Origin of the sequence: Nitrosomonas sp., assembly GCF_019752095.1 — a bacterium.
GTDB lineage: Bacteria > Pseudomonadota > Gammaproteobacteria > Burkholderiales > Nitrosomonadaceae > Nitrosomonas.
In genome coordinates this window covers 1-57,671 of record NZ_JAIEMO010000004.1, presented here as the reverse complement: position 1 = coordinate 57,671, position 57,671 = coordinate 1, and the positions used below count along the sequence as shown (strand labels likewise).

Below are 57,671 nucleotides of genomic sequence, written 5' to 3'. Positions count from 1 at the left end.
TTGGCGTCGATACCGCTTTCTGCCTTTGCCGAAATCGAGTGCACAGACCGCCCCGAATGTTGGCCTGAAGGAAGCTCTATGCATACTGGGCTTCTACTCGTTCAGCAGAAGAATGCCGTCGAAAAACGCTTGGTAAGCAAACACCATGAGCTAGTCAAAATCGTTTCCTCATCATCGAGTGCAGAAATTAAAGTAGATGAAAGGCTTCTGGCAGCCCTCAAAATCCAGCAGTTGGCATGGCTGAAATATCGAACCGAAGAATGTGAGTTAATCGGTTCTTTGACGGGCGCGGGTGGCACTTGGCCATCCACCCATGCCAATAGGTGTGAGGTAAACCATACAGAGCAGCGCCTTGGTCGGGTTCGCTCGGCCATTCGTTGTATTGAGAAAATTCCAGCCGACAAACGGTTGTTCGAACAAAACAACTGTTTACTGCAACTTGCTCCGCTCACGAACAAATAGGCTCGCCCCATCATTCCACCGAACCTTGAAAGCGAAAATGGGGTTCAGATTCGCGTTCGCCATGTATTCAACTGATTCTTCACTGAGTCCACCGTGCCAGATTCCTAGCAGCAACACTTTGAACGTTGGCCTAGCAAAATTAAGGCATAAGAATCACCGATTCTTTGGGTTTATCCTCGTCACCCAATGCTTCTGCGCTGAGCAGAATAATTTCAATCTCCTCAGTAATTTCTTCCTGGCGAAGTTTGTTGTAGCTCAAGCTTAATTGCGCTTGATTTTGCTGCAAATGATGAATGGCTTTATTCATATGCTCAAGCCGCTTACGATTCTCCACCATCAAGGATGCATAAAACACTTCGTGCAGTACAGCATAAAGATATTGATCGGTTAATTGGGATAGAAATTGATAAGGTTCCAGATTAAGTATTGGCGGATGCGAAAAAACTGATTTCTCGCGAGATACCGCTATTGGCAATATTTGCCGCAATTGGATCGCATCTGTTCCATCGTCATGATAAACAACACTGATACGCCCCAACTTAGTTAATTTCAATTGCTCTTGTAACCGATTGAGAGTCTGTATCAAATGTAACAACGTTTGCTGTATTTCCTCGGCAACGCTATGTCCATCGATAAAAGCTGCAATGCGCGCATCAGCTTGCAGTTTAACTTCAATTCCTCGTCCTACCGTCAGTAAGAGAATGTCTGATTGCTGAGGATGCGCATTAAGAAAATGCAATAAGGATTCGTTAAAATCACCGCAAAAACCTCGCTCGGAACCTATCACAATCCAAAGTTGTTGCAAATTGTCAGGGTATGATTGCAGATGAGAATAAAAGCTCAGAAAATCCTGTGCGGCTGCTTCAATGCTGGCAACAGACCTACGCTGCGTCGCCAGAAAAAACTCCAACTTGTGGATTTCCAGCAAGGCCAGATTTTTCATAGCATTCATAATGCCTTCAATTTCATCCAGCGTTACCAGATGCTCCTTTATTTCACGCCGCTTACTCATTTCAAATTTATTTTAGCCAAGCACGTATTAACGTTTTCCATTGATCACGGCCTTGATCAATGTTTATACTGATACTTGTAACTTGTTCCTGAAGATGCATTAGATGCGCTCTGATCTGACCCAGATCAAGATTATCGAATAAACCCTCATTATAGGCTACCAGCCACGCCATCTGAAATTCTACTGGCTGTGGTGAAAGCAGATCCTGTTTAAGAATTTCGCGAAGAATCTGTCCTCGCTTTATTCGTTCTTCCATACTGGCTTCCAGTTTCGAACCAAATCGAGTAAACACTTCCAATTCCAAAAACTGCAGATAATCAAGTTTCATGCGCCCAGCCTCTTTCTTGATTGCTGCATGCTGGGCATTACCACCAATACGCGAAACCGAACGGGTAACATCAATTGCGGGTAAGAAACCACGCGCAAAAAGTTGACGATCAAAATAAATTTGACCATCGGTGATTGAAATTAAGTTAGTGGGAATATACGCAGCAATCTCGCCCTGTTCTGTTTCAACAATTGGCAGCGCCGTCATACTGCCGCCACCCTGTTTTGCGGATAAACGCGTTGAACGTTCTAACAAGCGTGAATGCAGATAGAAAATATCGCCGGGATACGCCTCTCGGCCCGGGGGTCTGCGCAACAATAGCGAAAGCTCACGATAGCTACGTGCGTGAGTGCTCAAATCATCATAAACAACCAGAGTGTCTCGCCCAGCAGCCATCCAAGCTTCTGCCACCGCACAACCAGCAAACGGAGCTAAATATTTAAGACCCGGCATGGCCGTCGCCTCTGCTACTACCACAACGGTATAGGCCAGCGCCTTGTAACGACGAAGCGTTTCTATCACACTAACTACGGTAGAACGCTTCTGCCCGATTAAAACGTAAATGCAATACACATTTTTGTCACGCTGATTGATGACAGTGTCAATCGCTAAGGTACTTTTGCCACTTCCATTATCTCCAATAATCAGTTGTCGCTGGCCTTTACCAATCGGGATCATGGTATCTATAATTTTATTGCCGGTGTACAAGGGCTGGGCTACGAAATCACGTGCGATAATTGGCGGCGAGCGCACGTCCAGCAAACGATAGGTGCTAACAGAAATAGATCCGGCACTATCAAGAGGGATGCCCAATGGATCTATCACCCGCCCCAGCAAAGCATCACCCACCCCAATACTGAGCCGATTTCCCGTCAAGAAAGCTTGGGTTCCAGCAGTAAGTTGTCTCGTCTGATGCAGCAAGATTGCCCCTAACCGATCATGCGTCAGATGAAATACCAAAGCGCTGCTGCCGTCTTCCAATTGCACCAGTTCATCCATACAGGCCGAAGGCAATCCATTAATCCAGGCGATACCGTCACCCACAGAAATGACGGTACCTTGCTCCGACAAACGCAAACCGTATTGATACTGCGACAACCACTCAGCTTGTCTGGCTAAGGGAGAATCGGGCTGATTAGTATTAGCAATGCTCGCATCATCCGGCATGCCGCAGCACCCCGCCAAATGACTTTAGTTCATCGCGCAAATTGGCATGCAGAATCCATGCACCAATATCTATCTGGAATCCGGAAATCAACTCCGGATTTGTGTTAAATACAACCGGTAATGTTTTCCCCGTCATTTGGTTCAATGAGCGCGTCAATTCCCCACGTTTGCTGGTGTCCAGCGAAAAGGCACTTTGTATTTTGATCTGCAACCCCGGTTCCTCTGCAGCTACGGCGATCACATGTTTATCTTGCTGGCGTAATCCCTGCAAATCTTCCATGAGAACTATGTAGAGCCTGTTTTCCAGCTCAGGGGAAGCTAATCGCATGAGTAGCTTATTGGTAAATGTAGCTCCCTGCGCGATGCCCCTTTCTTCCATCAACCTCTCAAACTCGTGTCGATTGCGTTCGGTCAGAACACGGCGACGTTCCGCTTCTTCATTGATTCTTGTTTCCAGCTCGGCCAATTTACTTTCACGCATTGATGTCAATTCTGCGTTTAATTGTGCTTGGGCGGCTTCCTTTTTTGCTTCCCATTCAATCAGGTATTGTTCATTCCTAGCTTTTAGTTCGTTCGCCTCATTTCTAATTTGCAGCGCATCAGACAACGATTTATCGATATCTGCTCGACGCCTGGCAATAACCCCGAGTACCGGCTGATACAAAAATCGTTTCAAGATCCACACCAAGATCAGGAAATTAATTATCTCAAGAACAAAGGTAGTCCAATCGAAGTTCATAAGCCTTATGATTTTTTAATGAACCAGATATTCCAGCAATGGATTACGAAATAAGACTATTAACACAATCACCAGCACATAAATCGCCAGTGATTCAATCATGGCCAATCCAATAAACAATGTGCGCATGATCGATTTCTCAGCTTCCGGTTGCCGCGCCAGCGCATCCAGCGCCTGACTGATTGCACGACCCATGGCCAATGCCGGGAACATCATGCCTATAGCGACAGCTAATACCGCACCTACGGTAGAAAGAACCGTAAACCAGGTCATATCACTCATATATCGTTTCCTTTTTTACTTTCCTGTTGTGATTGCATTGCGCCCGCTACATAAATCAGCGCTAACATTCCAAATATATAGGCCTGTACTAGAGCCTCGATGACATGCAACATTAGCAAAGGCACCGGAACCAGCAAACCGGCCACCAGCAGAACCAGTAATGCGACCAACTCAAGACTCATAATATTACCAAACAGACGAACCGCCAGCGCAATGGTCCGCGTCACTTCGCTAATCAGATGAAAAGGCAACAGTAATGGAGTTGGGCTTAAATAATGCCTTAAATAGTTGCGAGCGCCCCCACTGCGTATTCCAAACCAATGAACCGATAGAAATACCAGTAATGCAAGTCCGGCAGTTACAGAAAAACTTCCGGTTGGAGAATGTAACTGCGGTATCAGTCCGGTAAGATTTGCAATCACAATATATACCCATAACGTTGCAATAAACGGCAGCACCTGTTGCGTATGATCCGGTATGACAGCATTTATATTATCCTCTATCGCCAAGACCAAGCCCTCCAGCATGGTTTGTAACTTTCCAGGAACAAGCGCAAGGCGTCTAGTTCCAAGCCAGCAACAGATACCTAATGTAATCATAATGCCCCAAGTAGTCACCACAATGGAGGTAATACCGAAAGGCCCAACATAAAATACTACAGTCGGGATATCCATCAGTGATGTTCCCGCACATATAAATAGACATTTACCATGCCCATTATAAGACCTGCGACTATTAATCCAATCGTCCAGAGAATTGAATAACTTTCTGCCTTATCATCCAGCCAATTACCCAGATAAGCACCAATGATGACTGGCAAAACAAAGAGCAAAGATAATGTTCCCATGAATATTGATTGGGCCAGCAATGTTGGACGCTCTTTCTCAGCCCGTTGCATACGCTTGATTTGTTGTTCGACAGATTTGCGCAGTTGCTTGTCATCCATGATCGCTACCTCCTGACTCCACTCCGTCCCATTTGCCATAAGCGACGAAACATCTCCTGTTCCAATTGACGTAAGCTATCTTTGATTCTTTTTAACTGCGTTTCTTCAACCAACAATTGTTCCAGCAATCCTGCGCTGATACGTTGATAATCGGTATCAGAAAGATAACGACGTGTACTGATGTACAGTTGGTTATCCAGGCAATAAAGAATCCCGCCGGGGAATGCCAGATAGCACCAATCGCCATTCTGCAAGCGATAACGAGCTAATCCATAATTGAGCGCCGTCATCATGCGGGCATGTCCGGCAAGAATACCGAAACTACCCGAAATATCCGCCCCCACAAAACAAGTTAACTCATCTACACGACTGTATTGCGTAGCGCTTTGAAGATGCAAGGTAAATGTATTCATCCCTCCCCCTGCATTGATCCGCGCATATAGCATTGTTCCTCTGGAACGGCATCATAATCACCGTTTAGAAAAGATTCGCAGTCAGTCAGTGTTTGATCCAACTTAACAGAGACTCCTTGAATACCGCTATGCGCATCCATCACATGGAACGGTTGCGTCAGATAGCGCTGTAACTTACGTGCACGCATAACAATCCGCCGGTCTTTTTCTGATAATGCTTCTAAACCCAGCATCGCAATAATATCTTCTAATTCATGGTAACGCGCAAGATGTTCACGTACATTCTCAGCAACCTGGTAATGACGATCGCCGAGAAATGCACGATCCATCATTTTGCTCGATGATTGCAATGGATCAACTGTGGGGTATATGCCTTTGGCTGCTTGGCCTCGGGATAAAATAACCGTCGTATCCAAATGAGCCAGAATCGCACTCACGGCGGGGTCTGTCATATCATCTGCTGGCACATACACTGCCTCCACCGCGGTGATATTACCTGCACGGGTCGAAATGATTCGTTCCTGCAATTCCGCCACCTCACTCATCAAGGTCGGTTGATAACCCACCGTTGCAGGCATGCGCCCAAGTAAACCAGAAATTTCACTGCCCGCCTGGACAAAACGAAATACATTGTCCATCAACAATAAAACTTCTTTACCTAAAGTATCGCGAAGGTATTCGGCATACGTCAGCGCTGACAAACCCACGCGAAACCGCACCCCCGGAGATTCATCCATTTGCCCAAACAGCATCAGGGTGCGCGGCATCACACCAGCATCTTGCATTTCATGCCACAACTCGTGGCCTTCGCGGATTCGTTCCCCGACGCCTGCAAAGACAGAAACACCCTGATGCAGGCTGACAATAGCATGCATAAATTCCATAATCAGAACGGTTTTCCCGACACCAGCGCCACCGAATAACCCTGTCTTACCACCTTTAACAAAAGGGCAGAGCAAATCTATCACCTTAATACCGGACTCCAAGATACCCTCAGAAGGCACCGTATCAGCCAGCAAAGCGGGAGAAGCAATGATATTGCGCATTTCCGATGTCTGCAGGGGCGATTCGCCATCAAGCGGTGCGCCAAACATATCCAGCACACGGCTTAGGCAACCGGGTGCAACCGGGACACGCAAAGGCCCGCCACTATCAAACACTTTTAAGCCGCGGCGAAGACCCGCTGTTGAATGCAAGGCAATTGCACGTACATGGCTTGCATCAAGATGGCGGTGAACTTCGAAAACATAATTCTGGTGGTCAACAATACAGAATAAGGCTTGATGCAATGGCGGTAGAAATTCACAAACCACATCAACAACGGGTCCATGAATTTCCTCTATGACACCTACCGGATCATTAGAAGATTCTACCGCCTGAAGCATTTGATCCATAAAATCGAACTCCTTGGCCTGTACATGTTAGCATCCTAATCCTTTCGCAAAGTATGCTCTGAATTAACTACTTTAAATTTTAATATCGCATCTACTTTCAAGTAACTTTTTCAAAACCTCTTAACTACTTAGCAATTGTAATACTCGGCACTCCGATGCGCGGCAGGTCGGTGACGGTCATTTGGAACAGCAGGAACAAGAGCTGAAAGGCATCCCGATTCCAGCGCGCATGCGATCCTACCGTATTGACCGCATAGAACCGGTCATTCCAGCGGATAGAAAAATCGACATCGGAAGGAGACGAATTTGAGGCCATAAATTCCATGGTTTGATCAGGATTCTCGTTGTGGAGGATGGGCGGCGTTCTAGCATCTTTCTCGACATGATATCCCTTCTCATAGCCAAGGGATTTACCAAGAAAACCAAGAATCGAGTGAAAGCTCCTTAGCCGGAACACACCACTCATCGGCCACTCGCCGCCATAATGGCCAGCACGGATATCAAACGCGATATCGCTGACATCCCAGTCTCTAGCACGCTCGTTCAGTGCTTCGCGCTCTTCTTCGGAAAGCCTATCGGGATCATAGTTGGTAATTAGAATTGGCCCTGGGATTTGTTTACGCAAAGTAAAGGTATCGTCCTCAGCATGATAGTGCACGGTAAATTCCTTTTGCAGCGACTGAAAGCTATCGGGCACAATCGAACTGGACGGAATCTTCCAGGTATGATTCAACAGCAACGGTTCGGCATACAATTGGTTATGATCCTGGATTGCTGAGAAATGCAGCACCACGCGACGAAACATTTCATAACCGGCTTTATCCGACGGGTTGTTGCGATAAACACTCTGTTGCTCGGGGTTCATCAAGCGCACCTCCTGCGCCATCATGCGTAGCAACATGTCGACATCAAAGTGCTGGCGCAGCAACAACGTTAACTTGCTTTGCGGAAATGGCGTGAGCAAACGTTGAGTAAACTCCTCTCCTTCGATTGGGACGATGCTAATCGTTGGACTCTCGGCTAAGCTGCCACCAAAAATTGGCATCAGCGTTGCTCCGGCAAGTCCTCCTAATGCCGGCATGGCACCCGCATTGGCGGAAAAAGTAAAAGTCGCGGCAATATTGGATACACCGGTAAAATGCACCGGTTGACGGTAATGCGCACGGACGATATTTACCAGTAGCTGCTGTGATATGGAGTCGGTAACCGCTTCATCATAGGCAATCACAGCACGATTCAACGCCATCGGCGATACACATCCGGCCAAGAGGATCATGACGGACAGGCACAACAATCGTTGCAAGAATGACCACTGATATCTTGATTGCTTCTTCTTATACTTCACCGATCATCTCTCTATCCTGAAACACGCCTTTTCAATATAAAGCACACAATTCCGTTATCTGTGCAACGCTCTGGAAGTTAAATGCAGATTTTCAAGAAAACAGTCATCGGATAATAAGATTCGATTAATAATATTCCGGTCTGGCATGGCTTTCAAAGCGTGTGTATTCGCCCAGGAACGTTAGATCAACTTTTCCGATCGGACCATTACGCTGCTTGCCAATAATGATTTCGGCAATCCCTTTATCTGGCGAATCCGGGTTATACACTTCATCGCGGTAAATAAACAGAATCACATCGGCGTCTTGTTCAATCGCCCCAGATTCACGCAAATCCGACATAACTGGACGTTTGTTGGGTCGTTGCTCAAGACTGCGATTGAGCTGCGATAGCGCAATCACCGGCACCTTCAATTCTTTCGCCAACCCTTTCAACGCACGTGATATTTCTGAGATTTCTGTGGCACGATTCTCTCCCTGGCTACTGGAGGACATGAGTTGCAGATAATCAACCACAATCAAACCCAATTCACCATACTGGCGATATAACCGTCTGGAACGCGCTCTGAGTTCAAGCGCATTTAACGCCGCCGTCTCATCAATAAAAATGGGCGCCTCATTCAGTTTGCCTAAGGCGTGCGTCAATTTTGGCCAATCTTCATCGTCCAGACGACCGGTACGCACCTTATGTTGATCCAGTTTCCCCACGGACCCCAGCATCCGCATGGCCAGCTGCGCGCCTCCCATCTCCATACTGAACACCGCAACGGGTTTGTTTAATTCCAGTGCTACATGCTCTGCAATATTCAACGAAAAAGCGGTTTTCCCCATGGATGGACGCCCTGCAACTATAATCAGGTCGCCCGGCTGGAATCCGGATGTCTTTTGATCAAGATCGTGAAAACCCGATGCAATCCCGGTTACATTGCTCGGATTATCCTGGCTGTATAGCAATTCTATCCGCTCGACCACTTGCCGCAAAAGGGGTTGAATGCCCGTGAAGCCTTCTTTACCACGAGCACCTTCTTCAGCAATCTCAAATACTCTCGCTTCCGCTTCATCTAATAAATCTGCAGCGGAGCGCCCCACTGGGTTATAAGCGGAATCTGTGATGTGCACACCCACTTGCGCTAAATTACGCATGATTGAGCGTTCACGAACTATTTCCGCGTAGCGTTTAATATTTGCCGCCGAAGGCGTGTTCTGCACCATGGCGCCAATATACGCAAGCCCACCGATAGTCTGCAGCTCTGCTGATGTTTCCAGCGATTCCGCCACGGTAATGACGTCAGCCGGTTTGTTCTGTTCAATCAGTTTACAAATATGGTGATAAATCAGTTGGTGATCCTGCCGGTAAAAATCGCCATCGGTAATAACATCGGCGACTTTCTCCCACGCGTTATTGTCCAGCATCAGCCCTCCGAGTACCGATTGCTCGCTCTCAATCGAATGAGGAGGTGTTTTATAGGGATCTATAAGCTGATCCTGATGGAGACTAATCGGTGATTGCGCCATAGGTATCGAAAACTCAGTTGAAGGATGTTTGATTCTACCACTTGCTGAATCACAAATGAAAAAAGGACTACGAATAGTCCTTCTTTCAAATAAACTAATAAAATTTAATTTATCAGAGCACGGAATCACCCAGTACCGAGACAGTAATACTCGCTGTCACATCGCTATGCAGCGAGACCGTTAGTGGGTAGTCACCCACTTGCTTTAATTGACCATTCGGCATATGAATCATCGTCCGTTCAACTGAAAAACCCAGCCCGGCAAGTGCCTCGACAATATTTACATTGGTGACAGAACCAAATAATTTCCCATCACTGCCAGCTTTCTGAGAAATTTGTACCAGCAAACCCTCAAGTTTTGCCGCGACAGCCTGGGCTGCCGTTAAAATTGCAGCTTGTTTCTTCTCCAGTTCTACCCGCTTGGATTCAAATTCTGCAATAGCCTGCTCAGTTGCACGTTTTGCTTTACCTTGCGGGATCAGATAATTTCTAGCAAAACCGCTTTTAACATTAACCACGTCACCTAATTGACCCAAATTACTTATTTTTTCCATCAAAATGATTTGCATATCATTTCTCCCTAGTGACGATCCGTGTAAGGTAATAGCGCCAGAAAACGTGCTCTTTCTATTGCTGTACCCAGCTGGCGCTGATAAAAAGAAGTCGTGCCGGTAATCCGCGCTGGAATTACCTTGCCGTTCTCATTAATGAAATCTTTTAAAATTTCAATATCCTTATAATCTACCTGTTTGATGCCTTCCGCGGTGAAGCGACAAAACTTTTTGCGCTTAAATAAAGGGCGATTGGCTTTTTTATCTCTTTCTTTATCCTTACTGTCTTTACGCCTACTAGTAAAACGTGCCATATTTATTCCTATTTATAATTAAATGAGTTCAATTTGATCTGAGTGCAACACCAACTGTTGATTCATGTGACTCTTTCTATTGAGAAATCCGGTGAGCTTAACTCTGCTGTTAATCTTAAATTCTGCAACGGCCAAGGCTGGCTCCCCCATCACGACCACAGGAATATCAAAGACTATTTGCCTCACAACACCTGCCTCTTTTTGTTGAGACCCATGACTTACCGTAAATTCAGTCACGGCAGTGCCAGCAGGGGTGTAGCGTAAAATGCCTAATTTGACGATTTTCCCGCAAATAGTTGTCTGATTACATTCCAATTTCTGACAGACTATACAGTAGCAGCAACACCGGGCTCTTCTGAAACCTCATCAGAATTCGATTCATCCGTGGTCTCCTCTGAACCCGACGAGCTCGCAGGACCGGCTCTCTCTACCTGACGCATCATGGGTGATGGTTCAGTGACAGGACCCTTAGTTTTAATGGTTAAATGGCGTAGAATCGCATCACTGAATTTGAAAGCATGATCCAAGTCATCCAGAATTTCCTGGTTACATTCAATATTCATCAATACATAATGCGCTTTATGAACTTTCTGAATCAGATAAGCAAGTTGGCGACGCCCCCAATCTTCCACTCGATGAACTGTGCCGTTCTTGGAAGTCACAATGCCACGATAGCGTTCGATCATTGCAGGCACTTGTTCACTTTGATCAGGGTGAACAATAAAGACTATTTCGTAATGTCGCATAAATTCCTTTTGGGTTGTAAGTCTCCCATCAATCACGATGGTGAGACAAGGTTGAAAAACACACTATTTTACTGAATTAATAAGGCAATATCAAATAGAGTTCAAATAACTGCGAATAATATTATTCGCATACCAAGCGAACTGGTAAAATTTATCCGCTTGACCCAAGGGTCTCGACATTGGATTTTATATTTTTTCAAAAACTTCAGAAATAACCATTACAAACAACGCACACAAAAATCATGTTATTAATGATTGATAATTACGATTCTTTTACCTATAACTTGGTGCAGTATTTTTCTGAATTGGGAGAAAAGGTTGTTGTATACCGAAATGATGAAATTACTCTAGATAAAATTTCGCAATTAAACCCCGAGCGAATTGTGATTTCTCCAGGCCCCTGCACTCCGAATGAAGCAGGCGTATCGTTATCTGTCATTCATCAATTCAGCCAGAATATCCCCGTTCTAGGCGTCTGTCTTGGGCATCAGAGCATCGGGCAAGCATTCGGCGGGCGGGTTATTCATGCAAAACAATTGATGCATGGCAAGACATCTCCGATTTATCATCATGACATCGGTGTCTTTCGAGGCTTACCTAATCCGTTTATTGCCACTCGCTACCACTCTCTTGTCGTTGAGCGCTCAACCCTACCCGATTGTCTAGAGATTACGGCATGGACTCAAGACGATGAAATTATGGGCGTACGCCATAAAACCCTCGCTATTGAGGGCATCCAGTTTCACCCTGAATCTATTTTGAGTGAGCATGGACATCAAATGCTCGAGAATTTCCTTAATCGTTAATCGATCGAACTGAATAAAGGCAATCTCATGAATCCACAAGAAGCGCTACAACGGATCATCGCGCAACAGGAAATATTGCATGATGATATGATCGTTTTAATGCGGCAAATCATGCAAGGTGAAATTTCACCGATGCTCATCGCCGCAATCATTACCGGTCTTCGGGTAAAAAAAGAAACTATCGGAGAAATAGCTGCCGCAGCACAAGTCATGCGTGAATTTGCGACCAAAGTCGATGCTCTCAATGATGCTCATTTAGTCGACACTTGCGGCACCGGCGGAGATTCCCTGCACACCTTTAATATCTCAACAGCATCGGCCTTTGTAGCTGCTGCCGCAGGCGCTCGAGTCGCCAAGCATGGCGGCAGATCCGTTTCCAGCAAATCCGGCAGTGCTGATGTACTGGAAGCACTGGGCGTCAATCTCAACCAAACACCCCAGCAAGTCGCCCAAAGTCTGAGTGAGATTGGCGTCGGTTTTATGTTCGCCCCCAATTATCATTCCGCCATGAAATATGCTGCTCCGGTACGACGTGAATTAGGCATCAAAACCTTATTTAATATTCTGGGACCATTAACGAACCCCGCCAGTGCTAAAAGACAAGTATTAGGTGTTTTCAGTGAAGATCTGGTGGGAACCCTAACCCATGTGCTGCAACGTTTGGGCAGTCGGCACGTACTGATTGTGCATGGCAAGGATGGATTGGATGAAATTACGATCACCGGTGAAACGATTATCGGTGAATTAAAAAATGACAAAGTAACCGTTTATAGCGTCAAACCGGAAGATTTCAGCCTTAAATCCTCTAGCATCGAGACTATCCAGGTTAGCAGCAATGAAGATGCAAAATTAATGCTACTCTCGGCCCTGAAAAACACTCCCGGACCTGCACGGGATATCGTTGTAATGAACGCCGGTGCCGCGATATATGCTGCTGGAGTCGCTGACACACTGGAATTGGGAATCAGGGCGGCACAGAGAGCCATCGAAAGTGGCGGTGCATTGAAAAAACTTCATGACCTAGTGGAATTTACTAATAGAAATACGAATTAAAAACATGCCTGATATTCTAAATAAAATACTTACTGTAAAGAAACAAGAAGTAGAGATTGCCAAGACATTAAAACCTTATCCCATCTTACTTCAAGAAGCACAATCCGCAGCATCGCCACGAGATTTTGTCGCCGCCATTCAAAATAAAATCGCTGCCGGAAAATCGGCGGTTATTGCTGAAATTAAACAGGCCAGCCCCAGTAAGGGCGTTTTGCGTGGACGTACCTCGGAGAACACACAATCATTTGAATTCAACCCTGCCGAGATAGCTCAAACCTATGCTCAGCATGGCGCAGCTTGTCTTTCCGTATTGACCGATCAACAATTTTTTATGGGTAGCCCTCAATATTTACAAGCTGCCAGAAGTGCCTGCTCACTTCCAGTCTTACGTAAAGATTTCATTCTGGAAGATTATCAGATTGCCGAAGCACGCGCGATGAATGCAGATTGTATTTTGTTGATTGTAAGCGCTTTCCTACTGGAATGCGGCAATCAGTCAGGAAGCTCAAAAAATGAACCTCCGGAGCGCATGTTAAAGCTTGAGCAGCTGGCTGGCTCACTGGGAATGGCTGTTCTGGTAGAAATCCACGATGCTGCTGAACTAGAAATGGCTCTACAGCTATCAACGCCATTAATTGGAATCAATAATCGTAACCTGCATACTTTTGAAACATCACTCGATACAACCTTGGAATTGCTCCCCTCAATCCCATCCCAAAAAATTGTCGTCACCGAAAGTGGAATTCATACGCCAGCAGATGTTGCGCGCATGCGCAGTCACCAAGTTAATGGTTTTCTCGTCGGGGAAGCTTTCATGCGCGCGGAAGATCCAGGCATTGAATTGGCGCGCCTGTTTTCGTAATTGATAGTTTATTTCTCAGGCAAGGCTGGTACTTTCGTATTGCTTGTTAGCGCCGACGATGGTCATGACATCACACGCTTGCAGGTGCAAGAGCTTGGAAATATCTTCATAATCGTCCGGCAATGCAGCATCGTCCCAGCCATTAGCGGAGTGCCTGGCCAGATTTACTGCAAGTATGACATTGCGAACTCGCTGTAATTTTGCATGCTCATCATCCATCAGTGTAATCAATAGCTCAGGCAATCTCCATCTGACAGCAAGCTCATGTTGCAATTGATTTAAAGTGAATCCCAAAATTTTTTCTTGTACTATTGCACTCCTTAATGCTTTATTCTGTTTTTGTAGTTGCTTGATCTTTAGCATTTCAGCAGGTGCAAAGCACCACATCAACATTTCTGCAATATCGTGCAACAGGGCAGCCAAACGAATATCAGCAAAATGCAAATCATGCAAACGAATTGCCCAGTCATAAGCATAAGATGCAGCCATATTGGAACGATGAGTGGTTTTCAACAAAAAAATGAGTGCATGCATATTATTGCGCCCAAGAACTTCTTCGGCCAATGGTTTGGCAGGAATTTTCTTAAGCATCGTTTCAAGTCCAAGCATCATTACAATTTGCTCAGCTTCCATCACATCGTGCTCTTGGGAACGGTGCTTATGCTCTTGCATATAGCGCATGAGCTTTACTGTCATCAATGGGTCATTTTTCACAACATTTGCATAATTTCGTGCATTCAAGTTCTGCTCATCTTGTGTGAGAACCTCAAGATTACGTGCAGTTTGTTTGAGAACAGGAATTTCTGCCCTTGTGAGGAAATCGACCCAATCTGATAATTTTCTTGAGACTGGTTGAGGCATTTTTGAACTCCTGAATAATATTGCGTGAAATTTCTTACGACATTTCTTTATAAACCTTGAGGAAACAATAGGCTATCCCAGATTAACGAGAATAATCTATGATTCTTACCAGTACTGTTTACATTTTTCTGCAAACAGGAGATACAAATTCAAGTCAGCTATTCACCAGCAATAGGAAAGAAAAAATACAGCGGCCTGTTAAACACCCAAGAAAGTGAAACGCAGTAATCCAGACAAGCTGCCTATAAAAAAGTCGGACAATTATTACTTGCACTTTATATTTTCTATTATTTGAACGTGGAATTCTCTTTACTATTTTTAATAGAAATATAACAATTCATTATCCATGATTTTCATACTTTCAATATTAGGAGGTATAAGATGTTTAAGCGCCCTCTTTCCGCTCAAAGAATTTGGCATCTAAAGTATCTTCCAGCTATTTTGGTCTTGTTTCTTTCCTTCACAATTGCCGCTCCAGCAGTAGCAGCAGGGTCGCAGGCGCATCTGAAAGGCAGATTCGGCCTGTTGCACGACTGGCCTGTGGTCCCGATCGCAATGATGCTGATGCCGGATGGGCGGGTAATTGCTTACGGAACCGATACTGTGGGTACGCAAATTGGCAATCTGCTCTATGTTATCTGGGATCCATCACTCGGCATTGGAACCAATGCGTTCGAGACATTACCTAACACAACCCTTACCGACATTTACTGTGCTGGTCAGGCGCATCTTCCAGATGGCCGCGGTCTTTTCTTTGGTGGTGACGCCTTTTTGAACACGAAGAGACAGTATGCTCACAATAACGTGAATATTTTTGACTCGTCTACCGATACCCTGACACACCTTCCTCAGAATATGACGTTTAAGCGTTGGTACGCGACTGCAGTAACGTTGCCCAATGGTCAGCATGTCGTGATGGGGGGCCGTAACAGCAGGGATTTTCCAGGAACACCCACCATACCGGCTACGGTAGCAACTTACTCACCGACGCCGGAAGTGCGTGCGAAAAATGGTCATTGGCGTGCACTTAGCTCTGCGACCAGTGACTCCGCTTACGGAGCACTGGGCGGCACTGGAGAAGCATGGTTTTATCCCAGGGCCTGGGTAAACCCACAGGGCAAGTTGTTTATTCTCGGGCACGACGGCGCAATGTACAAGCTCAATACATCAGGCACCGGCACGCTCTCAAAGTATCTATCAACCATAACACCGGGTATTAACAGCTTGCCAAGCATAATGTACGCCCCTGGTCGCATACTATCCATTCGTGACAATCGCACAGCGCTTGTTGTCAACATCAATGGTAATGGCGAACCTGTCGTGACTTCGGGCGGCACTCTGGCAAAAAATCGTCAGTACAGCAATGCGACAGTTCTTGCCAATGGCTCCGTCTGGGTCAATGGAGGATCATCAACTGGCAACGATTTGGCAGGTGCAGCACTGGACTCTGAACTTTGGAATTCCAACACAAAAATATGGAAATCGACAGCAAGAGCAGCCACCCCTCGCTTGTATCATTCAACTTCACTGCTTCTTCCGGATGCAAGCGTGATTACTGGAGGCGGCGGCACGCCCGGCCCTTTAACTCAGCTTAATGGTGAAATTTACTACCCACCTTACCTATTTAAAAAAGATGGGAGCGGTCAATTTTCTCCTCGACCGGTCATTGTGGATGCCCCAACAACCATGCTGGGCTGGAATGAGCAATTTTCTATCGAAGCTACTGAAAATATTTCCAGAATCACGTTGGTGCGCATTGGCGCTACTACGCATGCATTCAATAATGAAACCCGTTTTTTTAACCTGTCGACCGCGCAAAAAGGCAATCCTATCGTAACAGTAAAAACCCCTGCCTCAGCCAATGCAGCTCCTCCTGGCTTCTATATGCTTTTCGTATGGAATCTTGACGGAATACCGTCAGTGGCTAGAATCATACAAATTGGTTGAACTGCCGATTCACGGTGAAACACCCCCGCTATCGGGTACTTCGCCGCTTGACGCGGCGAAGTACTTTATTGAGCGCTCGCCAATTCAGTCCGGATTTTCTGTAGCTTAGGGTCATCCGGCAACACAGACTCCGCTCTTTGCAAATAAAGCTTAGCCGCACCGAGTTTACCTTCAGTCTTTGATTTTTCAATAAACTGAATATACCGATCCACCATCCGCTGCAATCCTGCAAGCGCTTCTGCGTTATTGGATTCCATCGTCAGCACCATCTGGTAATATTTATAGGCATTGTCTCTTGCAGGTGTAGTGAAGCGCTCTGCTTTCATAGCTTTTTCAGCAGCAGCCAAATGTTTTTTAATTAAACCTGCATCCATTGGTTTTACCGGCGCGTTCTGCTGCGTGGATTGAGGCGACGATGCATCATTTGCCACCGCTAATGGCTGAGCGTTGTCGGATACCTGTTTGGTAGCTTCTCTAGCATTACGTGCCGGTTCAACAATCGCTAAACTCTCTGGGAAAGGTATGCCTTCTGCTGGTTGATTCTCGGTCTCACTCAATACTTCTTGCGCAGTCTTGGGTATTTTGTCTGCACCAGATTCAGGGTTTGCTTCAGTTGCAACCGAAGCAACGGATGAATCTTCTTTTGTCTCTGGGGTGCCAGTAACTTTGCCTGGATTGCGTTGAAATAAGGGCTCAGTGGCGACAATACCTGATCCGTCATCCGACGACGATCCCGCAGGATTTTCGTCGAACCACAAGCCAACTGTTACCAGAGCAACGATACCGACCATGACACCCATCAACAGCTTGTTATTAGCAGCCGAACGGCTATGCGCAACTGGCTCTGTAGCCATCTGTTTTGCGACTGAAGTTTTCGTTTCGCTGGCATGCTCTGATTTCAGCAGCGCCAAAATCTCCTCTGCCGATTGCGGCCTATCCTGATATTCTGGTCGCAACATCCACTGAACCGCTTGCAATAATTCGGCACTATAGGCAATGTCCGGAGATCCGGAAAGATCGCTCATTGGGTCGGATTCCCCCCGGCTTAAGGTCATTTTCCTGGTCTGTGCTGCAACAGGTGACTGATGTGTCATGCAAGCATAGAGGATTGCACCCAATGCATAGAAATCGGTTGCAGATCCTGGTTTATTGTCGATTTCATATTGCTCCGCAGGCGCATAACCGATGGCTAACTCCTCAGCGAACCGCGGAGTGCGCGCAGCGATCGCCAATCGTGCAGCAGCAAAATTGATCAGTAATGGTTCGCCATCTTTACCGATAAGAATCACCGCCGGCTGAATACCGCCGTGCACGATTTTGTGTTCGTGTATTTTCTGCAAGGCGCTCAGAACCGATACCAATATGAATTTTAATTCGGTCTCTGCCAAGGATGCTCGTGCCTCTAATAGCTTGGAGAGTGGCATACCTTCCTGGGTACCCATAATCAGATAAGCCGTTCCATTCAATGAGAGAATATTTTCTGTTACAGCAATATTAGGATGCTCAATCTGAGTCAGAATCTCGGCCTGATCCAGAAATGCCTTTAATCCATAATCAAAATTTTCTTTATCCGTTAAAAATTTAGGTTCAACACCAAGACCATCCATCGCGCGTATGGCGAAATCGTGAGGAAAATATTCGCGTATTTTCACCCGTTCTTTAAGATGATGATTCCAGGCACGATAAGTAATATCAAATGAACCGACTTTTGCAACGCCCTTGATTTCATAGACGCCAATTTGAGTGCCCTCAGGCAGAATTTGATCGTGTATTTGTGTCATGATAGGTATTATCCCTGTTACTAATATCAGTTAGGTGTCAAATTTTATTATGTGTTATGTGCACCTTAAAACTGCAATGTTAACAATAAATGTTTTCGATGAAAGTTAGTTTTTCAACAGCTTGCTAAACGGCAATCATATATTGAGCCGACATAAGTATTATGACACCAATGGAATAGAATCACTTTATAGTTTCCAAAAAGATGGCTTGCCAAGTTTAATGACGTATTAGTAAACTTTAGGTTAATTCAGAAAAGCCTGAAGGGTGCTAAAAACACAGCTTGCTGATTTGCTAAGGACTTATGGCAACTCATCGAATATTATTAATATCTGCCAACCTAGAGTCACAATAATCATGGAACAGAATAAAAAAATAAAAGTACTATTTGTCTGCATGGGAAATATTTGTCGATCTCCAACTGCGGATGCCGTGTTCCGGCATATTGTTAAGGCCTCCGGGGCAGATCATATGATAGAAGTGGATTCCGCGGGCACGCATGCTTACCATATTGGCAACCCGCCGGATCAGCGCGCGCAGCATACGGCATTACAACGCGGATACAAAATGCACGAATTACGCGCCCGCGCGGTAAAATCGAGTGATTTCGAGGAATTTGACTACATTCTTGCAATGGACAACGAAAACCTCACCTTATTGCAACAGCGAAGCCCGCAGCAGCATATCAGCAAGATTCAATTATTCATGCAGTATAGCGAAAATGCCCCTGTAACTATCGAAGTGCCTGATCCTTATTTCGGAGGGCAGCAAGGATTTGAACAAGTGCTGGATATGGTCGAGGAAGCCAGTCGTGGTTTGCTGGCGCATCTGCGCAATCACAAAATATAACCAGGAGAAATTTCAATGAAAACAAAAGCTGCGATAGCCTGGAAAGCAGGTCAGCCATTAACGATTGAACAGGTCGATCTGGCAGGCCCGAAATCCGGTGAAGTACTGGTCGAAATCAAAGCAACCGGCATTTGCCATACCGACTATTACACGCTGTCCGGTGCTGATCCCGAAGGCCTTTTCCCGACTATCTTGGGGCATGAAGGTGCCGGTGTAGTGGTGGATACCGGTCCCAACGTAAAGTCGCTGAAGAAAGGCGATCATGTCATTCCACTCTACACACCAGAATGCCGCGAATGTAAATTCTGCCTTTCCCAAAAAACCAACTTGTGCCAGGCGATTCGAAGCACTCAAGGCAAAGGCCTGATGCCGGATAGCTCATCGCGTTTTTCAATCGATGGAAAACCGCTGTTTCATTACATGGGCACCTCCACTTTTTCCAATTACACGGTTGTACCTGAAATCGCGCTGGCCAGAATTCGTGAAGACGCTCCTTTTGATAAGGTTTGCTATATCGGCTGTGGTGTCACTACCGGACTCGGTGCGGTGATCTACACCGCCAAAGTCGAAGCCGGCGCGAACGTGGCGGTGTTCGGTCTGGGCGGGATCGGCTTGAACGTGATTCAAGGCGCACGCATGGTCGGTGCCGACAAAATCATCGGCATCGATATCAATCCTGAACGTGAAGCGATGGCACGAAAATTCGGCATGACGCATTTCATCAATCCGAAGGACGTGCCCAATATCGTCGATGCCGTGGTGCAACTGACCGACGGTGGCGCGGATTACAGTTTTGAATGTATCGGCAATACTCAAGTCATGCGGCAAGCTTTGGAATGTACGCATAAAGGCTGGGGGCGCAGCATCATCATTGGCGTTGCCGAGGCCGGTGCGGAAATCAGCACGCGTCCTTTTCAACTCGTTACCGGCCGCAAATGGGAAGGCTCCGCTTTTGGCGGCGCACGAGGCCGTACCGATGTACCCAAGATCGTCGATTGGTATATGGAAGGCAAAATCGACATCGATTCGCTCATCACCCATACCCTGACACTGGATAACATCAACGAAGGCTTCCGCCTGATGAAAGCGGGTGAATCAATCCGCTCCGTGGTGATTTACTGATCATGGCTGAATTGGAAATACGCAGCCAGCACGGTTGTTTTGCCGGTGTGCAAGGATTTTATCAGCATGCGTCTTCCGTCATCGGTTTGCCCATGCGCTTCTCCGTGTATCAACCGCCACAGGCTCAGCATCAGCGTGTTCCTGTATTGTTTTTTTTGGCGGGACTGACCTGCACCGAAGAAATCTTTATGATCAAAGCCGGGGCGCAGCGCTATGCTGCAGAGTATGGCTTGATACTGGTTTCAATGGATACCAGTCCGCGCCAAACCGGCATCGCCGGTGAAACTGATGCTTGGGATTTCGGCGCAGGCGCAGGGTTTTACTTGGATGCAACAAAAGCACCGTGGTCGCAACACTTCCGCATGGAAAGCTACATCACGCAAGAACTGCGTCAAATCATCATCGATCAATTCCCCGCAGATCCGGGTCGCACCGGCATTTTCGGCCATTCGATGGGTGGGCATGGCGCATTGACATTGGCTTTGCGCTATCCCGATCTGTTTCGCTCGGTCTCCGCCTTTGCGCCGATATGCGCACCGATGCAATGCCCGTGGGGACAGAAAGCATTTCGCCATTATTTGGGTGAAGATCAGAAAAACTGGCGTCAGTACGATGCCACCGCACTGATCGAGGATGGCCGCCGAATTCCAGATTTATTAATCGACCAAGGTTTGGACGACCAGTTTCTGGCGCAGCAACTGTACCCCGAAGCTCTGGAAAAAGCATGCCGCGAAGCGGAGCAGAAGCTGACGCTGCGATTTCACAGTGGGTATGATCACAGCTATTACTTCATCAGTACGTTTATGGGAGAGCATTTGAAATATCATCGCGATGCGCTGTTATGATCATGAATGATGTCAGAGTCTCATTTTTCCCCTTATTTTTCTTGATTATGGACCTGACCCCATTTTGCATTTTGCATTTTGGGTGTAGTATTTCTTGTGTTAGTTATCGTACATACTTTCGGAAAGAAGTATTGCATTATTGAATCAGATTCGGTGGTTCCCCATATAGATCGCACTGGGTCTCCCAGTTATCTTGTGTCTCTCTAGTCGCTAGATAACTGGGTTACTCTCTACTTATTTTCGCGGTATGCAGCGCATTATTCCCGCCCTTTTTAATGCGCTGTTTTTTTGCTTCATTTTTAGCCAAATGGCTTGATATCCAGAACCACGCCGGGTCCAGAAATAGGGTTTAGAAATAGGGTCAGGTCTATAACTAAGAGTCTTTTGTTTTTGCAAACGGTCTCGATAGGATCATCGATTTGATTGAGACAGTTTCCTTTGCGGGTACGACGGGTGACATCAAATTCGGAGAAATTCATGGATACCAATTCAATTGCAGATTTAAAATGGGGCTATAACACTTCGCCCTTCTCAATGAGATTTTGTCCACGCAAAGGTTTCTAGATGTAATTCCTATGGCCGTACTCATAATTTTGGTTCTTATCCGGTAACAATCGAAGGAATCCTGATTCAAGGTGTTTGGCTTTGAGGCTTGGTGCCAATTGCGGTTGTCAGGAAATGGCGCGAAATGCAGTGTTTTACCATGGCAATCATCTGGCTTTCCTCCATGCCTGTCACCTCTTGATAGAGCGCTGGGGCGATCGACACAAAAATACGCAATAACTGTGGATCAAAATGACTGCCACTATCACGTTCAAGTTCGGCAAGAGCGTCATGCACCGTCCATGATTCCTTATACGGGCGTTTGGAGGTCAGCGCGTCGAACACGTCAACAATGGCGAATATTCGCGCGTTCAACGGAATTGCTTCGCCTTTGAGTCCTTCCGGGTAGCCGCTGCCATCGTATTTTTCGTGATGAAAATGAGCCACATCGCAGGCGCCACTAAGCCAGCTGGATTGTTTTAGTATGTCCACACCCAGCGTGACATGCGTTTTCATGATCTCAAATTCCTGTGGGGTCAGCTTTCCGGATTTTAGCAGAATCGGGTCGCGAATGCCGATCTTGCCGACATCGTGCAAAAAAGCGCCCGTGATCAGATTGAGGATATTTTCGTGATGCAGTCCGACCGTCTCCCCCATCCGGAGGGCATAAAAGGTAACGCGGTAATTATGGCTGTTGGTATCGGAATCGCGCTCCGCGATGGCGCTGCCCATCACATTCATCAACTCCAGATTTCCAGTTAAAAGATCAGTGGAAAGTTTAGTCAATTCCCTATTGATCGTCAGTATGATCGGATACATCAGAAAGGTGGTAACAGTGATGCTAACGGTGATCAGCAGCAGTGTGTGCAGCAGTTCATCTTTGATCTTTAGCTGCTTATTGACATCATAGAGCTCAACCACGAGAAAATTGCGCTTGACCAATTGTTGCGCCAGATTAGTCAGGTGTTGATAAGTCGATCCATCCAGTTGTTCCAGATCATAAGGGGATTCACCGCTGAGCGCGGCAGATTCCTTGAGCGCAAGCGCATGGACGAATTGCTGGAAGCGCGAAATTTCAAGCCATAGAACGACGCCTCCAATCGTGAGGCTGAGAAACAACCATCCTAGAAACAGACGAAGCAGGATTTTTCGATGAACAAACTGACTGGTGGCAAGCGCCTCTTGTGAATCAGCTTTAACATCAATCACACTTGGAGCACTGGGTTTTGTTTCAGTCATATTCTGATTTCCTCGCTAGAAATCACGTCTACATCTGATGGCAGATGAGCAATGTAGCAAGTCGTGCGATAAAAGTACACTACTCAATATTTTTAGATGCGCACGATTCTACGTGACCCGCAAGGAACGTCCGAGCATCGCTTGTGGTATGATTTTCGATCATTACTGGAGGATTGAGATGCGCGCTGTTTTTTTGGATTTTGGTTCTGTAACTCGCGGCGATATGGATTGCGCGGCGCTGGAGCGAGCGGTATCACCGTGGCAGTATTATCATGACTCTTCTGAACAGGAGGTGCAGGAAAGAATCCACACGGCCGAGGTGATCGTCAGCAACAAGGTGTTTGTCGATCGCGCGGCAATCGTTGCGGCGAAACATCTGAAACTCATCTGCGTGGCGGCAACCGGGTATAACAATGTCGATCTCGCAGCCGCCGGTGAATGCAATATTCCGGTGTGTAATGTGCGTGGTTATGCTACGCCTTCGGTAGTGCAACACGTGTTTATGCTGATGCTGAATCTGGCGCGCCATTTTGTGGATTATCAGGAGCTGATGAAACGCGGCGGCTGGCAAGCGAGCCAATTTTTCTGTCCATTGGATTTTGATATTCAGGAGCTATCCGGAAAAACATTAGGAATCATCGGGTTTGGTGAATTGGGCAAGGCGGTGGCTAACGTGGCACACGCATTCGGTATGCAGGTGCTGATCGCGGAGCATAAAGGCAAACCGCCACGCTCTGGCAGAACCGCGTTTGACGACGTGTTGCGGCGGGCGAATTTTGTTACGCTGCATTGTCCATTATCGCAGGCGACTCAACACCTGATCAGCCGCAGAGAATTGGATCTACTGAAACCTTCTGCGTATTTGATCAATACCGCGCGCGGTGGTTTGGTCAATGAAGCCGATTTATTGCAGAGCTTATCCAATGGCCGGATTGCTGGTGCTGCGATCGATGTGATCCAGGAAGAACCACCGGACAAGGAAAATCTAATACTGCGGCAGCAACCGGAAAACCTGATTGTTACGCCGCATATCGCTTGGGCCAGTCGGGAATCTAGGCAGCGCTTGCTGGATCAATTGGCGAGCAATATCGAGAATTTTTTCCAGCATAAACCTTTTAATCAAGTAACTGGTTCAGATAGCGAAGTGATATAGCGGAAAATAAAAGAAACATGAAGTCTGGCTAAGTTTAATCCGCGAATTCAAATTGCTGGTAGCGATTCTTAATTATCTTGCGCATAATAAACATCGGGCTATTTAAATAGTAATAGTAAACTTTCAGGAACGACCATGAACAATTAGCTACCAAGGAAAGTGATTACATTGCACAATGCGTATTTGCGATAACAAGCAAAAAGAATCCAAGATGTTTTTACTTGAAAGGGAAAGCGAATGAAGATACTAAAATGGTTGAAACAAATTGCTCTGGCGGTTGGTTTCGTAGTGACGCTAGGTGGAACGAGTCATGCAGGCGCATCCGGATCAATCTTCATAAAAAACCTTGGTCCGCTCAATTCCTTTACGGTAGATATTGCGAGTTCTAACAGGACCGATGGTATGATCCAGAGTCTGCGGTTTGATTTGTTGGGTACGCAGTGCGGCAACACGGGGTGTACACTTGGAGAACCGCTGGTGTTTGATGCCGTGCAAGATTCTGGTTTCGTTCATGATCCCGCTGGTGACGGGGTTTCATCTCTGTTTGGCGTGCATAATGCGCTGCATTTCGGTTTTAACTTCACCGGTTATGATCCGCTTGATAAATTTCAGTTCTTATGGGATCCCGATGTTGCGAGTAACGGTGACTATGCCGCGACAGTATCCGATCTGATCGGAATGGTGATTAGAGCATCCGTCATTTTTCCCGATAATTCAACTCTGATCTATTCTGGGACCATGGCGGCAGTGGATTCCGATGTTGCAGTCAATCTCCTTCCCGTTCCAGAGCCGAGAGTTTATGCCATGCTGGCTGTTGGACTGGGTTTTCTTGGTTTCATCAGATACCGCAGTAAGCAAGTTGAAGTTGCCTGATTGATCAAGCATTGAAATCTATCTGGCAATGCTGCTACGGCGTTAGAAACAAGATCAGAATGCCCATTTATTAGGTATAAAGCGCTTTTTCACCTATCTCTGGCTTGCATCAGCTGCTTCGAAAACGTTCTTCAACGAACCGTTTACGTAATAGATTGTCCTGAAAAAATCGGCACTCCATTGTGATTGCCGGTTTTAGAACAAAGAAGGCTGAAATGATTGTCGGTCATTGGTTGTTACTCATCCCTGTTATAGTTACTCTGTGTGTCATTTGGAATTAATAAATGTATCCGCCACCAAGTAGCGAAAAATATGGAGTTATTAGAATGCAGCACTGGATTTTTCTTTCAATCGCGATTCTCAGTGAAGTAATTGCAACCTCATTTCTTAAGGCATCTGAAGGATTTACTCGCTTGTGGCCATCGCTCGTAGTGATTGTGGGCTATGTACTGGCCTTTTATTTGCTGTCGCTGACACTCAAAACCATTCAGGTCGGTGTGGCTTACGCTATTTGGTCCGGCGCAGGATTGGTATTAATTGCGCTGAGCGGTTGGGTCTTTTTCGGGCAATCGCTGGATATCCCCGCTGTGATTGGCTTGGCGCTAATCATTGCGGGGATTGTGGTGATCAGCATGTTTTCGCAGACTGTTTCACTTTAACAGGCTGTTGAAAAACTATCTGCATTACCGCTGCAGTGTTAAAAACAAGTTCAAAATTCTCATTTACTTGACATAAACTGCGCTTTCTCACCTGTTTTTTCCTTGCATCAGCTGCTTCGAAAACGTTTTTCAACGACCCGTTAAGCTAGACAAATCAAGTCAGTTTAATCTCTGGGTAATTCCTTCCAAGAAAAAATAACCCCTGCCAGTGGCGGCAGCGTAATTGCCATTGAATTGGCAAATCCCATCCAGGGGATCGGTGTACTGTCAATATTGCCTAAATTGCCGACATTGCTGCCACCGTAATAGGTGGAGTCGCTATTAAAGATTTCTTGATAAGCGCCGGCAGCTGGTACGCCGATGCGATAGCCGGTGCGTGGTACCGGAGTGAAATTGAGAATGATCAGCACAAATGTTTCGTCGATGGCACGCCGCAGGTAAGCGATTATCGATTGGTCGGCATCCTGGCAGTCGATCCAGTGAAAACCTTCGGCAGTAAAGTCAAGCTGATGTAAAGCCGGGGTATTTTGATAACAATGATTCAAATCGCGCACAGCAGCTTGCACCCCGGCATGTGGTTGTTGCTCCAGTAAATACCAGTCAAGTTCGTGACTCACGCGCCATTCGCGTTGCTGTGCGAATTCATTGCCCATAAAATTGAGCTTTTTTCCTGGACAAGTCATTTGATAGACCAGTAACAGGCGCACATTGGCAAATTTTTGCCAGGAATCTCCGGGCATTTTGCTCCAAAGTGAACCCTTGCCGTGCACCACTTCATCATGCGAAAAAGGCAACACAAAATTTTCGGTATACGCATAGAGCTGGCTGAAAGTCAGCTGTTCGTGATGATAGCGCCGGTGAATCGGATTTTGCTGCATATAAGAGAGCGTATCGTGCATCCAACCCATGTTCCATTTCATCGAAAAACCCAAACCGCCGACATAGGTAGGGCGCGACACACCCGGCCAAGCAGTGGATTCTTCCGCCAGTGTGAGTGCGCCTGGAAATTCTCCGTGCACCATGATATTCAGCTCGCGAATAAAATCAATCGCTTCCAGATTTTCCCGTCCACCATATCTGTTTGGCAACCATTCGCCATCCTTGCGTGAGTAGTCGAGATAAAGCATTGAAGCCACCGCATCGACGCGTAATCCATCCAAATGAAATTCGGATAGCCAATAATGAGCGCTGGACAAAAGAAAGGATTTCACTTCATTGCGGCCATAGTTGAAGATATAGGTACCCCAATCCTGATGAAACCCCAGGCGTGGATCCTCGTGTTCATACAAGGCGGTGCCGTCAAAACGTGCCAGCGCAAAAGTATCCTGAGGAAAATGCGCAGGCACCCAATCCAGAATCACGCCGATTCCCGCCTGATGACAGGTGTCCACGAAAAACCGGAAATCATCCGGTGAGCCAAAGCGGCTGGTGACGGCAAAATATCCTGTCGTCTGGTAACCCCAGGACTCATCCAACGGATGCTCGGAGACGGGCATCAACTCGATATGGGTATAACCCATCTCCGCCACGTAAGGCAATAGATGCGTTGCCAGTTCCCGATAGGTATAGAAGCGTCCGTCCGGATGTCGTTTCCATGATCCGGCGTGAATTTCAAGAATATTCAGCGGCGCATGCAGCCAATCCCAATCGGATCTACGTGACATCCAAGTGGTATCTTGCCAATGATAGGCATTATGCACGGGGATCAACGCGGCCGTGTTGGGACGCAACTCGTATTGCTGGGCAAAGGGATCCGTCTTGACAAGAATTTCACCGCTATCGCGATTGCGAATTTCAAATTTGTAATGAATGTTGGAGGGTAATTCCGGAATAAACAATTCCCATACACCGCTGGCGTGATGCACTTTCATCGGATGTATTCGGCCATCCCAGCGATTAAAATCTCCTACGACGCTGACGCGCTCTGCATTTGGCGCCCATACTGCGAAGCGCATTCCATCAACACCGGCATTCTTGGCCGGCTGAGTCCCCAGCATGCGATATGCCTGCCATAATTTACCTTGATTGAATAAATACAAATCATGATCAGAAATTTGTGGCATAAAAGCATAGGGATCGTATGCTTCATAGACGGCATGCTTTGAGTCTTTCCCTTCAATGCGCAAGCGGTACGGCATGGTCGGCATCGATTCGCCGCGCCATTCGAAAACTCCTTCAGGATGAACGCATTGCATCGGCTCATAGCCGATGGATGTTTTGATCCATACCTGTGCATCAAAGGCACGAAATACGCGCACTAAAACTTGATTATGCTCTCTATGTAACCCTAAATACGCATAAGGATCATGGAGCTTTGCGTTGAGCAGTGCATGTAGCAGATAATTGGGTTTGCTCGTGGTCATCACCTTTAATATGGAGTTAGCAGATGCGGCTTGGATTATAACCTGTCTATTCTTTGACAAAAGGCAATTAAATTCGAAGCAGTCTGTGAGAAAGTGCCATAATACGATAACATATTCACATAGAGGCAAAAGGGCTATTAATTGCTATGGATAAAAATGAACCTGTACATGCAAATGAATCCCAGGCGAAATACAGTACCAGCAGCCGTTTCCGTAGCAACATCACACATGAAACACTGGCATTGATATTAGCGGGTGGGCGGGGTAGCCGTTTACATCAATTGACCGACTGGCGCGCTAAACCAGCTATGCCTTTTGGTGGGAAATTTCGCATCATTGACTTTCCTCTGTCCAATTGTGTCAACTCAGGTTTTCGGCGTATAGGTGTAGTGACCCAGTATAAAGCACAGAGCCTGATTCGCCATATTCAACATGGCTGGAGTTTTCTCGATGGACGTTTTAAGGAGTTTGTCGAGCTACTTCCGGCGCAGCAGCGAACTGCCGATGGAACATGGTACCAAGGGACAGCCGATGCGATATTTCAGAATATCGATATTTTACTGCGTCACGATGCGAAATATGTATTGATTCTGGGCGGAGACCACATTTACAAAATGGATTACAGTAAGCTGCTGGCTGAACATATCGAGAAATCTGCGGATATGACGGTGGCTTGTCTCGAAATTCCACAGCAAGAAGCCAGTGCTTTTGGTGTGATGGGCGTCAATGACCAATGGCAAGTAACCAGTTTTATTGAAAAACCGGCTCAACCCGTGTCGATACCCGGTCAACCGGAGAAAGCGTTGGTGAGCATGGGTATATATATATTTAATGCCGATTTTCTCTATGAACAATTAATTCGCGATCATCAAGATCATGATTCATCGCATGACTTTGGTAAAGATTTGATTCCGTATTTAGTGCCCCGTTATCGCGTCTTTGCGCATCGATTCATGAATAGTTGCGTCAATATGGCATCCGGAATGCCGTATTGGCGTGATGTTGGAACAGTGGATGCATACTGGGAGGCCAATGTTGACCTGATTTCCGTCACGCCGGAGCTTAATCTGTACGATGATGACTGGCCCATCTGGACACACCAGGAACAATTGCCTCCGGCAAAATTTATTTTTGATGATGATGACCGACGTGGTCAGGCATTGGACTCATCCGTATCCGGTGGATGTATTATCAGCGGTGCTACCGTTCGTCGTTCCTTGCTGTTCTCCAACGTGAAAGTCAATAGCTTCAGTCATGTAGAGGATTCGGTCATACTTCCCAATGTGGAAATTGGCCGCCATGCACAACTACGGCGTGTTGTGGTGGAAAAGAAATGCGTGATTCCTGAAGGATTAACCGTTGGATTTGATCCTGAGCAGGACCGCAAGCGGTTCTATGTTACTGAAAAAGGCATTACGTTAATTACACCAGAAATGCTAGGGCAGGAAATACATAACGTATGTTAACGAAGATTGAATAAACGTTTCAAATAATGCTGATCGGCACATAGTGCTAAGCATATTCATATTCATGTCAAAAACCTAACTGACTCAATAAGAGTCTTTAATTATTAACTTAATAAGTATTATTTTTTATAATGAAACAAATAAATCTTGTCTTGTTATGGCATATGCACCAACCGGACTATCGGGATTATGTGACTAATCAATTTGTGTTGCCTTGGGTGTATCTGCATGCCATTAAGGACTATACCGATATGGCTTATCATTTGGAGTCGCATCCAAAAACCAAAGCGGTTGTCAATTTTGTGCCGGTACTGTTGGATCAGCTGGAAGATTTCACACAACAATTTTCCACCAAGCAAGTACGCTGTCCTTTGTTACGCCTGCTAGCGACACCTGAGCTCGAAAACATTACGATGCAGGATCGACTGTATTTATTTGACAGTTGCTTTCTCAGCAATCATGAGAACATGTTGCAACCGTACCCAGCTTATAAGCGCTTACACGAACTTTATCAAGTTTTCAACAAAGTGAGTGAGCGTGAGTTAAAGTATTTTTCGGGGCAATATCTCGCTGATTTAGTGGTTTGGTATCACTTGGCGTGGATGGGGGAAAGTGTACGGCGAAACAACGAGTTTGTGATGAAATTGATGGCTAAGAATCAGGAGTTTAACCATGAGGATAGACTACAGCTCTTTACTTTAATTGGAGAATTAATTGCGGACCTGATTCCACGCTATCGCAAGCTTGCTGAGTCTGGTCAGATTGAATTATCCACCACGCCTCATTATCATCCGCTCGCGCCGCTTCTGATTGATTTTACTTCTGCTCAAGATAGTCAGCCTGATGTTACCTTGCCCGTGCATAACATCTATCCAGGTGGGCGTAGCCGTGTAGCATTTCATTTGTCGTCTGCAATCACCAGTCACACACAGCGTTTTAATGAAAAGCCTGTCGGTGCCTGGCCTGCTGAAGGGGCTTTATCAACCGCATTAATAAAGATCCTGGCAGAACAAGGTTGTCAGTGGAGTGCTAGTGGGGAAGGTGTGCTGGTCAATAGCTTATGTGCATCATATCCTGATAAGCCACTTTCGGATCGCAATCACTATTTGTATCATCCTTACCGGATAGATGGAGAATCAAAAGACGTCATTTGTTTTTTCCGCGATGATCAATTATCTGACTTGATCGGTTTTGAATATTCCAAATGGTTTGGCCGTGACGCTGCTGAAAATTTTGTGCAATCTTTGGATCACATCTATCACAACACATCAGCTCAGGAAAATCCGATTATCAGTATTATTCTGGATGGTGAGAATGCCTGGGAATCATATCCCTATAACGGTTTCTATTTTCTTGATGATCTTTATCATTTGCTTGATGATCATCCGTATATTCGTACCACAACTTATCGGGATTATCTTGCACAGGCTGAGATCAATACGATTGAAACTTTGCCTAAGCTAGCAGCGGGTAGCTGGGTATATGGAACATTCTCTACTTGGATTGGCGATAACGAAAAAAATTGCGCATGGGACATGCTCTGTGCGGCTAAACATAGTTTTGATCTGGTGATGCAAAGCGACCGGTTGACTGAGGAAGAAAAAACTCAAGCCAGTCGGCAATTGGCGTCTTGTGAGAGTTCAGATTGGTTTTGGTGGTTTGGTGATTACAACCCGGCACATTCGGTAGCTAGCTTCGATCAATTATTCAGGAAAAATCTGATAAATCTATATCATTTGCTTAAACTACCGACACCTCCAACAATACTTGAGCCCGTTAGTAAAGGTAATGAATACACCGAAACGAGCGGAGCGATGCGGCGATCCTCGTCAAACGGGGATTAATTCAAACCGCATTCATCCGTGCTTGAAAAAAGTATTCTGGATTGCCTTGGGTTCTTAACGGTTACGGGAGTCATTGAATGTCACAACGTGTTTCGCTGCTTTTGGGTGTTCATGCCCATCAACCCGTCGGCAACTTTCCCGATGTATTGAAGGACGCGCATCAGCGTTGTTACAAACCTTTTCTGCAGATACTTTATCGCTACCCAGACTTTCGTTTTTCAGTTCATTTTTCGGGATGGTTACTGGATTATCTATTGCAGCATTTTCCTGATGATATGGCATTGCTGCATCAGATGGTTGCGCGTCGGCAAGTGGAATTATTCGGTGCGGGTGATACCGAGCCGGTTTTGGCGGTCATTCCGAACCGGGATCGCATCGGGCAGATTGATACTTTCTCCAATAAACTGGCAGCAAAGTTTGGTCAACGTCCACAAGGAGCGTGGTTGACTGAACGTGTTTGGGAATCTACGGTTGTTCCGGCTTTGGTGAATTGCGGAATTCGCTATGTCACTGTAGATGATTACCATTTTCTATGTGCCGGCAAAACACCGGAAGAATTGAGTGGTTATTTCACTACCGAGGAAGATGCTTATAAACTCGATTTATTCCCAATTTCTGAATCCTTGCGCTATAAAATTCCTTTCTCTCCGGTTGAAGAGACCATCGCTTATCTGGAATCATTAGCGGATCATCATTTGCCAGATGCTAACCCTGCGGCGGTTTATTTTGATGATATCGAGAAATTTGGCATCTGGCCGGAAACGTATCATTGGGTATATGAGCAAGGCTGGCTTGAGCATTTTATCCAAGGCGTACTGGCTTCCGACAAAATAAGTACCCAGCATTACAGCGAATATCATGCCGGTGAGAAAACCCGCGGCATTGTTTATCTGCCTACGGTATCGTACATAGAAATGAATGAATGGACGCTGCCTGCGCATTCCGCCAATATTTATGCAGAGCTGTTACAGCAAGCAAAGGAAAGCGGTTGGTATGAACACAAGAAGGCTTTTATCCGAGGCGGCATTTGGAAAAACTTTTTTTCCCGCTACCCAGAATCCAATTGGATGCATAAGCGCATGTTGGGGCTTTCTGCGCGGCTGGATAAATTACCGGCGCTACAACGCACTAATGAAATGCAGCAGAAACTGTACGAATCTCAAGCGAATGATGCCTATTGGCATGGCATGTTTGGCGGCCTGTACCTCCCGCATCTGCGGCGTGCTGTATACAATGGCATGGTTGAACTGGAAGCGTTGCTCGATACCTGCGCGCCGCGTCCTTCATATTTTACCGAAGATACCGACCTGGATGGTGTGGAAGAAGCGTACCTCCAAAATGGTGTGCTACAAGCAGTGCTAAAATTAGACGGTTTTGCCAGTATTTGCGAACTGGATGCTTATCTGTTGAAGCATAACTTTGGCGATACCTTGCGCGTTCAAACCGAACATTATTACCAGAAAATTCAGACGGGACAACTGGATTCATCCAGTGATACCGTTAGCGGCATCGCGTCAGCGCACGACCGAATCAGTTATAAGCATGAGATTAATGCGGAAAACATTGTCGCCGACGCTCATCCTCGCGGCTTGTTCGTCGATCGCTTGGATGGCACGTTTATCGCCTATCGATCCGTCGCTTCAGCACTTGAGAATAACCACTTTCAATCTGAAAATACCCAATATCCGATCCATAAACACGTCATGTTGGATCAGAATCAATTACAGGTCGCATATCATTTTACCGCTAAATTGGCGCATGGATTCAGTACCGAAATCAATCTTGCGATGCCTAGTTGTGATGGCATGGGCGGACGCTACATTTATCAGGGAAAAATTCGTGGCGGTTTTGGTGAATTGCTTCAGTTAACCGGCATGACTGAAATAACATTAGACGACGATACGCTGGGCGGTAGCGTGGTGCTAAAAACATCTCATCCAGTGACGTTAAGTGCACACCCACATTTTTCGGTGTCGCAATCTGAAAGCGGGTTTGAAAAAATTATGCAGGCAACGACACTGCTGTTGGAATGGCCTGTAACAACTCAGGAATTAATCATTACACTGGAGATTAATGTCCGGTAGTTTCATTTCATTCAAGATTCATAACTCCTAATATTCAGCAACTCAAAAACGCTATGTCTACTCTTACGCAATCATCTTCCTGGCTAGCCTTACAGGCGCATCAATCCGTTATGACGCATCAACATTTGCGGGAATTGTTTCAACAGGATCCGCAACGCTTTGGAAGGTTCTCTCTGACTTTCAACAATATTTTGATGGATTATGCCAAGCAGCCGATCAATCATGAAACTGTTGAATTATTGCTGGCGTTGGCGCATCAGCAGAAGCTAAAAGATTGGATTGCACGAATGTTTTCCGGGGAAAGAATCAATTCGACTGAACAACGTGCGGTACTGCATATTGCGTTACGGGGTGATCAATCCATAATGGTTGATGGTGCGGATGTGATGCCGGATGTTAAGCGCGTGCTGAAGCAGATGGAGCGTTTCTCGATTGCGATTCAAAGCGGCGCGCGCAGAGGTTATACCGGAAAAATGTTTACCGATATTGTCAATATCGGTATCGGTGGATCGGATCTGGGGCCGGTAATGGTGACTGAAGCACTCAAACCTTACTGGCTGAAAGGCATCTCACCACACTTTGTTTCAAATGTTGATGGTACGCAGCTAGCAGGTATTTTGCGGCAGCTTGACCCGGCTACGACGCTTTTTGTTATAGCTTCAAAAACGTTTACTACTCAGGAAACTCTGACCAATGCACATTCTGCGCGCGAGTGGTTTCTGTCCAACGGCGGCAATGAAAAAGACATCGCGCATCATTTTGTCGCTGTTTCGACCAATCGCGCTGCAGTGGAAAAATTTGGCATTGACCCGAATAACATGTTTGAATTCTGGGATTGGGTTGGTGGGCGCTATTCATTATGGTCAGCTATTGGATTGCCGATTGCCTTGACTGTTGGCATGGATCATTTTTATTCGTTGCTGGCAGGTGCGAGAGCAATGGATCAGCATTTCGCTACTGCGCCATTGGAGAAAAATTTGCCGGTTATGCTGGGTTTAATTGGTATCTGGCACATCAATTTTTTCGGTACATCTTCTCATGTTGTGCTGCCGTATGATCAATCGCTGCACCGCTTCCCCGCCTATTTGCAGCAGCTGGAAATGGAAAGCAATGGCAAGCGCGCCACCCGCAATGGTGAAGTGGTCGATTACGCCACCGGAGCAGTTGTTTGGGGCAAACCCGGAACCAATGGTCAGCACGCTTTCTACCAATTGTTACATCAAGGCACGCAAATCGTTTCAGCTGATTTCCTGGCGCCTTGCCAAAGCTATTATCCAATGGGCGAACATCATCGCATGTTATTGGCGAATTTTTTTGCTCAAACAGAGGCGCTGATGACGGGCAAAAATGAACAGGAAGTACGCGCCGAACTTGAAGCGCAAGGTATGTCGCAAGAATCCTTGGCACGACTACTGCCGCATAAGATTTTTCCTGGTAATCGCCCGACCACATCCATTTTATTCAAGAAACTGGATCCCCAGACATTGGGCTCATTAATCGCAATGTATGAGCATAAAGTGTTTGTGCAAAGCGTAATCTGGAACATTAACCCGTTTGATCAATGGGGGGTGGAACTAGGCAAGCAGCTTGCCGGAACAATTCTAACCGAATTGGAACACAGTGAACCTGTGACAACGCACGATTCATCCACCAACGGATTGATCAATTATTTCAAGGAAAATCAGTAGAAATATCATTTATGCCGCGATCTCAAGAACTTCGCGTTCTATTTATCACTTCTGAAGTATACCCTTTGTGCAAAACTGGTGGCCTGGGTGATGTCAGTGCAGCATTACCCGCTGCATTACGTGCGTTGCACAGCAATGTGCGGCTTTTGTTACCCGGCTACCCGCAAGTCATTGCCGGAGTGAAATACAAATCCAAAGTAGCCGAATTCAATGCGCTATCACAGTTTCCACCGGCTTCATTGCTCTCGGCCCGATTATCGTTGAGCAAAACCGAGAAAATTCCGGTGTTCGTGATCGATTGTCCCGGGTTGTATAACCGCGAAGGCGGACCCTATATGGATGCGTTTGGCCGTGATTGGCCAGATAACGCATTACGTTTCGGCCTGTTGTCAAAAATTGGTGCCATTCTGGCCAGTGACGCCAGTCCGATTGCCTGGCGTCCGCACATAGTTCATTGTAATGACTGGCAAAGTGGGCTCACCCCGGCTTATTTACATTTTCATTCGGGGAAGAAAGCTGCCACGATGATGACCATCCATAATTTAGCATTTCAAGGCATTTTCCCACCTGGAAGTGCGGTACAACTAGGGTTGCCGCCAGATAGCTTCGATATCAACGGGGTAGAGTACTATGGCAATTTGTCTTTTCTCAAAGCGGGGCTGTATTATGCCGACCAGATCACTACCGTCAGCCCCAATTATGCTAAAGAAATTCAGATAGAACCGTTGGGATTCGGTTTGCAAGGATTACTGGCTGCGCGCCGGCCTGATCTCATCGGCATTATCAATGGTATAGCGACCACTGAATGGGATCCTACAACGGATCGTCATCTGGTCAAAAACTACAGTAGCAAAAACTTGTCGGACAAGGCGGCTAATAAAGCTGCGCTGCAACGACAAATGGGACTGGCAGTTGACGCAACTATCCCGCTATTCGGTGTTGTCAGCCGTTTGAGCCATCAGAAAGGGATTGATCTGCTGATCCAGATTGCTCCGCAATTAATAAAAATACCCGCGCAACTGGTTGTGCTTGGGAGTGGTAATGCCGAACTAGAGCATCTGCTTTCCATGCTGGCACAAACCTACCCTGAATCAATCGCACTCCATTTTGGTTTTAACGAAGCTTTATCTCATTTAGTAGAGGCCGGTATTGATAGTTTTCTGATGCCATCACGGTTCGAACCCTGTGGATTGAATCAGATGTATAGTCAACGCTACGGTACTCCTCCGGTAGTTCATGCCACGGGCGGTCTGCTCGATACAGTCGTGGATTGCACCCCCGACACACTGGCAAATCGTACGGCCAGTGGCTTCGTGTTTTACCCGATGACGGCTGATAACTTACTAGGCGCCATAAAACGTGCAGTACTTGCTTATCACAATAAAAAGACCTGGCAAAGTCTGCAAAAAAATGGCATGGCCAAAGATTTCAGTTGGCACGCGAGCGCAACAGCCTATCTAACACTTTACCGCATGCTGCTACACTGATGCACGATCTTAATTCAATAGGACTAAGTATCATGAAAATCACATTAAGCATTCTCTTTGCCGCTTTGTTGCCTGCTTGTATTGCGCATCCGTTAGAGGCACCGCTACCACCCGCTGTCGTGAGTGAAGTACCGGAAAACTGGGAGCAGGCGCAAGCCAGAAAATCTCAAGAAAAATCAAATTACATTCAGTCTCATCAAGTCGCTTATGATTGGTTCGGCAATTTTGCTTTTAGCGAAGTCGATGGTATTCCTTATATTGCGTTGAAACTCTTACCCAAACTGGCGCCGGAATTATGGGGAGGCGAAGAAAATTTTCTTGATGCGGTGGGTCTATTTATTGATGAGCGGCAGCAATCCTATCCCGTTGCACGCGGCATTGGTTTTAGCGGTCTGTCTCGCGCTGAGGCGCAAGGTAATATCGATTATGCATCATTCACCTGCGGCGCTTGCCACATCGGCCGTGTGCGGCTTGAAAACGGCCAAATGGACTATCTCGACGGCGGCGTAAATACGACTTTCAATATTGCGTTATTCCGCGTCAAGCTGTATCAGACCTTGCAAACAGCCTATGCGGATGAAACCGGCGACAATAAATACCAATTGTTAACGCAGAAGTTGCTTGATGCTTTGGATGCAGTTCAGCAACACGATCCGCATTATTTTTATAACAATTTCCAAACAGGCACTAGAAACTTTGACGCTGACTACGAAGCCGCGCAAATCGCCTTGTTCAAACAAAATGCTGTGCAAACAATCAAGCAGTTTGCGCAGCGCGCTGAAGCGGAATACGAAGGTTTTGGCGCGCTAATCGCCAAGAACTACGAAGATCTTGAATCAGAAATGCTGGCCGGTTTTCCCGGAATGGCGGATGCGACGGGGCTAAGTGCCATCAACGGCTATATGAGTCTGCGCAAGATTCCAATTATTAAGGGATTTGCCAGTGTCTCGCTTCCGCCGGAGCCGGGCATTACCGATTTTATGTCGGTATGGGAACAAGATAAGCGCCGTGCAAGCTGGGATGAAAGCCATAAAAGATTTATCAATGGCGGAGGGCAATGGAACGGTAATGTGCCGATGCCGATCTACCGCAATCTGATCGCCATGCTGACCTTGGGACTGGAAAAAACCGATGTGCGGGTGGCTGCCTTTGCCGAAGAACTGCTCGATGGTTTACCGGCCAGCCCTTATCCTTTTAATGTGGATATCGAACTGGCTAAAAAGGGGCAAGCGCTATTTGCACAGCACTGTGCTGATTGCCATCAGCCTAAAAACGGCAAAGTGTACGATAATCTCGGTACCAGCATGAAAAGGGCTTACGTGGTCGGCACGTTGCTGAATTATGCCGCACGCAAACAGTTGTATGCAAACTGTGCGCCGGATACTTCCATTCAGTTGGTTGGTAAAGATGTCAAGCCCTGTGCCGAGTTTGACGGTATTTCTCTTGAGGGTAAAAAAGACCTGCTGATGTCGCCCAATAATGAACATCATGGTTACAATGCCCGCCCATTAAGTGGTATCTGGGCGCAAGCGCCCTATTTGCATAATGGCACGGTACCGACTGTTTATCATTTACTGGTTCCTGACGAGCGCCCGATCAGCTTTATCAAAAGTCGCCTTGATTACGATTCTCAATATCTCGGTTTTTCCTGGAATTCTGAACAAACAACCAATCAGAATGAGGGCTATGTGTTTCAGGTCAACACGATCCCTGCTTTGAGCAACAAAGGGCACGATAAGGATATCGTGGAAGGTGAAAAAACTTATCGCCTCAATTGGTCTGACGACAAACAAAGCGCTTTTGCTATTATTGAATATTTGAAGACTTTGTGATTTCATATTAGTAAATAAACCGGTGTGTAAGCTGTTATACAAAAGAGCAAACAAATTTTTAGCAGGAAGTGAGGACGACCTCACCGCTCCGACTCTTTCAGGGGACGGCCCCGTAACTCGGAAAGGAGTGCATATGGCTTGGGTTATTCTTGTTGTTGCGGGGCTATTTGAGATTGGTTGGGCCATCGGATTGAAGTATACGGAAGGTTTTACGCAATTGTGGCCCACGGTTGGAACGATTTTCGCGATCATCGCCAGTGTTTGGTTGCTGGGCATTGCCATGCAATCGCTTCCGGTTGGCACTGCCTATAGCATCTGGGTAGGCGTGGGCATGATCGGCACGGTGATTCTCGGAATCGTACTGTTTGGCGAACCTGTGAATGCGGCACGTTTAATCAGCGTTGCTTTAATTATTATAGGCATCGTTGGCCTCAAACTCACAACACCGGATTAATAACCTCACTCATTGCTGAAAATAATAGCGCGATGATCGTGGATATCGCAAGATACAAATATTCTAATATCAAGGAGATAACATGCCAAGCGCATTGATTCAACCCTACATCATGTTTGGTGGACGCTGTGAAGAAGCGTTGGAGTTCTATCGCACCGCACTCGATGCACAGATTGACATGCTGATGCGTTTCAAAGACAGTCCAGAACCGCCACCTGCGGATATGCTTCCACCGGGGTTTGACAATAAAGTGATGCACGCCAGCTTTCGCATCGGCGACAATGTGCTGATGGCTTCGGATGGATGTGAAGAAGGTCAGCAATACAGCGGTATTTCACTTTCCATCTCGGTTGCTACGGAGAACGAAGCGGATCGTTTCTTTACCGCGCTATCCGATGGTGGGCAGGTGCAAATGCCGTTAGCCAAAACATTCTGGTCGCCGCGTTTTGGCATGCTTACTGACCGTTTTGGTATCAGTTGGATGATCAATGTCGTGGTTTGATGGCTATCTAATCATGGGCAGTTTGACTTCCAGTCAACGGCCGTGCTTGCTGGTTCTTGGAATCGTATCGATGGCATTTGCAATCGGTCTTGCGGGTTGCTCAACTCAGCAACTTTATACCACGGGTCAATCGTGGCAACGCAATGAGTGTAACCGGTTGATGGATCAACTAGATCGTGATCGTTGCCTGTCGAGCACAAGCGCCTCGTATGAAACGTACAAAAAGCAATCCGGCACCGGAAGTGATCCGAAATGACAGCATTATGAACTTCGAGAAAATGGGCGATCAGCAGATTTGGGAAATTGCCAATCCCATTATGGACAACTTGATGGATGCCTCAACCCATATCGATCATGCCCGGCATATCCGGGATTTTACTGAGCGTATGAAAGCCATTGTTACCCCGGAGTATCTCCAACATGTTTGTCAGCAGTATCAATCCGAAAAAGGATATTTTTCAGAGCGTGTGCCAATCGCCGTTTTCAGGCGCCCAAACTCGGTAGCCATGGTGTGGAAACAATCTTTTACAAAAGCGCCGGGGGAATTTGTCGCGGAAATGGTGCTGGTGCATCAAAACGGAAAGTATTTAGTCGATCATGCGATGGTTTTTTGAGCATTTGCTTGGCGGCGAAATGCGTGAAAACCGTGCAGCTCGGTGAATTCAGACATTAGGCGAAGGACATCCGCTTACTAATTCATTATGAGCCGATGGAATATCCCACACTGACTGGAAAATAAGGTTATTGCAAGCGACATATGCTGTGAGATCTTTGCAGAACTACTCATTTTGTTACTTAATCGACCCTGAAAAATTATCGAACAACAATTATTCCAGGCGAGCTGTCTGGAATAATGAATGTCTATAAAAATGTAGCTCTCGATGATTTGCACAGTCACTCCTGAGAAACACATAACCATTTGATGATAATCACAATATCTGACCAAGCAATGCGCTATCGAACAGAAATGCTAAGATTGCTACTTCTTTCTGCTCGATAGCATGATTAAAAATGCCCACATCCAGTCGTTCGTACCAAACACATAAAATACCTGTCACATGCTGACCGCTCTGATCATTTGGTTTGAATTTGGCCTTTGCGCCATGCTCATTGGCTTGGCAGGGACTCGATTATGCCGGTACGCCGACGTTATCGCCGACAAGACAGGTTTATCTGGAAGCTGGGTGGGTCTTATTCTACTTGCCACGGTGACTTCACTGCCCGAGCTGGTTACCGGTGTCAGTGCATTGACACTGGCAAACATACCCAATATTGCAGTGGGTAGCTTGCTGGGTAGTTGCGTATTCAACTTGACTATTCTGGTAGTACTGGATTTTCTGGTGCGTGGCGAATCATTGTACCGTCGCGCCAGCTCGAGCCACATTCTATCTGCAGGATTTGGCGTAATACTCATTGGATTTGTGGGACTAAATGTTTTACTGATCGATAAAAACACTTTTAATATCGCCCACATCGGTATTTATACACCCGCCATCATAATGTTCTATATCGTTGCCATGCGTGCAATGTATATCCATGAACGCGCGCAGGTCAGAGAGTTCGTTGAGCGGGTCGCGGATCGCTATCCGGATATAACTCTGCATCAGGCCTATCTACGCTATGCGCTGTCTGCCTTGGCGGTTATCGCTGCAGGAATATATTTACCGTTTGTGGCTGCACAATTGGCTGCACTGATGGGTTGGAACAACACCTTTGTAGGCACGCTCTTCATTGCCGGGATCACCTCACTTCCTGAACTTGCCGTCAGCATTGCCGCGTTTCGCATGGGCGCACTAGATATGGCGATTGCCAATCTATTAGGCAGCAACTTGTTCAATATTCTGATACTGGCATTGGAAGACCTCATTTTTCTTGCAGGCCCACTGCTAACGCATACTTCACCCTTGCATGCTTTTTCTGCTTTGTCGGCAGTAATCATGAGCGGCATCGTTATCGTCGGCTTGGTTTATCGACCCAGCACCCGCCTCTTCATTAGCATTGGCTGGATTAGCCTGGGTCTGTTCACACTCTATCTGCTCAACACATACGTGTTTTATCTGCATGGCGGCGAATAACTCAGATTTACAAGTTCTTAATACCTCGCTTCCTTAACAAGAATTTCTCCAGTTCAATCAGCAGAAATAAAACTATGCTAACAACAATGATTCGCCCCCAAGCCGCAGCATCCAGCGCCGCTGTGCCAAACAATTGCTGCATAATTGGCGAATAGGTAAACAGTAGCTGCAGTACCAGTAACAAACCGATCGCCAATAAAACATAACGATTACCCAAAAAACCTTGGCGCGAATAAACGGAAGCCACCAAATAGCGGCAATTGAACAAATAAACGATTTCACACATCACCAGCGTATTCACCACCACTGTCCGACCCCACTCAACACTGGATCCTTGCATGGTTTCCCAGATGTAGAGCGCAAAGCTGCCACTGATCATTAATAAAGAAACAAAGACAATGCGCCACACCAGAAATCCTGACAAAATGGATGCATTGGGATCATGCGGCGGGCGTGACATCACCCCGCTTTCCGGCCGCTCGAACGAAAGTGAAATCGCCAACGTTACCGTCGTCACCATATTGATCCATAAAATCTGTACCGGCGTAATGGGTAAAGCCATACCCAGAATGATGGCGAGTATCAGGATGCCCGCTTCGCCACCACTGGTTGGAATGATATAAACAACCGTTTTACGGATATTATCGTAGACTGTGCGACCTTCCTCCACGGCGTGCGTAATCGAAGCAAAGTTATCGTCCGTCAACACCATCTCTGCGGCTTCTTTTGCAACCTCGGTACCCTTATGTCCCATCGCAACGCCAATATCGGCACGTTTTAGCGCTGGGGCATCATTCACGCCATCTCCCGTCATCGCGACAACTGCGCCGTTCTCCTGTAAAGCTGTCACCAGCCGCAGCTTATGTTCGGGATTTGCGCGGGCAAAAATCTCCACATCTACTGCAACCTGACGCAATTGCGCATCATCCATCTTGTCCAGCTCAACACCCGTGATCGCGCGCTGGCCATCCCCAATCCCTAATTTTGCGCCGATCGCACAGGCGGTAATACGATGATCGCCGGTGATCATTTTGACCTGAATGCCGGCCGCATGGCATTGCTGCACGGCGGTGATGGCCTCCTCGCGCGGAGGATCGATAATACCCACCAATCCAAGCAGGGTAAATCCCGCTTCAGCATCTGAGAGTGCCAGTGTTTGCTGCTTTTCCTGCGCCCTGCGACTGGCCATCGCAAGTATGCGCTGACCGGTTTCACTGGCTGCGCTTATCGCGTCATGCCAGAAATCAGATTGAATCGGCTGATCTTTCCCCTCGATGCGTTGATGGCTGCACATGGCCAGCACTTTTTCCGGCGCGCCTTTGACATAAATCAGGCCCTGCCCGGCATGATCATGATGCAGCGTTGCCATGAAGCGGTGTTCCGATTCAAAAGGAATCACATCCGTGCGCGGCAATGCTTTCTGCTCAAAAACCGAATCCAGATCTGCTTTCATTGCCAACGTGATAAGCGCGCCTTCGGTCGGATCGCCCTGTATTTCCCATATTTCACCACGCTGGCATAGCGACGCATCATTACAGAGCAATCCGGCCCGGAACAATTCCAGCATATCGGCATAATCAGTAATCGCAACTTCCTTTCCATCCCGGCTAAAGCCGCCCTCTGGCGCGTAACCTACGCCACCGACTTGCAACTGATCATGCGCAGTAATGATGCTTTGCACGGTCATTTCATTACGCGTCAGTGTGCCGGTCTTATCCGTACAGATAACGGTTACCGCACCCAGCGTTTCCACTGCGGGCAATCTGCGTACAATGGCACTGCGCCGCGCCATATTCTGCACCCCCAGCGCCAGCGTAATTGTCATGATGGCCGGCAATCCTTCCGGAATTGCGGCGATGGCCATGCTCACCGCGGCCATGAAGATCTCGCCCAAGGGATAATCATGCAGCAAAAAGCCATAAACAAATATGCTCACAGCCAGAAGTAAGATTGCAATTGTCAGCCAACGGCCAAAAATTGCCATTTGCCGCAATAGCGGTGAAACCAGCTTATCGACTTGCGCGATCATCTGGCTGATACGCCCAATCTCGGTATCCTGACCGGTGGCAACCACAACGCCCATTCCTTGACCGTAAACCACCAGCGTACCCGAGTACGCCATGCAGAAACGGTCTCCGATCGCTGTCACGGCATCAACCGCTGGAATCGATTTTTCGACTGCCACGGATTCGCCGGTTAACGCAGCCTCTTCGATACGCAGATTTTTACAACTGAGCAACCGTATATCAGCAGGCACCTTGTCGCCGGATTGCAACAACACAATATCACCCGGCACCAATTGTTCCGCCGGAATTTGCGCTCGTTGCCCTGCACGCAATACAATCGCGTTGAGCGACAGCATGCGTCGGATTGCATTCAGCGCTTTTTCCGCTTTGCCTTCCTGGATAAAACCGATGACGGCGTTAATAATGACCACACCCAAAATAACGCCGCTATCTACCCAGTGCTCCAGCAATGCTGTCGCAATGGACGCGCCCAACAAGATATAAATCAGCACATTATGAAATTGCAGCAAAAAACGGATGACCACACTTTCGGATTTGGGCGGTTTTAAGCGATTTGCGCCATACTTTTCCATACGAAGTTTTACTTCCGATTGTGATAAACCACTCTGATCGGTTGCAAGTTCCTGCACAACCTGCTCCGCTGAATAGTTATGCCATGCGGGTGTTTTATCAACAATCAAATTGGAATCATACAACATCATTTTTTTCCTTTGGCGCAAGAAGCCGACGAGCAAGGTTATCAGGAATAATTTGTATTTGTTTATCCAGTACAGCTACAATGGAAATCATTTTTTCACCTTAACATAGCAAATGGGGCTTTCCATGAAATACTCTATCATTCTGATGGCACTGATGGCCATCCTGTTTACCACCTTGGCACAAGCATCCGGCCGCGTACCGTTTGGACATCAGGTCATCGAGGTACAAAACTACAGTCGCGCTACAGAACAAATCGCCATTTCAGGAATGATCAGCGATGGCGGCACGCAAGCACTGGCTGCCACCGGTTTTAAAGCCGTTATTGACTTACGCACTAGAAATGAAGGAACTGCCGAGGAAAAAGCATTGGTCGACAGGGCTGGCATGATGTACTTCAACATTCCAACCACGGTTGCGGGGATAACGAAGGAACAGGTGGCGGAATTCACCAAAATAATTGAATCAACCCCAAAGCCGGTCTTGATTCATTGTGGATCCGGTAACCGCGCAGGCGCCATGTGGGCCAGTTATCGCATTACCAAAGGCGTTGAACCGGAAGTAGCCATTGAAGAGGCGCGCAAAATGGGCTTGCGCCCCCCGCTCGAGGAAAAGCTTCGTGAAATCATGCTCAACTGAGTGGTTAGATCAGTCATTTGCTGCAAGCAGACTGAGAAAGTACTGGCGATTAGCGTGAATGAAATAACCGCTTCCGGCCGAATCAACTTTGTCGCTGTTCAAACAAAAAGTATGAAAAATATACGGGGACTATATAATTGCTTGTTAGATGTCATTTCAGGAGCTCCCGTTCTGAAATGTGGTCGATTTTGTCAAGAAAGAAACTTCTGAGATAACAATGGATCCTGTCGCCGTATATGGTGCAGTCGTTGCAACGATAGTGCTGCTCTGGGATGGAGTGAAATGGTATGCAGAGCACCAAGCGAAGCTCGATGTTCACCTTGCAACGGGGATGTGCAGTTTCAACATTCCCGAGCTTGAGGGCAAAGAGCTAATGATTCTTCGGGCCATCAACATGAGTAGTCGCGCAACTACGATCACCCACATGACAATGCAGCTTTATCCGTCTTGGTTGGCATACATCAGGCGACGACCATCACAGAGCTGGATAATTGTTGACCATCTCCCCAATCAACCCCTACCGTACGTTCTAGAGCCGGGAAAGATTTGGACAGGTACAGGATTACAGACTGAAGATGTATCGGAGATGGCAAAAGGTCGTTTGTACGTTGAGCTCATTCATGCGCTTGCCAAAACGCCAATCCGATGTCGTGTGACAGTCCGAGAAAAATCGTCACCGAAGAATGAGGAAACCCCAAGTCATGGCTAGCAGTCACGCACCTAGCCATTTCGTCGAGAGAGACCGCCCACAAGTTACAAACTAACTCATCCAAAATAACCACACAATCATCCACACCGCTATGCCCATTGAAACGACAGCAAATCCTTGTTGTAATTCCGGCTCCGCAAGATAATCGGCAATGCCACGTCCTATCAACATGCCTATTAATGCTCCGGCAGCAAATGGCAGTGCAACAGGCCAATTCATCCCGCCCAGAAAAATTGCCGATGCAACGCCGATACCTGAGATAAGCGCAATGACGGCCAGCGATGTGGCCAATATGGATTGCATCGGAAGATTGGTTGCTCTTTTCAGCGCCGGAACAACTACAAAACCACCATCGACACCCAGCAGCCCTGATATAAATCCGGTTGCAATGCCTGAATAGCCCAGCGCTCGTACGCACGGCCAGCCCCAAATTACTTTCTTCAGCCATATCCCGGCGGGCGCCACCAATATGCCGGTAACTGCGATGATCGTTCCGCCCGCATCGGTCAGTGCAAGTACAGGCGCCAAGCCGTATGCTGATTAGCAATAAACAGCCCCGTGGCAAGACCACGGGGAATCGTAAGTTTAAGATTTCCTGTTGCTGCTCTATGTTTTTTATTCATTTTCCTTTCCTTAACCTTATTAATTTGGGGTATATTATTTGATATGTACTCCAAATTTTTACGAAAAAGAGGGGATTCCAATGTTCAAACAAACGATACCTTTACTTGCTGTAATAGCGTTAGCAATATCTCCGTTAGGGCTATCAAGTTCTGCTTTTGCTCAAAGTGAACCCAAATCGAACCAGTACTGGTGGCCTGAAACACTGAACCTCAGTCCTCTTCGCCAGCACGCTGCTGAATCCGATCCAATGGGCGAAAATTTCAACTACGCTGAGGCGTTTAAAAGTCTCGACCTCAATGCCCTGAAGAAGGACATCGAGACGCTGATGACGACGTCACAGGATTGGTGGCCAGCAGACTATGGTCACTATGGGCCATTTTTTATTCGCATGGCCTGGCACAGCGCAGGTACGTACCGTATGGGTGACGGACGCGGCGGCGCTGGCGGCGGCCAACAACGATTCGAACCGCTTAACAGCTGGCCTGACAATGCTAACCTCGACAAGGCGCGGCGGTTACTTTGGCCTATCAAGCAGAAATACGGTCGGAAAATTTCATGGGCCGATCTGATGGTTCTGACGGGAAATGTCGCGCTGGAATCCATGGGTTTTAAGACTTTTGGTTTTGCCGGCGGACGTAAGGACGATTGGGAGCCTGATCTGATCTACTGGGGGCCTGAATCCAAGTTTCTCGCGGATGAGCGTTACAGTGGTGACAAGCAACTGGAGAAACCGCTCGCTGCTGTTCAGATGGGTCTGATTTACGTTAATCCAGAGGGGCCGAATGGCAACCCAGACCCGCTCGCGGCAGCGCAGGACATTCGCGACACGTTCAGCCGCATGGCGATGAACGATGAAGAGACCGTTGCACTCATCGCCGGTGGGCACACGTTCGGTAAAGCCCATGGCGCAGCCGACCCGTCCAAGTGCTTGGGTCCCGAGCCCGCAGCGGCAGACATCGAGCAGCAAGGCCTCGGCTGGCAGAATAAATGTGGCAGCGGCAATGCTGGCGACACGATCACAAGCGGTCTGGAAGGTGCATGGACTGCCAGTCCGGCGGCCTGGACCTCGCAATATCTAACCTACCTATTCGCCTTTGAGTGGGTGCAGACGAAGAGTCCTGCGGGTGCGATCCAGTGGGTTCCTGATAATAAGGGCGCATCAAACCTCGTGCCGGATGCTCACGATCCGTCAAAGCGGCATGCGCCTATTATGTTCACGACCGACCTTTCGTTAAAATTCGATCCGAGTTATCGGAAGATTGCGCAGCGCTTCCAGGAGAACCCAAAGGAATTCGAACTCGCCTTCGCCAAAGCATGGTACAAGCTGACGCACCGCGACATGGGTCCGCGTGCACGCTATCTTGGCACTGAGGTTCCTGCTGAAGAACTGCTTTGGCAAGATCCCGTTCCTGCGATCGATCACGACTTGATTAACGCACAGGATATCGCAAAGCTGAAGTCCGAGGTTCTTGCATCGGGGCTAACCGTCTCCGAACTTGTCAGAACCGCTTGGGCGTCGGCCTCCACTTTCCGCGGCACCGACATGCGCGGTGGGGCGAACGGGGCGCGCATTCGCCTTGAGCCACAGAAAAATTGGGATGTCAATAATCCGGATGAACTGGCGAAGGTGCTTAAGCACCTGGAGGACATCCAGAAAAACTTCAATCGCGCGCAATCGGGCGCAAAGCAAGTATCACTCGCCGATCTGATCATTCTGGGCGGTTCTGCAGCCATTGAACAGGCGGCAAAGAAAGCCGGCTACGACGTACAGGTTCCCTTCACACCGGGACGCACGGACGCATCGCAAGAGTATACCGATATTCATTCTTTTGCTGTGCTCGAACCGACCGCAGACGGTTTCCGCAATTACTTCAGCAAGGGTAATCGTAGTTCACCGACGGAAATGCTGATTGATCGGGCGAGCTTGCTGACCCTGACGATTCCTGAAATGACCGTTCTGGTCGGTGGTATGCGGGCCCTGAATGCAAATGCCGGACAATCTGGACAGGGTGTGCTTACCGATCGACTTGGAACGTTGAGCAATGATTTCTTCGTGAACCTGCTCAACATGTCAACGCAGTGGGCGAAATCGTCCACGTCCGAAAGTATCTATGAGGGTCGTAATCGCGAGACAGGGGCACTCAAATGGACTGCCACCCCTGTTGATCTTATTTTCGGGTCGAACTCGGAGCTGCGTGCTGTCGCAGAAGTCTATGCAGCTGACGATGCACAAGAGAAGTTTGTCCGTGACTTTGTTGATGCATGGGTCAAGGTAATGACCCTCGATCGCTTTGACCTGCGTTGATCCCGTTGAAAATGGTGCTCGAGAAGTTCTGTAAAGCTTTTCGTGACCTATAAAACATGAGACAGCGGCGTTTAATATGCTGCCGCTCTACTTCGTAGAGCGAACTCAGTCATTCAGCATCAGATTAAATGGAGATTAATTCTTGCAGTTTTCAGATCTAGCTTGAGCTATTACAAGCTAGCTGATCCAAAATAACCGAACAATCATCCAAACCGCTATGCCCATCGAGACAACGGCAAATCCCTGTTGTAATTTCGGCCCCGCAAGATAATCGGCAATGCCACGTCCTATCAACATGCCTGCCAATGCTCCGGCAGCAAATGGCAGTGCAACAGGCCAATTCATCCCGCCCAGAAAAGTTGCCGACGCAACGCCGATACCTGAGATAAGTGCAATGACGGCCAGCGATGTGGCCAGTATGGATTTCATTGGAAGATTGGTTGCTCTTTTCAACGCCGGCACAACCACAAAACCACCGCCGACGCCCAGCAGCCCTGATATAAATCCGGTTGCAATGCCTGAATAGCCCAGCGCTCGAACGCACGGCCAGCCCCAAATTAAACGACCTCGTTCGTATTCCAAACGGCAGGGAATTGCAGCAGAGTCAGATTGCAGATCTGCCGCATTCCTTTCTTCAGCCATCGGCTGCGTGCTGTGTCGCAACATATTGACAGCAACATAAAACAAAACCAATGCAAATAACACTGTCAAAGGTGCATTCGGCAGCTTCTGCGCCAGCCAAATCCCGGCGGGCGCCACCAATATTCCGGTAACTGCTATAAATCCCGCCGCGCGGTAACGCACTTTTCCCTGCCGCAGCGCAATGAGCGCGCCAATGGCTGATGACAGGCATACTGCGAGCAAGGCGATCGGAGCGGATTCGGCAACCGTGAAATGCAACCCGAAGATGAGTAAGGGTACTGCGATGATCGTTCCGCCCGCACCGGTTAGCGCAAGCACAGCGCCGGCACCGGCGCCAAGCAGTATGCTGGTTAGCAAAATCACGCTAACTCAGCGTGACTTGCGAGGATGAGCAAGCCATTCCTTGCCTTTTAACATGCCATTCCAGTAAATCCATGGAAAAACAGTCTGCTTGAAAAACCAATAGAGCTTACTCGGTGCGGTTGGATTAAATGGGAAGGTGGGCAGTAGCTTTCCGCCAAAACCAAATTCAGCCAGGATTACCTTGCCATTTTCCACAGTCAGCGGACATGCGCCATAGCCGTCGTAAGAAGCGGTAAATTCCCGGTCTTCTTTTTCAGCCAACAGATTCTCGGCCACAACAACAATTTGCTTTCGGGCGGCGGCTGCAGTTTTCGCATTGGGCGAAGAACAAGCGTCCCCCAGAGAAAATATATTCGAATAATCGGTATGTTGCAGTGTCTTTTCATTCACCTTGCAAAACCCGCTGGCGTCCGCCAAAGGGCTATCACGCAGAAAGTCCGGTGCCATTTGTGGCGGCGTCACATGCAATAAATCGAACGGTTTTGCTTCGCGTACTATCGTGCCATCAGCATCCTTAATTTCAAAGTAGGCGATTTTTTGCGTTCCGTCCACTTTGACCAGGTTGGAATTAAATACCAATTTCGCATGGTAGCGTTTGACATACTCCATCAAAGGCGGCACAAAATCAGCCACACCAAACAACACGGCACCTGCTGTATCAAACTCAACGTCTATGCTATCCAAACAATCTGTTTGCAGCCAGTGATCGCACGAAAGATACATGGCTTTTTGTGGTGCACCAGCGCATTTGATGGGCATGGGCGGCTGGGTAAAAATTGCCTTCCCGGATTTAAGTTCTCGCACCAGTTCCCAGGTATAAGGCGCCAAATCATGACGGTAATTTGATGTAACGCCATTCTTACCCAGCGTTTCTTCCAATCCCTCAACCTTTTCCCATGCTGTGCGGATACCAGGACAAACAATTAACTGCCGGTAGCCAATCACTCGACCATCATCCAGACGCACTTTGTTGCTTTCCGGATCAAATACAGCTGCGGCCGCCTGGACCCACTCTGCGTTTCTGGGAATCACATCTGCCATCGGTTTCACTGTTTCCGCAATGTCGTATGTACCGCCCCCGACCAGCGTCCAGGCAGGTTGATAATAATGTTCACTGCTGGGTTCGATGATTGCAATACGCAGCGTTGGTCGCCGTTTGAGTAGGCTAGCAGTGACTCCGATGCCAGCTGAACCGCCACCAATAACGACCACATCGAAAGCATTCCCCCAATTACAGGCGTCAAAGACTGAATCCTGTGCCTTCACATCATTACTGGCGCTTTGCCGGGCCATCTCATGCAAAGCAGTCGCGCGTCTACCGGAGTTACAAAACGCCAAAACCGGTTTAGGCAACTCAGTCATCAGTTTCTGAAAAGCTTTAACACGCTCGGTAGGAACCGAGCCCATCTTGACAGGCAAATAAGCGAAGGCAATACCTAGCGTTTTAGCCACTGCTTCCAGCTCTTCACTATGCGGCTGATTCTCGCCGCCTTCATAGTCCGGGCGATTACAAATAATCGACTTGTAACCAGCCGCCGCTAGTTCATTGATGTCATCAATGCTGATTTGACCGCTCACCGAAAACGTGTGATCCAGTTTAATAATATCAATGGGCATGCCTATTCTCCTTTATTAGCCTGTAATTTAATAGCCTAGCTACGACTTCCGTTTATATAGAATCCTTCTCCAAAAAGATCTATAAGCACTGCAACTAATCTTTAGCCTCTTACGCGGAATGCTTCTTGCAGTAAAGGTTGAATAACGTCTCCATAACTTGAATAGCCTCCAGGCTTGCTAAGCTATAGTAAATGTACTTGCCTCTTCGTTCTGTCGAAACCAGATTTTCTTCTCGCAGTACGGTTAATTGCTGCGATAAGGTGGGTTGATGAATGCCCAATAATGCTTCCAATTCACCCACATTCCGTGTTCCTTGGCTAAGTTCGCATAAAATGAGCAATCGATCTTCATTGGCGAGAATTTTCAGCAATGCACACGCATCCGCAGCCGATGTATGCAACGTTGTCATACTGTTTAAAGCTGATTGTGTCTTCATGTTTTATCATATTTTAGAGTAATTATTCGAGGCCTCGAAATTCAACAATGATCACAAGGATATTAATCCTAATTTATTTTATAGAAATTGTCAGTAAACTTATTGATGTTTCTGCTGAATAGCTTCGAAAACCCCCATCCCCAATAACATTGCCGCAAGAAAAATGATAGCCTCCAGGCTACCGGATCCAACCAGAACTAACGCTGGTCCAGGGCAAATTCCAGCGATTCCCCAGCCGATCCCGAACACAATTCCACCTAATATCAGCCGAGCATCAATTTTGGTAACACCCGGTATCTGCATTGATTCACCTAAGTAGCTTTTCTTCCGCTTCTTCGCAATGGCAAAAGCTAAAGAGCCCACCGCCACCGCACCAACCATCACCCATGCCAATGAAGGGTCCCAACGACCGGTTACATCAAGAAAAGCTAATACGATTGCTGGATTAACCATACCGGACAAAATAATTCCTAATCCGAACACAATTCCAGACACCCATGCCATCAAACCAACCATTTGATATCCTCCATTACGCACAGCTACTTAAACTAATTAGTAAACACATGTCTTACCCAATAAACCGTCATCATAGCCGTCACTATAAATAGGGCTGTTGCTACAAAAGAACGGGAAGATCCTCGCGATAATCCACAAACACCATGACCGCTCGTGCACCCAGATCCCAATCTTGTACCGAAACCAACCAATAAGCCAGCTAATATCAACATCATATGACTGGTTTCAATTTGTATCTCCGGCAGAGCGAAAAAAAACTTCCAACTAGTGACTGATAAAACCAGTCCTAAAATAAATGCGATGCGCCAACTAACATCCCCCCTTTGCAAGCGGAATAAACCGCCTATAATTCCGGATATACCGGCAACACGGCCATTAAACAGTAATAACAAAGTCACCGCAAAACCTATAGCTAGCCCCCCTGCCATTGCATGCCATGATAATAAGTCCGGATAATTCATATGCCCCCCTATACTGAGAAAATAATACTATCGTTTCCATTATTATGATATATATATAAACATAATGATATCTATTTGTATGTTTTCAACAGAAATTTAGCCTCAAAAACAACTCGGAGAATAATATGAAACCCACTATTGAAGCATTCTTTGATACGGTAACACAGACCATCAGTTATGTTATTTTTGATGAAGCTGGAGGCTACTGCGCCATAATTGATCCTGTTCTGGATTACGATCCCAAAGCCAGCAAAACCTTTACTCATATAGCTGACAAAATAATTGCATTTATTCAAGATCAACGCCTTTCGGTGCAGTGGATTTTAGAAACACATGCGCATGCGGATCATTTATCATCGGCCGATTATCTTAGAAATCGGCTAGGTGGAAAAATCGGCATTGGCCAGAATATTCCCGCAGTTCAGAAAACATTCAAAAAGATTTTTAACTTTGGTGATGAATTCATACCCGACGGTCATCATTTCGACCATCTATTTGCTGACGGCGAATCGTTTCAGATCGGAAAAATTACGGCTAAAACCATTGCAGTATCAGGCCACACACCCGCCGACATCGCATATCAAATCAACGATGTGATCTTTGTGGGTGATACGCTTTTTATGCCGGATGTTGGCACTGCTCGTGCAGATTTTCCCGGAGGCGACGCACGCCATCTGTTTAAATCCATTCAAAAAATACTGGCATTCCCACCGGAAACCCGCCTATTGATGTGCCACGATTACCCTCCCACCAATCGCCCGGCAGAGTGGGAGTGTACGGTTGCTGAACAACGCGCGCACAACATTCATGTCCACGTTGGAATTACTGAAGACGAATTTGTAAAGATGCGCAATGCACGCGATGCAACGCTAGGAATGCCTAATTTGTTACTTCCATCGATACAGACAAACATCAGAGGCGGGAAATTACCGCCAGTCGAACCTAATGGGGTTTCCTATTTTAAAATACCGATTAACTTAATTTGACGCGTGACATTAAAATTTACATATTACTTGAAGAAAATCATATTCTTATCTCAACCGAAAACCACCGGTTGTTAAGAATGTTTTCGTAGCAATCGATATGTAAGGAAGAGACAAGCGAGACAAACTGTTTAAACCTAATGATGAACAGACTGAGCTTGTTTCTAATACCAATAGCTATTCAATATCCTGTTAAACCTGCAATGTGACAAAGTTGCCATGTTGTTGATCGAATTTTACCGCAATAAAGCGTGTGCCCACAGAAATTCCATGACTCTCGTGTCGTTTATGCGTTACCTCGGCTACCGCTTGAAAATTCGGCGCGTCGATTTTTATAACGTCCTTGAAATCCAGTATCACATCAGTCAAAAAGCGTATGCCTGCAGGTGATAAATCTTGAAAAACACCTTGCACCGGACGACCCGGCCAAAACAAGTAAAAAACCAACTCACCCCTCACTGGAATGCGCATCATAGTGCGGCGTGTTGACTCCATGTTTTTATGATTCAATAGAAGCAGAGGGCTTGCACATTCCAAACAACTTTCACTTTGGTAAAAGCCTGTTTGCGGCACATATGGCGTCTTACAGAAAAAACAATAATGCGTAATCATCGTCCGATATGGTTTGACAGAGTATTCTGCTGCGTCTAATTCGGGGATCAAGCTGGGTAGATTAGTCTTCTTATTTGCTGTTTCTTTCGTAGCACGAAGTAAATTGCTCATTAAAAGTGCGTCATACTGCATACGCGCCGCCGGATCAGATAAAATTCGATAAGCTTCATCAAGCAATGCTTTATCTTGAAAAGAATCTTTTTTTAATATCTGATAACTCGCCTTAATCGTCGTAATTGGTGCATCAGGTTGAACTTGAAGAATGCGATAATAATTACGTTGATTCAAACTATCCGTACGTTCCCTATACTTTTGCTCTGCTTCAAGCTTGACACTGGGTCCTAATGCGCCCTGACTAAGAATTTTAATATGATATCGATCTAATAACTCTTGATCATATACATCCCGTTTGAGCGGATCCCCTAGCGTACTATAAGCAAGATTAAGTAAACTTACATTCCAGTCCGGACTGGCCAGTTCAGGATGCGTCACAAGTTTTTGCATCAATACCCAATAACTTTCCTTAACAATCGTCATCGGTGCATCAGGCTGAATGTGAAGAATTCGATAGAAATTTCGCCGCTCGATCATGATTACTGAGAATTTTAGCACCTTATTAGTCGATTTATCGGCGGCGTTGGTAGCAAGTGAAACTTTTAAAAAACAACTCGCGTCAATAGACACTATCTATATAGTTCTCATGACAAATTAACCTGATCAGATAAGGTTCAGCTGAATGCTGCAATGGCTGGTCTCCCGACAGTTAATATCGAAATCAATAGTACTTTAATTCTAACTTTGGATTACGCTTGCATTTTATCAGCACATCTATATAATGAGAACAATTCTCATTATCATCTTTATATTAATTATGAACGCCCAACCGCTAACTCAATCGATGACGAAAAATTCGCATCAATCGGAACTAACAAGCTTCAATGCACGGATAGATAGCAACTCCTTATTTAAAAATGGCGATGTTGTCTTTATATTGCATAAAGGTGAACAATACACACTACGACGCACACGAAACGGCAAGTTAATCCTGAACAAATAGTGGATTGTGAGCACAGATCATGTATATTAATACTTGTAGTTATTAGCGGTTCGCATACAAAAACCATTCTCAACTGTGATGAAGGTAAGCGAATGCATGACATGGGCTTATGATAGGAATTCTTATTTAAGAACAATTTCTTGACACATAATATAATGTCAAGCAATAAACAATTTGACTGTAACTGAGCAATATCTTTTCAAATGAATTCAGCCCACATAAAAATATTTGTCTTAGGAGCTAAAAATGAAAGGTAACGTAGATATTATTCGCTGGCTAAACCAGCAATTACAACATGAATTAACAGCCATTAACCAATATTTTCTGCATGCTCGCATGTACAAGAATTGGGGATTTGAGAGCCTCGGAAAACACGAGTTTGAAGAATCCTGCGAAGAAATGAAGCACGCTGATCTTCTGATTGAAAGAATTTTGTTTCTGGAAGGTTTACCCAACCTACAAGATCTAGGAAAACTAATGATTGGTGAGACTGCTGAAGAATGTATCGCTTGTGATCTAAAACTTGAATCAACATCGCGGGTAACTCTGCTAGCTGCAATAGCGGCCTGTGAATCGACCCAGGACTTTGCATCCCGAGAAATCTTTGAGCATATTCTTGAAGATACCGAAGAGCATATTGATTGGCTGGAAACTCAGCTCGGGGTCATGCAAAAGGTCGGCATCCATAACTGGCTACAAAGTCAGATATAGCGTTCTCAATACTGCTGGAGTTCCTCTTCCTTCTCCAGCAGTACATTTAGCCAGCCAGCCCATTTTTTATGGTCAGCCAGCCATTTTTTTACTTGCTGAAAATTTGAAGGAGATTCTATTATGAAATTTCTCAAGAAGCAGGCTGCTATGACCACATCGTGCACTATTTCTCATTATCATTACCCCACTTCGGCATATACAGATACTTCACTATCGTATCGGAAAGTTTTACAAAGATTTGTAAAACTTGCGCAGCTACTGAAGCAAAATTTGATACATCTCAAACAAAAACTGGTCAAAGAGCATTCAGTTGCGACTAGAGATTTTCGCATTATCGATTGGGCGCCTTTGATTAAATCATCTTCCTTAATAGAAATTAGTGACGGCACAAACTATGGCAACCCAGCCGACAGATACTATGACAATCCATTAACTGGAAAAACCATTCTATGCGTGGGAGGAAGAATCAAACTTTATCCAGAATATAATCAGATAGTAAAAAAATTCGGCGGTACATTCATATCATTTCATGGTGATTCAAATGACACACTGAATAATTTATTTCTACTTATGGAGAAGACAGCTGATATGATTATTTGTCCAGTCGATTGTATCAATCATGAAGCATTCCAGACTGTCAAATATTACTGCAGATCTTCCGGAAAACCATGTGTCCTACTAGATCGTTCGACAATCAATAGTTTTAGGATGGGCATTCGCATGTTAGCCAAAATGATGACTAAGAAAACTGGCCATTGATCCAAGCTTATTATCTTGAATAGTTTGAATGTAAGCAGAGAAGCGGGAATCAACAGTGAATTCCAATTGAAGACAAGATCGGACAAGGGAGCCGCTCTGGCTGTGAGCGTTTTTAATTACAATTTCGACCAGATATAATCGTAAATTTTAACATTTTATACGCATAATTGATTGGTTAACAAAGAATTTTTCTTACTATCGGCCGTATGTTTCTCAGGAGTAGCCGCGCAAACCTAACTGCTGCTTAACCAGAATGATTCCATTGCGACAGCACATATTATCAGCAAACTAACCGAGTGATGCAGATTGCTGAAATTATTCAGGCTTCTTAATTCCATACAATTTCATCCTGTAAGCAAATGTAGAAGGTTTGATGCCAAGTAACTCAGCTGCACCGTCTGTGCCAGATATGCGCCAGTCTGCGTGTCGTAAGACTGCATACATGTTTATTTTTTCTTTGTCACGTAAAACAGCATCTGTAACGAATTCTGATTCTTCGGAGTGCGGTGTATATACTTGGATTTTCTTTGTTTCGACATGGTCTGGCATAGCAAGATCAAGCCTGAGCCGCCTACCTTTTGTGAGAATTACTGCCCGTTCAATGACATTTTTAAGCTCTCTAATATTACCCGGCCAATGATATTTCTTTAGGCCATCAAGCTGTTGCTGGGTTAATGATAAAGAGTCATGTCCTAGCTCTGTACAAATACTATTAAGAAAATGGGTTGCTAGAGGGCCGATATCTTTGACGCGCTCTCGCAATGGCGGCACTTCAATAGGAAAAACACTTAGGCGATAATACAAATCTTCACGAAACCTCCCAGCATCGACTTCAGTCTTCAGATTGCGGTTGGTCGCAGCGATAATACGCACATCAATTTTAATAGTTTTATCATCTCCTACACGCTCAAATTCAT

Annotated in this window: 58 protein-coding genes; 29 read left to right on the top strand and 29 right to left on the bottom strand. The window is 46.5% G+C overall.

Annotated features, from left to right (window positions below):
- The first annotated feature begins 78 nt into the window (after positions 1 to 78).
- Positions 79 to 462, top strand: coding sequence for a lysozyme inhibitor LprI family protein (locus tag K2Q13_RS02045; protein ID WP_292918989.1), 384 nt, complete (start codon positions 79 to 81; stop codon positions 460 to 462).
- 139 nt (positions 463 to 601) lie between these two features.
- Here K2Q13_RS02045 and K2Q13_RS02040 read toward each other — a convergent pair whose 3' ends face one another.
- From K2Q13_RS02040 to rpsF, 14 genes are all read right to left on the bottom strand, one after another.
- Positions 602 to 1,474: a FoF1 ATP synthase subunit gamma gene (locus tag K2Q13_RS02040; RefSeq protein WP_292918988.1), complete on the bottom strand. Its 873-nt coding sequence runs from the start codon at positions 1,472 to 1,474 to the stop codon at positions 602 to 604.
- Between the two features lie 7 nt (positions 1,475 to 1,481).
- The gene (locus K2Q13_RS02035; RefSeq protein ID WP_292918987.1) at positions 1,482 to 2,969 is read right to left on the bottom strand and encodes a F0F1 ATP synthase subunit alpha; all 1,488 of its coding nucleotides are present in this window, start codon (positions 2,967 to 2,969) and stop codon (positions 1,482 to 1,484) included.
- Positions 2,959 to 3,708, bottom strand: a complete 750-nt coding sequence (locus K2Q13_RS02030) for a F0F1 ATP synthase subunit delta (RefSeq protein ID WP_292918986.1) — start codon at positions 3,706 to 3,708, stop codon at positions 2,959 to 2,961. The genes K2Q13_RS02035 and K2Q13_RS02030 overlap by 11 nt, the downstream gene beginning before the upstream one ends.
- 15 nt (positions 3,709 to 3,723) lie before the next feature.
- Positions 3,724 to 3,990, bottom strand: coding sequence for a F0F1 ATP synthase subunit C (locus K2Q13_RS02025; RefSeq protein ID WP_292918985.1), 267 nt, complete (start codon positions 3,988 to 3,990; stop codon positions 3,724 to 3,726).
- Positions 3,987 to 4,664 carry a F0F1 ATP synthase subunit A gene (locus tag K2Q13_RS02020; RefSeq protein ID WP_292918984.1) on the bottom strand — a complete coding sequence of 226 codons (678 nt, stop codon included), beginning with the start codon at positions 4,662 to 4,664 and terminating at the stop codon, positions 3,987 to 3,989. Before K2Q13_RS02020 ends, K2Q13_RS02025 begins: the two co-directional genes overlap by 4 nt.
- Positions 4,664 to 4,936 (bottom strand): AtpZ/AtpI family protein, encoded by a 273-nt coding sequence (locus K2Q13_RS02015; RefSeq protein ID WP_292918983.1) that lies wholly within the window; start codon positions 4,934 to 4,936, stop codon positions 4,664 to 4,666. Before K2Q13_RS02015 ends, K2Q13_RS02020 begins: the two co-directional genes overlap by 1 nt.
- A gap of 5 nt (positions 4,937 to 4,941) precedes the next feature.
- Complete coding sequence (locus K2Q13_RS02010) at positions 4,942 to 5,349, bottom strand: F0F1 ATP synthase subunit epsilon (RefSeq protein WP_292918982.1); 408 nt, start codon at positions 5,347 to 5,349, stop codon at positions 4,942 to 4,944.
- A complete protein-coding gene (gene atpD / locus K2Q13_RS02005) occupies positions 5,346 to 6,734 on the bottom strand; it encodes a F0F1 ATP synthase subunit beta (RefSeq protein ID WP_365725064.1) in 1,389 nt (462 codons plus the stop codon). Before atpD ends, K2Q13_RS02010 begins: the two co-directional genes overlap by 4 nt.
- 133 nt (positions 6,735 to 6,867) lie before the next feature.
- The gene (locus tag K2Q13_RS02000) at positions 6,868 to 8,088 is read right to left on the bottom strand and encodes a hypothetical protein (protein WP_292918980.1); all 1,221 of its coding nucleotides are present in this window, start codon (positions 8,086 to 8,088) and stop codon (positions 6,868 to 6,870) included.
- Positions 8,089 to 8,212: 124 nt separating this feature from the next.
- The gene (gene dnaB / locus K2Q13_RS01995) at positions 8,213 to 9,601 is read right to left on the bottom strand and encodes a replicative DNA helicase (protein WP_292918979.1); all 1,389 of its coding nucleotides are present in this window, start codon (positions 9,599 to 9,601) and stop codon (positions 8,213 to 8,215) included.
- A gap of 112 nt (positions 9,602 to 9,713) precedes the next feature.
- Positions 9,714 to 10,169 (bottom strand): 50S ribosomal protein L9, encoded by a 456-nt coding sequence (gene rplI, locus K2Q13_RS01990; RefSeq protein ID WP_292918978.1) that lies wholly within the window; start codon positions 10,167 to 10,169, stop codon positions 9,714 to 9,716.
- 11 nt (positions 10,170 to 10,180) lie between these two features.
- Complete coding sequence (gene rpsR / locus K2Q13_RS01985) at positions 10,181 to 10,465, bottom strand: 30S ribosomal protein S18 (RefSeq protein ID WP_292918977.1); 285 nt, start codon at positions 10,463 to 10,465, stop codon at positions 10,181 to 10,183.
- 18 nt (positions 10,466 to 10,483) lie between these two features.
- The gene (gene priB / locus K2Q13_RS01980) at positions 10,484 to 10,780 is read right to left on the bottom strand and encodes a primosomal replication protein N (RefSeq protein ID WP_292918976.1); all 297 of its coding nucleotides are present in this window, start codon (positions 10,778 to 10,780) and stop codon (positions 10,484 to 10,486) included.
- 11 nt (positions 10,781 to 10,791) lie between these two features.
- A complete protein-coding gene (gene rpsF, locus K2Q13_RS01975; protein WP_292918975.1) occupies positions 10,792 to 11,211 on the bottom strand; it encodes a 30S ribosomal protein S6 in 420 nt (139 codons plus the stop codon).
- 242 nt (positions 11,212 to 11,453) lie between these two features.
- Here rpsF and K2Q13_RS01970 point away from each other — a divergent pair, with 242 nt between their 5' ends.
- The 3 genes from K2Q13_RS01970 to trpC are packed head-to-tail and all read left to right on the top strand — an operon-like array spanning position 11,454 to position 13,932.
- Entirely contained in the window at positions 11,454 to 12,017 is a 564-nt protein-coding gene (locus K2Q13_RS01970) for an aminodeoxychorismate/anthranilate synthase component II (RefSeq protein ID WP_292918974.1), read from the top strand.
- A 27-nt stretch (positions 12,018 to 12,044) separates the two neighbouring features.
- Complete coding sequence (gene trpD / locus K2Q13_RS01965) at positions 12,045 to 13,070, top strand: anthranilate phosphoribosyltransferase (RefSeq protein ID WP_292918973.1); 1,026 nt, start codon at positions 12,045 to 12,047, stop codon at positions 13,068 to 13,070.
- A 4-nt stretch (positions 13,071 to 13,074) separates the two neighbouring features.
- Positions 13,075 to 13,932: an indole-3-glycerol phosphate synthase TrpC gene (gene trpC / locus K2Q13_RS01960; RefSeq protein WP_292918972.1), complete on the top strand. Its 858-nt coding sequence runs from the start codon at positions 13,075 to 13,077 to the stop codon at positions 13,930 to 13,932.
- A gap of 15 nt (positions 13,933 to 13,947) precedes the next feature.
- On the opposite strand, the gene K2Q13_RS01955 is transcribed toward trpC, so the two are convergent.
- A complete protein-coding gene (locus tag K2Q13_RS01955; RefSeq protein ID WP_292918971.1) occupies positions 13,948 to 14,793 on the bottom strand; it encodes an HDOD domain-containing protein in 846 nt (281 codons plus the stop codon).
- A gap of 381 nt (positions 14,794 to 15,174) precedes the next feature.
- Here K2Q13_RS01955 and K2Q13_RS01950 point away from each other — a divergent pair, with 381 nt between their 5' ends.
- On the top strand, positions 15,175 to 16,740 hold the full coding sequence (locus tag K2Q13_RS01950; protein WP_292918970.1) for a glyoxal oxidase: 1,566 nt from the start codon (positions 15,175 to 15,177) through the stop codon (positions 16,738 to 16,740).
- 65 nt (positions 16,741 to 16,805) lie between these two features.
- On the opposite strand, the gene K2Q13_RS01945 is transcribed toward K2Q13_RS01950, so the two are convergent.
- Positions 16,806 to 18,521: a protein kinase gene (locus tag K2Q13_RS01945; protein ID WP_292918969.1), complete on the bottom strand. Its 1,716-nt coding sequence runs from the start codon at positions 18,519 to 18,521 to the stop codon at positions 16,806 to 16,808.
- 355 nt (positions 18,522 to 18,876) lie between these two features.
- Between K2Q13_RS01945 and K2Q13_RS01940 the strand changes: the two genes are divergently transcribed.
- From K2Q13_RS01940 to fghA, 3 genes are read left to right on the top strand one after another with little or no spacing between them, the layout of a single operon-like run.
- Positions 18,877 to 19,368 (top strand): low molecular weight protein-tyrosine-phosphatase, encoded by a 492-nt coding sequence (locus K2Q13_RS01940; protein ID WP_292918968.1) that lies wholly within the window; start codon positions 18,877 to 18,879, stop codon positions 19,366 to 19,368.
- A gap of 15 nt (positions 19,369 to 19,383) precedes the next feature.
- Positions 19,384 to 20,490 carry an S-(hydroxymethyl)glutathione dehydrogenase/class III alcohol dehydrogenase gene (locus K2Q13_RS01935; RefSeq protein WP_292918967.1) on the top strand — a complete coding sequence of 369 codons (1,107 nt, stop codon included), beginning with the start codon at positions 19,384 to 19,386 and terminating at the stop codon, positions 20,488 to 20,490.
- Between the two features lie 2 nt (positions 20,491 to 20,492).
- Complete coding sequence (gene fghA, locus K2Q13_RS01930; RefSeq protein WP_292918966.1) at positions 20,493 to 21,335, top strand: S-formylglutathione hydrolase; 843 nt, start codon at positions 20,493 to 20,495, stop codon at positions 21,333 to 21,335.
- Between the two features lie 299 nt (positions 21,336 to 21,634).
- On the opposite strand, the gene K2Q13_RS01925 is transcribed toward fghA, so the two are convergent.
- Positions 21,635 to 21,814, bottom strand: coding sequence for a hypothetical protein (locus K2Q13_RS01925; RefSeq protein WP_292918965.1), 180 nt, complete (start codon positions 21,812 to 21,814; stop codon positions 21,635 to 21,637).
- 151 nt (positions 21,815 to 21,965) lie between these two features.
- Positions 21,966 to 23,117: an HD-GYP domain-containing protein gene (locus K2Q13_RS01920; protein WP_292918964.1), complete on the bottom strand. Its 1,152-nt coding sequence runs from the start codon at positions 23,115 to 23,117 to the stop codon at positions 21,966 to 21,968.
- Between the two features lie 178 nt (positions 23,118 to 23,295).
- Here K2Q13_RS01920 and K2Q13_RS01915 point away from each other — a divergent pair, with 178 nt between their 5' ends.
- From K2Q13_RS01915 to K2Q13_RS01905, 3 genes are all read left to right on the top strand, one after another.
- Entirely contained in the window at positions 23,296 to 24,270 is a 975-nt protein-coding gene (locus K2Q13_RS01915; RefSeq protein WP_292918963.1) for a 2-hydroxyacid dehydrogenase, read from the top strand.
- 237 nt (positions 24,271 to 24,507) lie between these two features.
- The gene (locus K2Q13_RS01910) at positions 24,508 to 25,143 is read left to right on the top strand and encodes a PEP-CTERM sorting domain-containing protein (protein WP_292918962.1); all 636 of its coding nucleotides are present in this window, start codon (positions 24,508 to 24,510) and stop codon (positions 25,141 to 25,143) included.
- A gap of 326 nt (positions 25,144 to 25,469) precedes the next feature.
- Positions 25,470 to 25,802 (top strand): SMR family transporter, encoded by a 333-nt coding sequence (locus K2Q13_RS01905; protein WP_292919034.1) that lies wholly within the window; start codon positions 25,470 to 25,472, stop codon positions 25,800 to 25,802.
- A gap of 164 nt (positions 25,803 to 25,966) precedes the next feature.
- Here the strand turns inward: K2Q13_RS01905 and glgB are convergent, their stop codons facing one another.
- Positions 25,967 to 28,165 (bottom strand): 1,4-alpha-glucan branching protein GlgB, encoded by a 2,199-nt coding sequence (gene glgB, locus K2Q13_RS01900; protein ID WP_292918961.1) that lies wholly within the window; start codon positions 28,163 to 28,165, stop codon positions 25,967 to 25,969.
- A gap of 146 nt (positions 28,166 to 28,311) precedes the next feature.
- Here glgB and glgC point away from each other — a divergent pair, with 146 nt between their 5' ends.
- The 10 genes from glgC to K2Q13_RS01850 all read left to right on the top strand — a co-directional run bounded on the left by glgC (position 28,312) and on the right by K2Q13_RS01850 (position 40,136).
- Positions 28,312 to 29,631 carry a glucose-1-phosphate adenylyltransferase gene (gene glgC, locus K2Q13_RS01895; RefSeq protein WP_292918960.1) on the top strand — a complete coding sequence of 440 codons (1,320 nt, stop codon included), beginning with the start codon at positions 28,312 to 28,314 and terminating at the stop codon, positions 29,629 to 29,631.
- Positions 29,632 to 29,762: 131 nt separating this feature from the next.
- Positions 29,763 to 31,475: a glycoside hydrolase family 57 protein gene (locus K2Q13_RS01890; RefSeq protein WP_292918959.1), complete on the top strand. Its 1,713-nt coding sequence runs from the start codon at positions 29,763 to 29,765 to the stop codon at positions 31,473 to 31,475.
- A gap of 77 nt (positions 31,476 to 31,552) precedes the next feature.
- On the top strand, positions 31,553 to 33,559 hold the full coding sequence (locus tag K2Q13_RS01885; RefSeq protein ID WP_292918958.1) for an alpha-amylase/4-alpha-glucanotransferase domain-containing protein: 2,007 nt from the start codon (positions 31,553 to 31,555) through the stop codon (positions 33,557 to 33,559).
- 53 nt (positions 33,560 to 33,612) lie between these two features.
- Complete coding sequence (gene pgi / locus K2Q13_RS01880; RefSeq protein WP_292918957.1) at positions 33,613 to 35,247, top strand: glucose-6-phosphate isomerase; 1,635 nt, start codon at positions 33,613 to 33,615, stop codon at positions 35,245 to 35,247.
- Positions 35,248 to 35,258: 11 nt separating this feature from the next.
- Positions 35,259 to 36,734 carry a glycogen synthase GlgA gene (glgA, locus tag K2Q13_RS01875; RefSeq protein ID WP_292918956.1) on the top strand — a complete coding sequence of 492 codons (1,476 nt, stop codon included), beginning with the start codon at positions 35,259 to 35,261 and terminating at the stop codon, positions 36,732 to 36,734.
- Positions 36,735 to 36,766: 32 nt separating this feature from the next.
- Positions 36,767 to 38,566, top strand: coding sequence for a c-type cytochrome (locus K2Q13_RS01870; protein ID WP_292918955.1), 1,800 nt, complete (start codon positions 36,767 to 36,769; stop codon positions 38,564 to 38,566).
- Between the two features lie 133 nt (positions 38,567 to 38,699).
- Complete coding sequence (gene sugE, locus K2Q13_RS01865; RefSeq protein ID WP_292918954.1) at positions 38,700 to 39,020, top strand: quaternary ammonium compound efflux SMR transporter SugE; 321 nt, start codon at positions 38,700 to 38,702, stop codon at positions 39,018 to 39,020.
- 82 nt (positions 39,021 to 39,102) lie between these two features.
- Positions 39,103 to 39,522, top strand: coding sequence for a VOC family protein (locus K2Q13_RS01860; protein WP_292918953.1), 420 nt, complete (start codon positions 39,103 to 39,105; stop codon positions 39,520 to 39,522).
- The gene (locus K2Q13_RS01855) at positions 39,509 to 39,778 is read left to right on the top strand and encodes a hypothetical protein (protein WP_292918952.1); all 270 of its coding nucleotides are present in this window, start codon (positions 39,509 to 39,511) and stop codon (positions 39,776 to 39,778) included. The genes K2Q13_RS01860 and K2Q13_RS01855 overlap by 14 nt, the downstream gene beginning before the upstream one ends.
- The gene (locus tag K2Q13_RS01850; protein WP_292918951.1) at positions 39,732 to 40,136 is read left to right on the top strand and encodes a hypothetical protein; all 405 of its coding nucleotides are present in this window, start codon (positions 39,732 to 39,734) and stop codon (positions 40,134 to 40,136) included. The genes K2Q13_RS01855 and K2Q13_RS01850 overlap by 47 nt, the downstream gene beginning before the upstream one ends.
- Before the next feature lie 315 nt (positions 40,137 to 40,451).
- Here the strand turns inward: K2Q13_RS01850 and K2Q13_RS01845 are convergent, their stop codons facing one another.
- Positions 40,452 to 40,580: a hypothetical protein gene (locus K2Q13_RS01845; protein WP_292918950.1), complete on the bottom strand. Its 129-nt coding sequence runs from the start codon at positions 40,578 to 40,580 to the stop codon at positions 40,452 to 40,454.
- Between K2Q13_RS01845 and K2Q13_RS01840 the strand changes: the two genes are divergently transcribed.
- Complete coding sequence (locus K2Q13_RS01840; RefSeq protein ID WP_292918949.1) at positions 40,581 to 41,597, top strand: sodium:calcium antiporter; 1,017 nt, start codon at positions 40,581 to 40,583, stop codon at positions 41,595 to 41,597.
- A 7-nt stretch (positions 41,598 to 41,604) separates the two neighbouring features.
- On the opposite strand, the gene K2Q13_RS01835 is transcribed toward K2Q13_RS01840, so the two are convergent.
- Complete coding sequence (locus tag K2Q13_RS01835; protein WP_292919033.1) at positions 41,605 to 44,322, bottom strand: cation-transporting P-type ATPase; 2,718 nt, start codon at positions 44,320 to 44,322, stop codon at positions 41,605 to 41,607.
- 124 nt (positions 44,323 to 44,446) lie between these two features.
- Here K2Q13_RS01835 and K2Q13_RS01830 point away from each other — a divergent pair, with 124 nt between their 5' ends.
- Complete coding sequence (locus K2Q13_RS01830; RefSeq protein ID WP_292918948.1) at positions 44,447 to 44,959, top strand: protein tyrosine phosphatase family protein; 513 nt, start codon at positions 44,447 to 44,449, stop codon at positions 44,957 to 44,959.
- Positions 44,960 to 45,353: 394 nt separating this feature from the next.
- Positions 45,354 to 45,668: a hypothetical protein gene (locus tag K2Q13_RS01825; RefSeq protein ID WP_292918947.1), complete on the top strand. Its 315-nt coding sequence runs from the start codon at positions 45,354 to 45,356 to the stop codon at positions 45,666 to 45,668.
- 51 nt (positions 45,669 to 45,719) lie between these two features.
- Here the strand turns inward: K2Q13_RS01825 and K2Q13_RS01820 are convergent, their stop codons facing one another.
- Positions 45,720 to 46,196, bottom strand: a complete 477-nt coding sequence (locus K2Q13_RS01820) for a sulfite exporter TauE/SafE family protein (protein ID WP_292918946.1) — start codon at positions 46,194 to 46,196, stop codon at positions 45,720 to 45,722.
- A 175-nt stretch (positions 46,197 to 46,371) separates the two neighbouring features.
- On the opposite strand from K2Q13_RS01820, the gene katG reads away from it, so the two are divergent.
- A complete protein-coding gene (gene katG, locus K2Q13_RS01815) occupies positions 46,372 to 48,597 on the top strand; it encodes a catalase/peroxidase HPI (RefSeq protein ID WP_292918945.1) in 2,226 nt (741 codons plus the stop codon).
- A 177-nt stretch (positions 48,598 to 48,774) separates the two neighbouring features.
- Here the strand turns inward: katG and K2Q13_RS01810 are convergent, their stop codons facing one another.
- From K2Q13_RS01810 to K2Q13_RS01790, 5 genes are all read right to left on the bottom strand, one after another.
- Positions 48,775 to 49,602 carry a sulfite exporter TauE/SafE family protein gene (locus K2Q13_RS01810; protein ID WP_292918944.1) on the bottom strand — a complete coding sequence of 276 codons (828 nt, stop codon included), beginning with the start codon at positions 49,600 to 49,602 and terminating at the stop codon, positions 48,775 to 48,777.
- 6 nt (positions 49,603 to 49,608) lie between these two features.
- Complete coding sequence (locus K2Q13_RS01805) at positions 49,609 to 51,219, bottom strand: bifunctional protein tyrosine phosphatase family protein/NAD(P)/FAD-dependent oxidoreductase (protein WP_292918943.1); 1,611 nt, start codon at positions 51,217 to 51,219, stop codon at positions 49,609 to 49,611.
- A gap of 109 nt (positions 51,220 to 51,328) precedes the next feature.
- Positions 51,329 to 51,655: a metalloregulator ArsR/SmtB family transcription factor gene (locus K2Q13_RS01800; RefSeq protein WP_292918942.1), complete on the bottom strand. Its 327-nt coding sequence runs from the start codon at positions 51,653 to 51,655 to the stop codon at positions 51,329 to 51,331.
- Positions 51,656 to 51,754: 99 nt separating this feature from the next.
- Positions 51,755 to 52,171, bottom strand: a complete 417-nt coding sequence (locus K2Q13_RS01795; protein WP_292918941.1) for a YeeE/YedE family protein — start codon at positions 52,169 to 52,171, stop codon at positions 51,755 to 51,757.
- A gap of 32 nt (positions 52,172 to 52,203) precedes the next feature.
- Positions 52,204 to 52,632 (bottom strand): YeeE/YedE family protein, encoded by a 429-nt coding sequence (locus tag K2Q13_RS01790; protein WP_292918940.1) that lies wholly within the window; start codon positions 52,630 to 52,632, stop codon positions 52,204 to 52,206.
- 125 nt (positions 52,633 to 52,757) lie between these two features.
- On the opposite strand from K2Q13_RS01790, the gene K2Q13_RS01785 reads away from it, so the two are divergent.
- Positions 52,758 to 53,618 carry an MBL fold metallo-hydrolase gene (locus tag K2Q13_RS01785; protein WP_292918939.1) on the top strand — a complete coding sequence of 287 codons (861 nt, stop codon included), beginning with the start codon at positions 52,758 to 52,760 and terminating at the stop codon, positions 53,616 to 53,618.
- Positions 53,619 to 53,807: 189 nt separating this feature from the next.
- Here the strand turns inward: K2Q13_RS01785 and K2Q13_RS01780 are convergent, their stop codons facing one another.
- The gene (locus K2Q13_RS01780) at positions 53,808 to 54,818 is read right to left on the bottom strand and encodes a molecular chaperone DnaJ (protein WP_292918938.1); all 1,011 of its coding nucleotides are present in this window, start codon (positions 54,816 to 54,818) and stop codon (positions 53,808 to 53,810) included.
- A 244-nt stretch (positions 54,819 to 55,062) separates the two neighbouring features.
- Here K2Q13_RS01780 and K2Q13_RS01775 point away from each other — a divergent pair, with 244 nt between their 5' ends.
- The 3 genes from K2Q13_RS01775 (at position 55,063) to K2Q13_RS01765 (ending at position 56,754) form a co-directional block, all read left to right on the top strand.
- Positions 55,063 to 55,284: a hemin uptake protein HemP gene (locus K2Q13_RS01775; RefSeq protein WP_365725022.1), complete on the top strand. Its 222-nt coding sequence runs from the start codon at positions 55,063 to 55,065 to the stop codon at positions 55,282 to 55,284.
- Positions 55,285 to 55,530: 246 nt separating this feature from the next.
- A complete protein-coding gene (gene bfr, locus K2Q13_RS01770) occupies positions 55,531 to 55,995 on the top strand; it encodes a bacterioferritin (RefSeq protein ID WP_292918936.1) in 465 nt (154 codons plus the stop codon).
- Between the two features lie 120 nt (positions 55,996 to 56,115).
- Positions 56,116 to 56,754, top strand: coding sequence for a DUF2325 domain-containing protein (locus K2Q13_RS01765; RefSeq protein WP_292918935.1), 639 nt, complete (start codon positions 56,116 to 56,118; stop codon positions 56,752 to 56,754).
- A 315-nt stretch (positions 56,755 to 57,069) separates the two neighbouring features.
- On the opposite strand, the gene K2Q13_RS01760 is transcribed toward K2Q13_RS01765, so the two are convergent.
- Positions 57,070 to 57,671, bottom strand: a 602-nt coding sequence (locus tag K2Q13_RS01760) for a sigma 54-interacting transcriptional regulator (protein WP_292918934.1), incomplete at its 5' end; no start/stop codon positions are given.

Coding starts and splice junctions, on each gene's coding strand:
- K2Q13_RS01840 (WP_292918949.1), top strand. CDS start 40,581: ATGCTGACCGCTCTGATCATTTGGTTTGAATTTGGCCTTTGCGCCATG.
- katG (WP_292918945.1), top strand. CDS start 46,372: ATGTTCAAACAAACGATACCTTTACTTGCTGTAATAGCGTTAGCAATA.
- glgA (WP_292918956.1), top strand. CDS start 35,259: ATGCCGCGATCTCAAGAACTTCGCGTTCTATTTATCACTTCTGAAGTA.
- pgi (WP_292918957.1), top strand. CDS start 33,613: ATGTCTACTCTTACGCAATCATCTTCCTGGCTAGCCTTACAGGCGCAT.
- K2Q13_RS01950 (WP_292918970.1), top strand. CDS start 15,175: ATGTTTAAGCGCCCTCTTTCCGCTCAAAGAATTTGGCATCTAAAGTAT.
- K2Q13_RS02030 (WP_292918986.1), bottom strand. CDS start 3,708: ATGAACTTCGATTGGACTACCTTTGTTCTTGAGATAATTAATTTCCTG.
- K2Q13_RS01780 (WP_292918938.1), bottom strand. CDS start 54,818: ATGATCGAGCGGCGAAATTTCTATCGAATTCTTCACATTCAGCCTGAT.
- atpD (WP_365725064.1), bottom strand. CDS start 6,734: ATGCTTCAGGCGGTAGAATCTTCTAATGATCCGGTAGGTGTCATAGAG.
- K2Q13_RS02035 (WP_292918987.1), bottom strand. CDS start 2,969: ATGCCGGATGATGCGAGCATTGCTAATACTAATCAGCCCGATTCTCCC.
- K2Q13_RS02040 (WP_292918988.1), bottom strand. CDS start 1,474: ATGAGTAAGCGGCGTGAAATAAAGGAGCATCTGGTAACGCTGGATGAA.
- K2Q13_RS02015 (WP_292918983.1), bottom strand. CDS start 4,936: ATGGATGACAAGCAACTGCGCAAATCTGTCGAACAACAAATCAAGCGT.
- K2Q13_RS01805 (WP_292918943.1), bottom strand. CDS start 51,219: ATGCCCATTGATATTATTAAACTGGATCACACGTTTTCGGTGAGCGGT.
- K2Q13_RS01925 (WP_292918965.1), bottom strand. CDS start 21,814: ATGAATTTCTCCGAATTTGATGTCACCCGTCGTACCCGCAAAGGAAAC.
- fghA (WP_292918966.1), top strand. CDS start 20,493: ATGGCTGAATTGGAAATACGCAGCCAGCACGGTTGTTTTGCCGGTGTG.
- rplI (WP_292918978.1), bottom strand. CDS start 10,169: ATGCAAATCATTTTGATGGAAAAAATAAGTAATTTGGGTCAATTAGGT.
- K2Q13_RS01860 (WP_292918953.1), top strand. CDS start 39,103: ATGCCAAGCGCATTGATTCAACCCTACATCATGTTTGGTGGACGCTGT.
- rpsR (WP_292918977.1), bottom strand. CDS start 10,465: ATGGCACGTTTTACTAGTAGGCGTAAAGACAGTAAGGATAAAGAAAGA.
- K2Q13_RS01915 (WP_292918963.1), top strand. CDS start 23,296: ATGCGCGCTGTTTTTTTGGATTTTGGTTCTGTAACTCGCGGCGATATG.
- K2Q13_RS01835 (WP_292919033.1), bottom strand. CDS start 44,322: ATGTTGTATGATTCCAATTTGATTGTTGATAAAACACCCGCATGGCAT.
- K2Q13_RS01920 (WP_292918964.1), bottom strand. CDS start 23,117: ATGACTGAAACAAAACCCAGTGCTCCAAGTGTGATTGATGTTAAAGCT.
- K2Q13_RS01790 (WP_292918940.1), bottom strand. CDS start 52,632: ATGAATTATCCGGACTTATTATCATGGCATGCAATGGCAGGGGGGCTA.
- K2Q13_RS01795 (WP_292918941.1), bottom strand. CDS start 52,171: ATGGTTGGTTTGATGGCATGGGTGTCTGGAATTGTGTTCGGATTAGGA.
- K2Q13_RS01850 (WP_292918951.1), top strand. CDS start 39,732: ATGAAACGTACAAAAAGCAATCCGGCACCGGAAGTGATCCGAAATGAC.
- K2Q13_RS02020 (WP_292918984.1), bottom strand. CDS start 4,664: ATGGATATCCCGACTGTAGTATTTTATGTTGGGCCTTTCGGTATTACC.
- K2Q13_RS01765 (WP_292918935.1), top strand. CDS start 56,116: ATGAAATTTCTCAAGAAGCAGGCTGCTATGACCACATCGTGCACTATT.
- K2Q13_RS01825 (WP_292918947.1), top strand. CDS start 45,354: ATGAGTAGTCGCGCAACTACGATCACCCACATGACAATGCAGCTTTAT.
- glgB (WP_292918961.1), bottom strand. CDS start 28,165: ATGACCACGAGCAAACCCAATTATCTGCTACATGCACTGCTCAACGCA.
- bfr (WP_292918936.1), top strand. CDS start 55,531: ATGAAAGGTAACGTAGATATTATTCGCTGGCTAAACCAGCAATTACAA.
- K2Q13_RS01890 (WP_292918959.1), top strand. CDS start 29,763: ATGAAACAAATAAATCTTGTCTTGTTATGGCATATGCACCAACCGGAC.
- K2Q13_RS01785 (WP_292918939.1), top strand. CDS start 52,758: ATGAAACCCACTATTGAAGCATTCTTTGATACGGTAACACAGACCATC.
- K2Q13_RS01910 (WP_292918962.1), top strand. CDS start 24,508: ATGAAGATACTAAAATGGTTGAAACAAATTGCTCTGGCGGTTGGTTTC.
- trpC (WP_292918972.1), top strand. CDS start 13,075: ATGCCTGATATTCTAAATAAAATACTTACTGTAAAGAAACAAGAAGTA.
- K2Q13_RS01775 (WP_365725022.1), top strand. CDS start 55,063: ATGAGAACAATTCTCATTATCATCTTTATATTAATTATGAACGCCCAA.
- K2Q13_RS01830 (WP_292918948.1), top strand. CDS start 44,447: ATGAAATACTCTATCATTCTGATGGCACTGATGGCCATCCTGTTTACC.
- K2Q13_RS01955 (WP_292918971.1), bottom strand. CDS start 14,793: ATGCCTCAACCAGTCTCAAGAAAATTATCAGATTGGGTCGATTTCCTC.
- K2Q13_RS01870 (WP_292918955.1), top strand. CDS start 36,767: ATGAAAATCACATTAAGCATTCTCTTTGCCGCTTTGTTGCCTGCTTGT.
- K2Q13_RS01970 (WP_292918974.1), top strand. CDS start 11,454: ATGTTATTAATGATTGATAATTACGATTCTTTTACCTATAACTTGGTG.
- sugE (WP_292918954.1), top strand. CDS start 38,700: ATGGCTTGGGTTATTCTTGTTGTTGCGGGGCTATTTGAGATTGGTTGG.
- trpD (WP_292918973.1), top strand. CDS start 12,045: ATGAATCCACAAGAAGCGCTACAACGGATCATCGCGCAACAGGAAATA.
- K2Q13_RS01940 (WP_292918968.1), top strand. CDS start 18,877: ATGGAACAGAATAAAAAAATAAAAGTACTATTTGTCTGCATGGGAAAT.
- dnaB (WP_292918979.1), bottom strand. CDS start 9,601: ATGGCGCAATCACCGATTAGTCTCCATCAGGATCAGCTTATAGATCCC.
- glgC (WP_292918960.1), top strand. CDS start 28,312: ATGGATAAAAATGAACCTGTACATGCAAATGAATCCCAGGCGAAATAC.
- K2Q13_RS01800 (WP_292918942.1), bottom strand. CDS start 51,655: ATGAAGACACAATCAGCTTTAAACAGTATGACAACGTTGCATACATCG.
- K2Q13_RS01905 (WP_292919034.1), top strand. CDS start 25,470: ATGCAGCACTGGATTTTTCTTTCAATCGCGATTCTCAGTGAAGTAATT.
- K2Q13_RS02010 (WP_292918982.1), bottom strand. CDS start 5,349: ATGAATACATTTACCTTGCATCTTCAAAGCGCTACGCAATACAGTCGT.
- rpsF (WP_292918975.1), bottom strand. CDS start 11,211: ATGCGACATTACGAAATAGTCTTTATTGTTCACCCTGATCAAAGTGAA.
- K2Q13_RS01935 (WP_292918967.1), top strand. CDS start 19,384: ATGAAAACAAAAGCTGCGATAGCCTGGAAAGCAGGTCAGCCATTAACG.
- K2Q13_RS01855 (WP_292918952.1), top strand. CDS start 39,509: ATGTCGTGGTTTGATGGCTATCTAATCATGGGCAGTTTGACTTCCAGT.
- K2Q13_RS02045 (WP_292918989.1), top strand. CDS start 79: ATGCATACTGGGCTTCTACTCGTTCAGCAGAAGAATGCCGTCGAAAAA.
- K2Q13_RS01945 (WP_292918969.1), bottom strand. CDS start 18,521: ATGACACAAATACACGATCAAATTCTGCCTGAGGGCACTCAAATTGGC.
- K2Q13_RS02025 (WP_292918985.1), bottom strand. CDS start 3,990: ATGAGTGATATGACCTGGTTTACGGTTCTTTCTACCGTAGGTGCGGTA.
- K2Q13_RS01885 (WP_292918958.1), top strand. CDS start 31,553: ATGTCACAACGTGTTTCGCTGCTTTTGGGTGTTCATGCCCATCAACCC.